Raw genomic sequence first — 57,671 nt, forward strand, 5'->3', positions numbered from 1 at the left:
TGATAGTTTTAATTGCTGCCAATGGTGCAATGGCCGCCTTTGCTTTAATTACTCTTCCTGTTGAATACGATGCAAGTAAAAGAGCGTTGGCTTGGATGACGAACAGAAATGTTGTGAACCAAAGCGAGCATGCTATGGCCAAAGATGCTTTGGACTGGGCAGCCAGAACCTATGTAGTTGGAGCTTTGGCGGCCATAGCCAACTTGATGTATTACGTTATGATGTTTTTGGGTAGAAGAGATGACTAAAACGTTCTAAAATTATTGACAAAAACCTCGGCATGTATGCTGAGGTTTTTTTATATTTACTTTCAATAAGGTTTGTAAGAAAATCAGTTTTTTTTTGTTAAATTTATTAAATATTGAGCGAAAATAATTTTTAGCTTTTTTGTCGAATATTCATAACTTGACACCTATTTTAACAAAAACTTCATCTAAATTTTAGAAGTCGAAATATAGTAGTACCTTCGACAAGAAACAAAAACACAGATTTTGAAAAAGTTGTTCATCGTAGTGTTCTTCGTTTTTGCCATTATTGACGTTATTGGTGAGTACTATAACTATTTTAATGTGGTATTAGTCTCTCGGGTTCTAACATTTCCGATAGCATACTTAGGATACTTGTCATTTAAAAAATATAGGCTCGAGCCAATTGGGAGTTTAATTGCTGCAAGTATTATTGTTAGCATTGTTGGATTGATAGTCACGCATACTCAACCCTATGGTGTTAACTATTTGACTAGAGTCCTTATTATCATTATTGTAGAGACTCAAATTCAACTCTTCATTATCACTCACTATTTTTATCCCAAAGACAAATCGATTAAGGATGAATTCATTAAACTAACCATCATCTTCTCATTAGGAATGATATTCATTTACTTTTTCTTTCCATTGTTCAACTTTGGTACCCAAGCTATTGTTTTTATCAGAATTCTACAATTCAGTTTCTTTATTGCATACACCTATAATAATAAGCTTCTCAATTGGCAAATTCAATGGAGTGTGTGGTTGCTTCTATTTTCTAATATTATTTCAATGTACTTCCTTTACATTTCCCCCTCCAAAATTTATCATGTTTTGGTTATGATTTCCTTATTTACATCCAAATTCCTATTTGTAAATGGAATTATAGAATCGTTAAAAATCAAAAAAAATATGCAATTCAAAATTTAAGAATTTTTGAATTAAGGCAGTGTTTAAGAATTTTCAAGTCGTGTTTTTAAATTACCTAAATAATCCACCCAATTTCCACCCGGAATCATATCTGAAATTTTGGATATCATATTTGGGGCAAATGACTTCACAAATTCAAAATACTGATTGTCAACCATCCATTTTGGAGGTAGATCAATTCCGGTTTTCGAAAACAACCAAAGAAAAACACTTACACCAAAAAGAGCGGTAAATCCGCCCAAAAATGCTCCTAAAAGGCCATCGAGAGTGCCTAGAAAAGTTAGCCGAACGGCTTTTCTCATTAGCCAACCTGCTTTTCTTAGTAGGAAAATAGTTGGAAGAAATACTACAAAAAAACTTAAATATGGCGAAATTGAAACCAGTGTTTCTTTACCAAAAATATTCTCTAGAAAATCAGCTCCTAAGCTCAAAAACTTGAACCCAATAACAATGGCTACAACAAACGCCGCTATGCCAAAAATTTCCATTAGCAAGCCTTTCTTGTAGCCATTGAAGGCACCAATAATCACTGGCACCAGTAAAATCAGGTCTATGATGGCCATTTATTACTGAGCCAAAAGAGTTTTAACCATTTCAGAAATCGCTCTTCCCTCAGCTTTGCCGGCCAATTCTTTGCTGGCCACACCCATAACTTTGCCCATATCTGCCGGCGATTTCGCTCCAACTTTGGCAATAATATCAGCTATTATGCTTTTCAGTTCATCAGCAGACATAGCTGCAGGTAGGTAAGTTTCTATTATTGCAATTTCAGCCAATTCTTTTTCAAGAAGTTCTGGTCTATTTTGTGTTTTGTAGATTTCCGCGGAGTCTTTGCGTTGTTTAACAGCCTTTTGCAAAATTCTCATTTCGTCGGCCTCCGTTAAAGCTTCGGCACCTGGCTTCGTTTCTTCTATCAAAATAACCTTTTTTATATCTCTCAAGGCCAACAACTTAGCCGAATCACGAGCCAACATGGCTGCTTTTATATCTGCGTCTATTTGAGTTTTTAACGACATTTGTTTTAATATTTATTGTAGTTATTAAAATTCATTCCAAAATAAAAATCGTAATTTTGGACCCATAAATGAGAATGCAAAAATGACAAAATTATCGGTCAATATCAACAAAATAGCAACTTTAAGAAACTCAAGAGGTGGAAACATACCTGATTTGGTTAAAACAGCTATTGATTGTGAGATTTTCGGGGCACAGGGAATCACCGTTCACCCGAGACCGGACGAACGTCATATCAAGTATCAAGATGTTTTTGATTTAAAGAAGGTTGTAAAAACAGAATTCAACATTGAAGGAAACCCTACCGAGGGTAGATTTCAAGAGGTGGTTTTGGCTGTAAAACCAGAGCAAGTGACATTGGTTCCTGACGAACTCGGAGCCATTACCTCCAACGCAGGTTGGGACACCATTACCCACAAAAGCAAACTCAGAGAAATCGTAAATATCTATAAATCAGAAGGTATTAGGGTCTCTATATTTGTAGATGCAAACCCAGAAATGGTAGAAGCCGCTGCCGAAACTGGAACAGATAGAATAGAGCTTTACACGGAATCATACGCTGCTGAATATGCCGAAAGTCCTGAAAAAGCCATAGAAAACTTCATAAAAGCCGCAGAAATGGCACAGAAAGTAGGACTTGGCATCAACGCAGGACATGACCTAAGTCTTGAGAATTTGGCCTACTTTTATAAAAATATTCCTGGACTGTTGGAAGTATCTATCGGTCATGCTTTGATTAGTGATGCTCTTTATTATGGTTTAGAGAATACTATCCAACTATATTTGAGGCAGTTGGAGGGGTAACCACCAAATTATTCGAAAACCTTAACCTAATTTCGATGAAAACCAGTTTTTAGTTTTCTCCCCAATTTAGGTTGGCTTTGTTCGAGAAAATACTCCTTTGAAATTAACTCATTCCACAATCCTCAACTTGGCAAAACTGAGCAACAATGTCTTTTCTCCTTCCGAATCAAAGTGAATTACCGCCTTTGCTGTTGGCCCCAAATTGTCAAGTTTTTTAACTTCTCCGAAACCAAACTTTTGGTGTTCTACTTTGTCACCGGGCTTAAGGTTTTTGGTGTCTGAAGGCACAAAATCTACCGTAGGTACGTGTACGGGAGCTGGTTTGGCTTGAGACACTGGTTTGAGATTTGCTATGGCTTGAGACCTTGTTGGTGGAGCAGTTACCACGGGCCTTTCTTTTCTCCCAAAAGATTCAAAATCAAAGCCTTTAGGTGTGTAACTTGAGCCACGGTCATCAAATTTTAAATATGCAGGGTCAATTTCGTCTATAAATCGGCTTTTCTCACAAAAATTGAGTTTTCCCCAATTATAACGTTGTTCCGCATAACTCAGTGTCAGTTTTTTCTCGGCTCTGGTGATGGCTACATAAAACAACCTGCGTTCTTCTTCCAAATCCTCCCTGCTACGTAGCATCATCTGTGAAGGGAAAAGATTTTCTTCCAATCCTACCACAAAAACATGTTTAAATTCAAGGCCTTTTGCACCGTGAATAGTCATCATCGTTACTTTGTCTGGGTCGCCGTCTTCTTCCTGATCGGCATTAGTGAGCAAAGAAACAGTCTGAAGAAATGATCCCAAAGTTTTATCCTCGTTTTCAGGATTATCTACAAACTGCTTAATGGAATTGAGCAATTCCTGTACGTTTTCGTGCCTTGCCACACCCTCCACGGTTTTGTCGATATACAACTCGTGCAAAATACCGGTAGTTTTGGCTATATTCATGGCAATAGTATGGGCATCTTTGCCCTCCTCTTCCATGATGATATAACTCTTTATGAGGTTGGTAAAAGTCTCGATAGAGTTCATCGCCCTACCCTCCAGATACTGTTTTATATTGCAAATAATCTCCCAAACAGACTTTTGATTTTCAGAAGCCATAACCACAATCTTGGCTACGGTGGAATCACCGATTCCTCTTTTCGGGAGGTTAATTATTCGCTTAAAGGCCTCCTCATCTTGTTGGTTAACGGTGTATCTCAAATATCCCAAGAGGTCTTTTATTTCTTTTCTTTGGTAGAAAGACAAGCCCCCAATGATACGATATTTAATATTTAACTTACGTAGGGCTTCTTCAAAGGCTCTTGACTGAGCGTTGGTTCGATACAATATTGCAAAATCTTGATTCCTAAGACCCTGATGTTTTGATTCAAATATGGTGTTGGCTATGATTTTTCCTTCTTCGTTGTCAGAATGAGCCTTTATCACCTCTATCCTATCACCTTCTTCGTTATCAGAAAATGTTTTTTTCTCGAGCTGGGCTTTATTTTTGGCTATTAACGAATTGGCAGCATTTACAATATTCTTGGTTGAGCGATAATTCTGCTCCAGCTTAACTACCTTCAAATCCGGGTAATCCTTCTTGAAATTGAGGATATTCTGAATGTTAGCACCACGGAAGGCGTAAATACTTTGGGCATCATCACCCACCACACAAATGTTTTGATGAACTGCAGAAAGTTTACGAGTAATTAAGTACTGGCTGATGTTGGTATCTTGAAACTCATCTACCATTACATGTTTAAATTTGTGTTGGTATTTGTTGAGAACATCCAAATAATCTCTAAAAAGAACGTTGGTATTGAACAACAAATCGTCAAAATCCATGGCATTGGCAGAGAAACAACGTTGTGCATAGGTTTTGTAAATTCGTCCTATTTCAGGCATTTGAGCAGAAATATCCTCTGCTTGAAAAACCGGATTCTCATTATACATCTGCCAAGATATCAAGTTGTTTTTGGCACCAGAGATCCTATTGAGTATAAAATTGGGCTTATAGGTTTTGTCGTCAAGGTTGAATTCCTTCACTATGGTTTTTAGGAGGGATTTACTATCATCGGTGTCATAAATAGTAAAATTTGACGTGTAACCCAATCTGAAACCTTCAAAACGTAGAATTTTAGCAAAAACAGAGTGAAAAGTCCCCATCCAAAGATTCTTCGCCTCAGAACCGATGATTTTTTCAATCCGGTGACGCATTTCTTCAGCGGCCTTGTTGGTAAAAGTCAAGGATAAAATATTGAATGCATCAACCCCACTACCCATCAAATGAGCAATACGGTAGGTCAAAACACGGGTTTTACCCGAGCCTGCACCCGCAATAATCATCAAAGGTCCATTCTCGTGTGTTACAGCCTGATGCTGTGGTTCGTTAAGTTCTGCTAAAAAATCTATCACCTAATTCTCAATGTTTGCACAAAGATAATCAAGGAATACCACCTAAGGAATTTTTAAATTGAGGGATAGGCAAACATTTATTGAGAAACGCATTTTGATTCAAAACATCAATAAATTAAACAGGTATTAACTTTCACCACAGAATACAAAATTCTATGTCATTCCATTTTAAATGATTTAAAGTACGAAAGCAAACCTCAAAGTGTAATTCAAGAACTTATCTAAAAAATAAAGTCAATTCAAGAGAACAAAAACACCTAATTCCCGTTCTTAACTAGCATTTGGTATCTGCGAAAAGTACAATTTGGTTTCTAAAAAATAAATGGCGAAATTTGTAAAAACGGAATACCTAAAACTACCTTTTTAAATGCAAAAAATTAAGTTTATCAACAAAACCCAAGCCACGTTTTTCACCTCACTGAGAGCCCGAGTCGATGAATATTTTCAACAAAATAATCTCCCAAAATCTGGCGGAAACAATTTGATAATCAAAGCTATTGTCATGCTTTCTTTATATTTCATCCCTTACTTTTTCGTAATTTTTGGCGGTTTCTCGACCTTAACAAATATCGGTTTGCTGGTTTTGATGGGAATTGGTATAGCCGGTACGGGTATGGGCGTTATGCACGATGCCATTCATGGTACTTTTTCAGATAAAAAATGGGTAAATAAACTTTTCGGTGGAAGTATATATTTTCTCGGTGGCAATGCCTACAACTGGGAAATGCAACACAACACGCTGCACCACACGTACACCAATATTTTAGACATGGATGAAGACATAACAGGTAAATTTATGTTGAGACTTAATGTTGCGGCCAAAAAGAAATTCTTCCACAGGTTTCAACATATTTATGCCTTCTTCTTGTACAGTTTAATGACCTTATCCTTTTTATGGAAAGACTTTAAAGAAATCGGTTTGTTTAATAAACTGGCTAAAGACGGAATCATGAAGCCATTCTCAAGTAAAGAATTGACAATCCTTATAACCACCAAATTATTGTATGTGGTTTTTATTATGGTTGTTCCTATGCTATTGATGGACATAACCTTCGGCCAGTGGATAGTTGGTTTTTTAATAATGCACTGCGTGGCAGGTCTAATATTAAGTACCATATTCCAGCTTGCTCATGTGGTAGAAGGAGCAATACAGCCAATTCCTGACGAAAATGGCTGTGTAGAAAACGCTTGGGCGGTACATCAACTCAAAACAACCTCTAATTTCTTCGGTAAGAATAAATTATTTTCGTGGTACATTGGAGGTCTTGATTTCCAAATAGAGCATCACTTATTCCCAAAAATATCTCACGTCTATTACAGGGATTTGTCTAAAATTGTTGCCGATACGGCCAAAGAATTTGGTCTTTACTACAATTCTAAAGGTGGATTTTTCCCTGCTTTGGGTTCACACATAAACATGTTGAGGCAATTGGGTGTTTCATAATTTATAAAAGTAAATGAAATGAAATTTTTGACAATCGGAATTGTAACACTAGCAGTAATGGCTTTTTTTAGCAGGAATTTAATCAAGAACATTTTCAGTAAAAAACAATCTATATTATCCTCTACTAACGTGAATAACTACAAAGGCTCTTTTTATGACTTCATAGTCAACGACCTAAGTGGCAAACCAGTAAATCTGAAAGATTTTCAAGGCAAAACTGTAGTTTTGATAAATGTGGCTTCGAAATGTGGTTTTACACCTCAATACGCCGACTGGCAAAAGTTCCACGAAAAATATGGTGATAAAGTGGCTGTACTTGGCTTTCCTGCCAACGACTTCATGTCGCAAGAACCAGGTACAAGTGAAGAAATTGCTGAATTTTGTCAAAAAAACTACGGTGTAACCTTCAGGATGTTTGAAAAAGTTACCGTGACAGGAAAAGACAAGGCCCCCTTATATAATTGGCTAACCACTAAAGAACTTAATGGTTGGAATAACCAAGAGCCTACTTGGAATTTCTGCAAGTATTTGATAAACAAAGAGGGTAAACTTACTCATTTTTTTGAATCAAAAATAACTCCTGAAAATCCTGAATTTTTAAAAGCTGTTGGTATATAAAAATGGGGGTTTCATTTAAAGATTGGCTCTCAGCTGCCCGCTTGCGTACACTGCCATTGGCACTTTCGAGTATTATTATGGGAGGATTTTTGGCTCATAAAGCCGACAGGTTCGACCCCACCATTTTTGCTTTAGCTTGTTTGACCACTATACTACTACAAGTATTATCAAATTTTGCAAACGACTATGGTGATACCCAAAACGGTGCTGACCAAGCTGGACGGGTTGGCCCGGCAAGAGCTGTTCAAACGGGTAAGATAAGTCCTAAGCAAATGTTTACAGGAATAATTACCCTGGGTTTGGCCTCCCTCCTTTCAGGTCTTACACTTATTTACTTGGCGTTTGGAGGTTTTGAATCTTCTCTTTTCTGGATTTTTTTAGGAATAGGTCTACTATGTATTTTGGCGGCATATACTTACACTGCAGGTAGTAAACCATACGGTTACGTGGGGCTTGGTGATGTATCTGTTTTTATTTTTTTCGGCATTGTAGGCGTGGTTGGGAGTTATTTCTTACAGACTCAATCATTCAATAGTGTGATAATCTGGCCGGGATTCATGTGTGGAGCCTTAGCCACTGGAGTTCTTAATATCAACAATATTAGAGATATCAATTCAGACAAAATAGCAGGTAAAATAACCATTCCGGTTCGCCTAGGAAGAAAAAAAGCCTTATTTTACCATTGGGTAATTCTTTCGATTTCTATAGTAAGTACGTTGGCTTTTGTGGCAAGTTTTCAAGATACTAAGCCGCTTTATTTAGTTTCATTTCTTCTTATTTTTCTGAATGGTTATCAGGTATATAAAGCCGAAAACCCAGACCCTTACCTAAAAACACTCGCATTGACCTCTTTAGCCCATGTTTTATTGGTAGGTTTTAGTATTATTTGATTCTAATATTACCATAAAAATGGATAATTAAAAATTGGCTGGGGATTAAAATTAGATTAATTTCTTTTTTGATTATCTTTGAACAATTTTATCAAAACCCCATGAAAAAACCTTTTCTTTATTTCTTTTATTTGTTCTTAATTTCAAGTTTTGCTTTTTCTCAACAAACGGCTGCCGAGTACTTTGAGGCTGGTGTAAACAAAAGCAAAGCTGGTGATTATATAGGTGCATTGGCTTCTTTTAGTACAGCCATAGCTATGAACCCCGACAATCACCAGAGTTATTTCAATCGTGGACTTGCCAAACAAGCTCTGAAAGACAATAGAGGGGCTATTTTAGATTTTGACAAAGCCATAGATTTAAGTCCTCGAGACGCCATGTCGTATCTTTACCGAGGTCTGAGCAAGAGCTATCAAGATGATAATCGTGCGGCATTGCAGGATTTTAACAGAGCAATAGAAATTGCACCCGATGATGCTTATTCGTATCTTCAAAGAGGTACAATAAGGGCCAAACTGAACGAACTCACAAGAGCCATTCAGGACTTCACTAAAGTGATAGAACTGAATCCTAGCGACAAAGAAAAATATCAAGCATATTATTCAAGAGGTTTGTGCAAATCCAAACTAGACGACTACAACGGAAGTATTGCCGATTACACAAAATCAATCGAAATTAATCCAAAAAGGGCCCAGACTTTCGTGGAAAGAGGTAAAAACCGTATCAAAGTGAACGCCTATTCTGACGCAATCACAGATTTTGATGAAGCTCTAAAATTAGATATTCAAGATGCCCAATCGTTTTTCTATAGAGGTTTTTCTAAAGGAAAGTTAGAGGATTACAACGGTGCCAAACTTGATTTTGATAAATGTTTGCAAATTGATCCAAACCATCAACCCGCCTATTACGCAAGAGGCTTTGCGTATTCAAAGTTGAACAATCAAAAGGCGGCCCTATCTGATTACAACAAAGCTCTTTTTGAAAAATCTGACACCAAAGGCAATAAAGAAGCCTACAATGGAACTTTGACTAAATCAACTCTGGACAATTTGAGAGGAGCTGTAGATGAGAAAACCAAAATTGTTGACTTTACTGAGGAAAAATCGGAAGTATACTACGCGAAGGGTTTAGCCAATTACAAAGCGTCTAACTTGAAAGACGCTCTTTTGGATTTGAACAAATCGATAGATTTGAATCCAACCTATGCTGAAGCTCATTTTGCAAGAGGTTTGGTAAGATCTACCATGGGGACACAATCAGAGGCGATGATAGACTGCGGAAATGCAATAAAAATAAATCCGAAATATGCAGAGGCCTACTATGTGAGAGGTTTGATTAAAAATGCTTTGGGAGATAATAACGGTGGATGTTTCGATCTTAGCAAATCAGGAGAATTGGGTTATGCTGCGGCTTATAATGTTATCAAAGATTACTGTAATTGATCGCGTGAAAAGCATAGAAATAAAAAAAGTGGCAAAAGCCACTTTTTTTATGCTCAACTCTCAAATCTCATGTGTTTTACAGACTCACCGGAGTTGGCGAGTTCATCAAGAGATTCTATACCAATCTGTAAGTGTTTCTCGACAAAATTTGAAGTAACTTTCTTATCGCTTTCTTCGGTTTTGACTCCGTCTGGTTGCATGGGATTATCAGAAACCAAGAGTAAGGCACCGTGTGGAATAGAATTCACGAAACCTACTATAAAAATTGTGGCTGTTTCCATATCAATGCCCAATGCTCTAATTTCTTTCAAATAATCTTTGAATTTTTCATCGTGCTCCCAAACTCTACGATTGGTGGTGTATACTGTTCCCGTCCAATAATCCATTTCGTGTTTTATTATCATCTCAGAAACAGCTCTTTGTAGTCTAAAAGATGGTAAAGCAGGGATTTCAGGACGAGCATAATCGTCGCTAGTTCCCTCTCCCCTAATGGCTGCAATAGGTAAAATAAAATCACCTAAGGCACTAACTTTTTTCAATCCACCACATTTGCCAAGGAAAAGAACTGCCTTCGGGTTGATGGCCGTAAGTAAATCCATTACGGTTGCAGCCATGGCACTACCCATTCCAAAGTTTATGATAGTAATATTACCGGCCGAGGCTGTTTGCATGGCATTGTTGATACCTTTAATTTCAACACCATATTTATCGGCGAACATTTTCACATAATTCGAAAAGTTTGTAAGCAAAATATACGGCTTGAAGTCCTCTAGCTTGGTTCCGGTATATCGTGGAAGCCAATTTTTAACTATTTCTTCTTTAGTTTGCATATATCGTTAGTTTGTTTAAAATTTGAAGTAGAAAACTATTTTTGTCAGAAAAAGATTCCTTGTGCAATATGATTATTAATAATGAAAATCGCAAAATAAAAGAAATACAAGGCAAATCTTACATTTATGACATTATCAGAAAAAAATATATTTTGCTGACTTCGGAGGAAATTGTGCGACAAAACTTCTTGGACTACTTAATTCTCGAAAAAAAATACTCTAAAAATCTCATCAAGCTAGAATCCGCAATAAAATATAATGCTCTAGACAAAAGATCAGATATTTTGGTTTATGACTCCGAGGGCAGGCCATTCTTACTCGTTGAATGCAAAGCAGCGAGCGTTTCACTTTCACAAAGCACTATAGAACAGGCCAGTAGATACAACCTTACTGTTCAGGCTAGATACTTGTGCATTACAAACGGACAGAAAACTTTTTGTTTTGAACTGATTGCCCATAAAAAGAGCTATCAACAACTTAAAGCCATACCAGATATCAATTAGATTTACAGTTCGTTGAGCCACTGTAAGAACTCAACTTTTCTTCTCCTTGAGACGGGAATTTCGGTTTCTAATTCCGTCATCACCGTGCCGCCTTCACCTTTGGTATATTTTTTAATGAATGTTTTATTAACTAAAAAAGAATGGTGGATTCTGAAAAAACCATAAGAAGTTAATAATTCTTCGAAATCCTTAATGCTTTTGGTCACCACTTTTTTGGTGCCATCTTTCAGAAAAACATGTGTGTAGTCTTCGTCAGCCTCACAGTAAACAATTTGATCAATTTGGACTAGCTCTAAACCATTCAAAACAGGCAAAGGTATTTTATTCGAAGCGTTTTTAGGCATTTTAAGACTTTCTAACAAAATCTTAAAATTATTACTCACGTTTTTAGATTCTACATTCTTAATAGCTTTGGCTATGGCGTCTTTAACTTCCTGAATATTAATTGGTTTAAGCAAATAATCTAAGGCACTAAACTTGATAGCAGTGATGGCGTATTGATCAAAACCCGTAGTAAAGATTACCTGAAAATTGATGGTATCGAATTTTTCAAGTAGATCAAAACCTGAACCAAAAGGCATTTCGATATCGAGAAAAACGATATCAGGCTTTTTACTCAAAATTAATGGGTAGGCATCTTCAATGTTGTTGGCAATGCCTAGGATTTCGAGTTGATTATCACAATAGGTAAGTATGATTTTTGAAAGAGTTTCGATACTTCTATTTTCGTCATCAATTATCAAACAGCTATACATTATTTTTATATTTTAGGGAAATAAATTTCTACTAAAGTACCGATATTTTCAGAGTTTTCTATTAAATCAGAAATTTTATATTCAATATTCTCTTGATTGAGTTTGTTATAATTCTCTATCCTTTGTGCAGTTATTTTAAGCCCTTGAGACTTATAACCTTTACTCGAAAGTGACTTTATTTTCTCAGCGGCTACTCTCCCAACGCCGTTGTCCTGAATTTTCACCAAAATATGGCGGCCATTATCGATAAAAGAAACTCTTAACATTCCCTTGCTATTTCTGTATCTTAAACCATGATTAATAGCGTTTTCTATAAATGGTTGCAGTAACATCGTGGGTATTTCGCTATACTTACTAACCTTGGGATCTAAATCAAAAACATAATCAAACTTATTTTCAAATCGCAGTTTTTCCAATTCCACATAAAGATTGAGATTGGTTATTTCTTCATCCAAGGATATATATTTGCTACGGGACGAATCTAAAAACTGTCGAATAAGTGCCGCAAATTTGGTCAAGTAAGTATTGGCCATTTGCTCCTCCTTATTGATTATATAACTTTGGATGGAGTTGAGTGCATTGAAAATAAAGTGCGGGTTCATTTGCATTTGCAATGCCCTTAGTTCAAGTTCAGAATAAGCGTTTTGTGCTATTTCAGTTTCCTGTTTGGCCAAAACAGCCTCGCTTTCAGCCTCTTTTATTTTGGTAATGTCGTTGAGAGTTCCTATAAGCATTGTACTATTGGCAATAGGCCCCTTTACTACTTTGGTCACACTGGCTATCCATTTGATCTTATCTTTTACTTTAATTCTAAATACACCATTTGAATGCCCGGTTTTACCAAGTTTCCGCATCATTCCTCTAACAATTTCCTCGTCCTCTGGTAAGGTATATTGAAGAACCACCTGGTCATCTTTTTTCCATTCCTTACTTGAAACACCATAAATGTTTTTAATAGACTCACTCACAAAAAGTGGCTTTAGTGAGGGATATTCTAAAGCCCAAACAACTTCGTCCAGGGAATTCAGTATATTAGTCAATTTTTGTTCACTGTCTTTCAGGGCCAACTCCATATTTTTTCTTTGGTCAATATTTCGAACCACCACAACGGCTGATGTAGGAAAGCCCTCTTGATTTGTAACCGCATTAACACATATTTCCACCCAGAAATAATGGCCCTGATTATGCCTTATTCTTAACTGAAAAAATATATTTTGTCCACTTTGAGAAGGAATTTTCTGGACAACCTCAAAATAATTCACTAGGTCATCATTATGAATTAAGCCAATTATTTCCTCAGAACTTAGACTTTTTATTGCCTGCCACGGATAACCAAAAATTTTCTCACACTGTGAGGAATAATAAACGATTTCTAAATCATTAAAAATCATGAAGCCATCAGAAGTATTTTCAGTGATAAAGCGAAGGCGACTTTCGTTTTCAATGAGTTGTAACTCGTTTCTCTTTCTTTCGGTTATATCATTTATAATTTCGACGATCTGCGTTGGTTTTCCTTGTGAATCATAAAGAATTGTCGAAGTCATTTCTACCCAAATCCAATTCCCCTTGAAAGTTTTGATTTTAAATTCAATAGGATGGTTTTTAGAGTTAAAATTAGTATTTTCGAGAACATATGCTTTATCTTCCAACTCAAACAAATCAGATGGTCTCTTTCCCTTTAGATTTTCCCAATCAACTTCCAAAAGATTCAAATATGCATTGTTTGCCCAGATTGCCTTTGCCTCTACATCAGAAATGAGTATACTATTATTTATCTTCTGCACCACCACCGAAAGACGCTGAATTTCGTTGTCAATGGTAACCTTTTCAGTGACATCCCTCGCAATACCGCTGATTTTTACTAATTGACCTTGTTCATCATAAATGGGAGATATTTTCTCATTGATAATTCTTATTTCGCCCATCGGTGTTTTGATTTTGTAGTTTAGGTCTTTTAAAACTCCTTCTTCAAAGCCGTTTTTGCGTTGTTTTATTTTATCAACATCTTCTTGTAATATAAGTTTTTCGATAAACTGATAATCGAGATAACCCTTAGTCTCATAAATCCCAAAAACCTCATAACACGCCCTACTAATTAATAAAAACTTTGATTGTTGGAGATCAAACAACCAGAAAACCTCTTCTAGGGCGTCGCTAATTTGCTTAAAGTTATTTTGACTTTCTTCTTTTTGTTTTTCATTTTCAAACTTTTCTATGGCAAGCCCTAGGCTTGCCCCTATTGAAACTAATAGATTAATATAGTTCTCACCCCATACTTTTTCATTTTCACAATCGTCAAAACCGATAAAGCCAATCATAACACCCATAGACATTACGGGTATAACCAACTGACTTTTAATGCCTTGCAAAAACAACCTTTGATAATGCTCTTCATCATCAATGTCCGAAATGACGAATTGGAAAGGTCGCCCATTCTTAAGCTCATCATAGTATCTGCCGAGTTTTGAATATGCCAACGATTGTAAACTCTCATTCTGCATTTCAGATTTTACACCAATATTTACCCACTCTTTTTCCTGCCTAAAATACCCACCTTCAAAATTATTTGTGAAGTAGTAAACACGACTGGAGTTGGATGCTATACCTATCTTTTCCAAAATACCATCGAGTGACATTTCCAGATTTGATGTTTGTTGTAATAGTTGACTTACCTCCGCCGTAACTCTCAGAATTTCTGTCCTTTCTATGAGTTTTTTCTCAACATCCTTACGCAATTCTTGCTCGTAAAGCGTTTCTTTAATATTTCCAATATGTCTTGCAAAAGCAATTTCTGTGGCATCCCATTCTTTACGCAAAGTGTGTTCACAACAAATAACCCCTTTGAATTCATTGCCCAATCTTAATGGAATGTTCATGGTAGATTGAATACCATGCTCAGTGTAATAGTTCTTAAGTTCATCAAAAACCAAAGGAGAAGCGAAGACATCAGGGATTAACAAATCCCGATCATTTTCCAAAATATCAACATAAGGCTGCCATTGACTCAAAGCCAATGGGGGAGTTATATTGTGTTCATCTCGAGATTTTGAGAAGTTGTCGAGACAGGTAATTTGGTCGGCATTCACTTCCCAAATACTGGCAAATTCAATATCCAAGCCTTTTGTGAGTGCCTCTGTTAAGCGTTTACATTTCTCTGAAAATTTTGTATTCTGTGAGATTGTGCTATTCGAAAGTTCAAACAGAATTTTGTTTCGCAATACAATTTTATTCCTTTGCTCGGCTTCTTTGTCTTCTTGCCTGACACGATCTGTGATGTCTATCGCAAAAAGTAGAACACATTTTTTTTCTTGGCCTGGAATAGAAACTGGAATTTTAATGGTTTGAAAATAGCCTACTCCTCCAATTCTTCTAATTCCTTTTTCTTTCGGAATAATTAGCGATTGACCAGTATCTATGACTTTTCTATCATCCTCTTGATATTTTTGAATTAACTCAGGAAACGAATTATAGTCCGTGTCACGTCTGCCAATCATTTCATTAGGATCAACTCCGAACATTTCAGAAGCGTTTCTATTTGCAAAAATAAACTCCCCATCATAGTTTTTCACAGCCAAAAAACCAGGGAAATTATCAATTAGACCCATGCTCATTATTGCCTCAAAACTAATACTAGTTTTAGCGTTTCGTAGTTCTGAAATATCCTTGGCTATAACAATTGTTTTAAGTATTTCTCCATTTTCGTTGTAGTAGTAGTTGACTATGTCTTCTCGGTAAATGACCGTTGATGGGTTCGGCAACAGCCTGAAGTTAATTCTGACACTGCTCATCTTCTTATCTTTGGCTCGTTTAAGTGTTTCTACCAACTGCTCAACATCCTCAGGATGAACAAATTTAAAAAGATCATGATCAGTCAAGTTTTCATTGTCAAAAAAACCAGGTTCAAATCCTTTCCGTATTTTGTCAGAAACAAAAATGAGTTTCCCTTTTTCAAAAATGTAAATTCCATCAGTTATACTATCGGCAACCAATCTAAACTGTTCTTGCAATAGTACCTCAGAAACTTGACCTTGCACTTCCTGAATATTGCCAATTATGAGTGGAAATTTTGAGCCACTTTCTCCATAACCCATTGTCACTTTCAGTGTCTTGAGCTGTCCATCCGAGCTCAGTATTTGTATGATATTTTCGTACTCTTTCTTGGTTGATAACACTCCATTGAAGGAATTTATAAGGTTTTGGAGATCATTAAGACCTACTATAAGTTTAAGAAATGACTCCATCTTGAGCATGTCAACTGACTCAAAACCAAACATCCGTGCGGTGGTGTTGTTAATTTCAAGTTGAGCGGCATTTACTTTATACTGCCAAATACCAATTCTAGTCAAATCCAAGAAACTCTTTAATCTCAATGGGTTGAAGGCGATTTCATCCTCCAAGCTGAGTACCATTCTTTCCAATTTTATAACATTGGGCTCCGGTGAGTTATTCTGTTTTGAGAAAAATTTCGATAAAAGAGGCCATACCATTCGCCAATATTTCCCTAAAAAGAAGGAAAATATCGAAAAAACAATAATCACTAAAATAACAGCTGTGTCCATTTTCTATATCTTAAGTACTAAAAATCAAAGTATAGACGAATGTCAATATCAATTGAGCGGAAACCTTACCTCTACTACTGTACCAGTGTCTTCTTGGCTCTCTTGAGGATTGATTATTAGGTCGTTAATCGAAAAACCTATATTGGATTCGTTTATCTTGTTGTAAGTCACCAATCTCTCAGCAGTAATTTTCAATCCTTGAGATTTGTATCCTTTACGTGTTTTAGACTGTATCTCCTTGGCCACTTTTCGTCCAACTCCGTTGTCTTCCATTCGACAAATCAGGTGGTCTTTGGAATAAAAAAAATGTATTTTCAAAACACCTTTAACTCGTTTGTATCTAAGTCCATGATTGATGGCATTTTCAACAAAGGGCTGAAGAATCATCGTTGGTATCTCTATATACTTATTTACTTCAGGATCAACCACTATGGAATAATCAAATTTATCCTCAAACCTTAAGCTTTCCATTTCAATGTAAATGTTAAGCATCTTTATTTCCTCTTGCAATGATATATATTTACTTCTCGAGGAATCCAAAAACATTCTTATAAGATTGGCAAATTTTGACAAATAACTATTGGCCGTGATGGCATCGTGTGTCATCACATACGACTGTATGGAATTGAGGGCATTAAATATAAAGTGCGGGTTCATCTGTAGTTGGAGTGTACGCAACTCTAACTCTACGATTTTTTTGGTATGACGCTGTTCTTCATCGGCCCAAAACTTCAAGAAACGTTCTCTTCCGTAAAATAAACCGAAAAGAGAAATAAAACTGGCTCCCCAAAACCACCATGTTCTCCACCATGGCCGCTCAACCTTCACCTGAAAAAATACAGCAGGGGCAAGTTGTTCACTTTTAGTTTTGTAGGTAACAAAAACATCATATTCTCCAGATGTAATATCTGAAATCTTAAAGCGATTGTCGTGAAAAGCCACCCATTTAGTGGCAGTATGTGAAAAAAGATTTTTCTTGTCTAACTTATAATAATACGATTGGATGTTTTGACTATTGGGTGGAGTTTTGAAATGCACCTCCACCACATTGTCATAATAATTGACCAAATATTTGGGTTTAAAAACGTTGTCCTTACCAGCAATTTCAACATTTTCTATCAAAATTTTTGGCAAAGTAGCAGCCCTCAACTCCCTGAAAGAAGAAGTCGAGAAAAATATTGAAAGAAACATAGACAGTTTCAATACAACTGCTACTCGAAGATTTTTCAATTTAAATCTAATTCTTGACCAATATGGGCCACTTTCTGCTTAAGTCTTTCTAAAGTTTGGTTAAACTCGCTTTTGTTTTTAAGCTTATCTTTTACACCAATATAAAATTTAATTTTCGGTTCCGTTCCTGAGGGTCTACAAGTAAACTTAGTACCGTCCTCGGTAAAAAACTGTAGAACGTTGGAAGACTCCATACCCATTTTTCCAGATTCTATCAGGCTCGACTCACCGGTTACAAGGTTTTTACGTGTTAACTCACCTAAGTCGTCCATCCTAATCACCTTAGAGCCTGCTAAGGTTTTTGGTGGATTATTTCTAAAATCCGTCATCATTTGTTGAATTTCTTCAGCACCCGTTTTACCTTTTTTAGTTACCGAAATGAGGCCTTCATAGTAAAAACCAAAGGTTTTGTACATATCAGCCAAGAAATCAAACAGGCTAATACCCTTATCTTTAGCGTAAGCTGTAAGTTCGGCTATCATGGCACAACTTGCTATGGCATCTTTGTCTCGTACTTTGTCACCAATTAGGTAGCCGTAGCTCTCTTCTCCACCGCCAATAAACGTCTGCTTTCCTTCCAACTCTCTAATAACCTGAGCGATATATTTGAAGCCAGTAAGTGTGTTGTAACATTTAACACCCGCTTTTTCAGCCATGGCGTCTATTAGGTCTGTAGTCACGATAGTTTTACACACAAACTCATTTCCAGTAATTTTTCCACCTGCTTTCCAGACTTTCAACAAGTAAAAAATAATCAAACTAGCTGCCTGATTACCATTTAACAACTGCCACTCTCCTTCCGGATTTTTGACACCCATACCTACTCTATCCGCATCTGGATCAGTAGCTATAACCAAGTCAGCATCTATCTCTTGTGCCTTTTTTAGTGCCAAGCTCATGGCTTCTTTTTCTTCTGGGTTAGGATATACCACCGTCGGAAAATTACCATCTGGCGTGGCTTGTTCTTGTACGATGGTCACATTTTCAAAACCTAACTGTGCCAAAGCTGGTGGTACCATCGTAATACCTGTACCATGTATGGAGCTGAAAACGATTTTCAGATCCTTCTGTTTTTTTATGATTCTTGGCGAAACAGCAATGCTTTTTACGGCCTTGAGGTATTTTTTATCTAATACCTCTCCAATCATTTTAATTCTTTTCTTTACTCCTTTGAACTTTATATATTTTACATTGGTAATGGCGTTTACTTCAGCAACAATATTCTTATCATGTGGAGCTACTACCTGTGAGCCATCGACCCAATACACTTTGTAGCCGTTGTACTCTCTGGGATTATGAGAAGCCGTAATAACTATTCCAGACTGACAACCTAACTCCCTCACTGTAAACGACAACTGAGGTGTTGGACGAAGTTCTTTATAGAGATACACTGTTATACCGTTTGCTGAAAGTATGTCGGCAGCTATCTTACCAAACTCTGAAGAAAAATTCCTGCTGTCGTAGGCAATCGCAACCTTAATTTCTTGACAGGCGAAACATTTGTTTAGATAATTAGCTAAACCTTGAGTTGCGGCACCTACTGTGTATTTATTCATCCTATTAGACCCCACCCCAAGCTCACCACGCATACCACCCGTACCAAACTCCAAGTTTTTGTAGAAAGAGTCGGTCAATTGAGTAGTATTTTCACCATCTATTAAAGTCTGTATTTGGTCTTTTACATCTTGGTCATAACGTCCCTTTAACCAAGTTTTAATATTTTTTTCGGCTGTAGCGTCTAATTTCAGTTTTTTCAACATATCGTTTTAATTTAAGGAAGAGACAAATAAATAAATATTAAGAAACTAATCAAAATATTTGGTTCAAATTCTGTTTTATTGTGTTAAAAATGGTGTCCGTAGGCAAATCGTTAGCATCTGTACCGAAGGGGTCTTCTATTTCTTCTGCTAGCAATTCTATACCGACAAAAACATAGAAAATAAGTGCAACAATAGGGCATGCCCAGTAGCCAAATTCCCTAACAAAACCAATCGGCATAGTAAAAATATAAATGAAAATTACTTTTTTCAAAAACAAACTATATGAAAAAGGTATTGGCGTTTTCTTGATTCTTTCACAACCACCCAAAATATCCATGAAAGACTTCAGGTCGTCATTGAGATACACCATTTTCATATAACTATCGTCATGATTTTGCAACAACAAAGTAACCTTTTGGTGAATGATATTCATTATACCCAAAGGGATATTATCGTGGTATTCAGCCAATAAATCCCTAGTTTTTTGATTCAGTGACTTCAAATTCACCCCATTTCGTAGGTGTTCTTTGGTAGCATAAACAAAGTCAATAAGTAACAGCTTAATATCTGCTTTTATCTCACTTCCCCCTTCTATTTGATTGATTTTGAGGGTCAAACTTCTGGTGTTATTCACCATGGCTCCCCAAAGCTTTCGCCCTTCCCACCACCTATCATAGGCTGAGTTTGTTCTGAAAACCAACAGCATAGACAACACAAAACCCACCAATGAATGAATGACTGTAGTGTTTTTAAAAGTAACATGGAAGTAGTCGTTTTCTAAAAACGCTACAAACGCAGTAAATAAAGCCACACCCAAAATACCTGGAAGTAATTGTCTGAAAGTATCACTCTTATGAAAATCAAATATGAGTTTCCACCAATCTTTAGGGTTGTAACTTACCATTATGGGGCGAAATCTAGTTTAAATTATCTAACAAATATACCAACGCTGCCATGGATGCAGCACCTAACTCCAGCTCACGCTTATTTACCGTCTCAAAAGTGTCGTTGCTCGCATGGTGATAGTCAAAATACCTTTGAGAATCAGGTTTGAAACCTATTATGACCGTGCCAGTTTTGGCTAAAGGGCCAATATCGGCTCCACCACTACCTCTGCCGATTTCGTGCAAGCCATAAGGGGAAAGCAGAGGTTTAAAGGCTGTCAGAGCATTTACTTGATTATCATTACCGACAATCCCAAATCCACGAGGAGTAAATCCCCCAGAATCAGACTCTATGGCATAAAGATGTTTCTCCTTTTTCTTTTCTGCCACATCTGCATAAGTTGTACCACCTTTTAGACCGTTTTCTTCATTCATAAACATTACCACTCTAATGGTCCTTTTGGGTTTGTAACCGAGAGCCTTTAATGTTCTCAAAACCTCTATGGATTGCATACAGCCTGTGCCATCATCGTGTGCTCCTTCAGCCAAATCCCAAGAGTCCAAATGTCCACCTACCACGATAATCTCCTCAGGCTTTTCAGAACCAATGATTTCACCAATGACATTGTGAGAAGGGGCATCTGCTAATGTCTGACAATTTTGTTTAAAATAGAACTGCGTTCTTGGGTGAGATTTCAAAGTTCTACTAAGCTCATTGGCCGCATTGGTAGAAATAGCTGCAGCAGGAATCATTCCTCCACCAGCGTATCGCATAGAACCTGTGTGAGGAAAATCATCATTCCGAAGATTCATTGAGCGAACAATCACCCCTACTGCACCATATTGAGCGGCTTGCGAGGCTCCACCACCACGCTGATCTACAGCTCCACCGTAAGCTTCAAATGTGTTTATTTTGGTGGGATCCATTGGTCTATTAAAAAACACTATTTTGCCCTTTATCTTTTGCTCTCCAAGGTCTTTAAGCTCTTTAAAATTCTGTACCTCAATCACCTCGGCCATCAAACCTGATTTAGAGCTTGCCACCGAACCTCCTAAAGCGGCTATAGGAACATTTATCTTCTTACCATCTTTTATAAAATATGCCTCTTCCTTTGAACCCCTTGTCCAGTGAGGCACCGTCACATCTTGTAGAAAGACTTTATCAAAACCATAGGATTCCATCACTTTTTTGGTGTATTCGACCGCTTTTTTTGCTCCAGTAGAACCGCTCAGTCTCGGCCCAATGGATTTGCACAATACGCGTAGGTTATCATAAGCCTCGCCTTTGGCAAGTGTTTCATCATATATTTTTTTGATAAAAATAGAGTCCTGATTTTGAGCAAAAACCATTACTGTAGGGAGAAGGACTAAAAAAAGAGCTTTAAGCATAGGTATACGATTTAAGAAAATCTTGAAGAAAACAAATCATACAATATTACTGAATAAAAAGTCATTTCATGGGCATTCACAATAAAATTTGAGCAAAAAAAATGCCCTCATCCAGCAGAATGAGAGCACTCAAATATTCTTTAAGGCCAGTTTTATCAATGCTCGTGAAGATTGTCTCTGTCGTAACCATTAGCAAAAATACCTGTAATGATTAGAGCACCTACTATGAAAGTAAAAAGGTCGCCGAAAACACCTAAAACTGCCAAAATCAAAACATAAACTGTAATCATCAACCAAGAAGGTACTTTTTCTATTGCTTGTCCCATATTTTCAATTCTTTATTTCTGCAAAAATAATAGATAATTCTATTTGTCCAAAATAAAAAAAAAGGTAATTTTAAAGAATGAATAACAAAGCTTTCATTTTCAAAAATATTGACAATTTAATGAGGCTGAAGCAAAAAATCGGCTTAATTGCTACCTTTTTTCTATCTAATTTCACATCCATTTTCGCTCAGGAATCACCATATTACCAACTGCCTCAAAATAGAAAAAGCGGATCAGAATTAATAACGATGCCAAACCTCAATACCTTTACTATCACCTATTTTCTTGCCGCTTCTGTGGGTATCAAAAAATCCTTTCTCGGCGAAAATGCCGTTTCACCATCAGCCATTGAATCAAGTTCTCATAGTGAAGGTTTTTGGGATATCAGTATCGGTCAAACCCGAAATGACAATTGGATATATGAACTCGGGCTTGCAAAATACAACAGTTACTTGAGCACAAGTTTTTTGGCACTAGGAAGAAACCCACTGCCCTTCAGAAATGAAACCAAACAGTTTTATGTGCCTCTGAGAGTAAAGAAAAGACTCTGGACAATAGATAAAGTTAGTCGCTCGGCCTTTTTAAACATTGGCCTTGGGGTCTCCTATTTGGTCAAAAATCAGAAAAAAACCGCTGAACAAGGCCGAATTCTCTTTAACCAAAGACCGACCCCAGAACCGAGAGATTATACTACTTTGGACTTTAACATGAGTTCGTCAAGTTTCCCTTTTGCTTTCGAATTCATCACCGAAATCAGAGGTAAAGTCTCAGAAAGAATAGAGATTACAGCCTTCGGAAAGTCTTTTATGAGACCCAATAAATTCTTAAATAACCAATTCACGTTCAACTACGTTGACCAATCATCGGTTAGTTTTGGAGCCTACGAAAAGCCGTTTTCCCTATTATTAGGTATTCAGGCTCGATTGAATTCTCCAAAATACTACAGCTACAAGAGCGGAGTGGAGTAAACACAAAAAATGAAAAGAATAATTTTGATAATAAAATAAAAAAAATTACTTTTAATGTCAGTTTAAAACCCCCTTAATTTTCAAACAATGAGTAAATTTAATGAATGTGTTGAGCTTTATAAAAGCCAAAGTGAAGAGCTTGGATTGGGACTCGACGAAGCACTTTTAACAGGTGTTGCTAAAGGCTTAGGTCCATCTATTTACAACGCAGATTCTTCAAAAGTTTCTGGTTCTGACAGCAAAGAGTTAGAAACAGTAAAAAACAATTTCTTGATTAAAAAGCTAGGATTGGCAGATAGTCCAGCCCTTGACGAAGCTATCGCAGAAGTACTTGCAAAAATGGGCTCGAGCAATAAAAACAAGCAAAGAGCAGTAGTCTATGCCCTTTTGGCTAAAAAATTCGGTAAAGAGAGTATGTTTTTGTAAAAAATATTCGAATTATTCGTGAAAAGAGTTGGAGCATGTCTCGAACTCTTTTTTTTTGCTTTAGATCAAACTGAAACCAATAAAAATTCTACAAAACAACCATTTCTCAAAATATCATTGCATTTTTTACATAAAAAGAAATACTTTTCCAATATCTCTAAGTAAAACCAAAAGTCAAGTTTTAAATTTGTGCTCATAATAAACGATCAATATTTGTGACCGCAAACAAGGAAAAGAAAATATTCATAATCGATTTTGACAGCACCATTACAAAGGTAGAAGGACTAGATCAATTAGCAGCTATAGCCCTTGCTCAAAGCTCAGATGGTGAAAAGATTGTACAACAAATAAAGGAGTTGACAGACGCTGGCATGAACGGAGAACTTACCCTTTCGGAGTCTCTATCAAAACGCATGTCATTGCTCAATGCCAATAAAAAGCATGTCGCAGCTTTAGTGGAATTTCTCCTTGAAAACGTTTCGGAATCCTTCGAAAGAAATAAAAAATTCTTGAAAGAATACGCCGACCAAATTTTGGTGGTTTCGAGTGGTTTCAAAGATTTCATAGTTCCGGTTATAGAACATTTAGGGCTTAAGCCTGAAAACGTTTATGCCAATACCTTCACCTACAACGAAAATGGCGATATCACTGGGGTAGACAACACCAACGTTTTGTCGCAAACAGGTGGTAAAATCAAGTTGGTGCAGTCACTAAACCTAGATGCTCACGTATCGGTTATAGGCGATGGATTTACCGATTACGAAATCAAACAAAACGGACTTGCTGATAGATTTTATGCATTTGTAGAAAATGTGGAACGTCAAAAAGTAGTAGATGTAGCCGATTTTTCGATAAAATCGCTTGATGAGTTCTTGTTTTACAATCAACTTCCGAGAGGGCAGTCCTACCCAAAAAGTCTAATTAAAGTTCTTTTACTGGAGAACGTTCACCCAGCAGCGGTTGAGGCGTTCGAGCAGCAAGGATTCGATGTGGAGTTTCACAAAGGAGCCATGGATGAAGACGAACTTATCGAAAAAATAAAAGATGTATCTATCATTGGCATCAGATCCAAAACCAACATAACCAAAAAAGTTCTGGAAAACGCCGATAAACTGCTGGCCATTGGTGCATTTTGTATCGGTACCAATCAAATAGACATCAAAACTGCAACACAGAAAGGCATAGCAGTATTCAATGCTCCATATAGCAACACCCGATCAGTAGTGGAGTTAGTAATAGGCGAAATGATTATGCTAATTCGTAAGGTGTTTCCTAAAAGCTCAGGCATGCACAAGGGCATTTGGGATAAGTCTGCCAACCACAGCTTTGAAGTGAGAGGTAAAAAACTCGGTATGATTGGCTACGGACACATTGGTACGCAGCTGTCGGTTATCGGCGAGGCATTGGGCATGGAAATATACTTCTATGATATCGTAGACAAAATGCCGATTGGCAATGCTCGCAAATGTCGCTCTATGGAGGAAGTCTTCAATGTAGCGGACGTGGTAAGTTTGCACATTGATGGCAGAAAGGAGAATACTAACTTGATTGGCGAAAAAGAATTTAGCCAAATGAAAGACGGTGTAATTTTCATGAATCTTGCAAGAGGGTCGGTGGTGGAGATTCCGGCATTGGTAAAAGCTCTCAAAAGTGGCAAAATTCATGGTGCTGGCGTAGATGTTTTCCCTGAGGAACCAAAAGCCAACACCGACCCGTTCGTTTCGGAATTGATGGGTTTAGAAAATGTAATACTTACTCCTCACATAGGAGGAAGCACAGAGGAAGCTCAACAGGGAATAGGAACTTATGTACCTGAAAGACTACTCGAATACATCAATAACGGTAGCACAACAGGCAGTGTAAACTTCCCTGAACTTACGCTTCCATTACTTCAAAACTCGCACAGGCTATTGCACGTGCACAAAAACGTACCAGGTATTTTGGCGAAGCTGAACAGTATCTTTGCGAAGCATAACATAAACATAACCGGGCAGTATCTCAAAACCGACGAAACACTCGGCTATGTAATCGTAGATATAGAAAAATCTTATTCTCGTGAGTTTGTGCAAGACATTAAAGGAATAGACGAGACGATAAAATTCAGAATGTTGTTTTAAAAAAGAAAATAGCCTCGAAAGTTTCGGGGCTATTTTTTTAATACTTTGGCCGAAATAATTTTTTGACTACTTCTAAGGATAAAATAATAGAGGCCACTTTCTTTGTTGGACAAATCCAATACAAAATTCTTAGGTCCTACTGGTAATTTCTCTGCATCATAAGTATAAACCACTCTACCAGAATTATCTACCAAAAAACACTCATAAGTACCTTCTTGGGTAACATCGACCTTTAATTCAAAAACTCCTTCACTAGGATTCGGACTAACCTTTACCAGCTCAGTTTTCGGAATTTCATTGGCCAATATCTTCAAAATCTTGACATCAATACTATCTTGAGAAAAACAGTTCTTATAACTTGCCCTCAAAAAGTACTTACCACCTTTGTTTAGATTTACTTTTTCAATAGTCTGCTTTTCGCCAATGGCCATAAAATTATCAGGTCCTTTCCAACTTAATTGACCGTTTCCATCGAATTTACCCTCTAAAAGCAAGGTTTCGGATTCCATAATCGGTGAATTAGAACTTGCCTTCGGTGTTTTATAAGCATTGACATTAACTTGGATTGTATCATGCAAACAATTCTTTTTGTCAGAAATCGTAAATTGAACGCTCTTATTCAAACTGTCAATTCTCAGTAACCCATTATCTACTTTTCCGATAGTACTTTGAATATCTCCTTTCCATGAACTTTCAAAAGTTACAATTTCACCACATTCGATAGTCTTTTGGTGCTTTTTATTAACATCCTTAAAAATTGTAAACTGGTCAAAGATGGACCCGTTGGCAGTTAGATATTTGGCGACAAACTTATTATCTGTCACTTCAAGTACCATCGCACCCGTTGTTTCTGAATTAGAGCTTACCATGGCATTGTGAGGATAACCCATAGTTGTACCTCCTACCCAACCTGACGCACCCGCTACTACATAAACGGTTCCCGAACCTGCTTTAATGTATGGACAGGAGTTCGGAGAGCCATCATATTTGGCTGATGAATTTCCTTTAGCATGATTATTTGCATTAAAACTTATTTCGTTTGAATAATAATTATGCAACATGTAAGACCTTTCATAATTGTGGCTATGGCCATTTAGTACTACGTCCACCTTATATTGATCTAGCACTCTCACTAGGTTTTCTCTAATTGCAACTAAATCAAGCTCCGTATCGGAATTATGCGTTCCTTTTGTGTAAGGTGGGTGATGAAAATACACCACGGTCCATGGTAACTTATTGGCTGCTAAATCTTTTTTAAGCCATTGCACTTGCTTACTCAAGGTGTCTGCCATTTTTTTCGTTTCTTCGGTCCCATATGAATCCAACGAAACAAAATGAACGTTTGCGTAATCGTAAGAATAATAAGCAGCATTGCCAGATGGGACACCGCCACATTCCCCTTTGGTTGGTAAATTAAATATCTTAAAGTAGTCAGGTTTTTGCCCAATGGGATTGGGCCATTCCCTGTCAGCATAATCATGGTTTCCGGGACTAGGCCATAGTACCGTGTTTTTGAGAAAATAACTTTGATAAATATCAAAAAATTTGATTTGATATTCATTATCAAATCCATAATTGTAGGCATTATCTCCAAGTAATAACCAACCGTCAATGGGCTTTCCACCAAAATACTCAGTTACTCTCTTTGCCACCTCTACTTGGGCAGGCTGTTGTGTTCCACAGTCTCCAAAGGCCACCATCCTAACTGTCTCCTTCACACTTCCTGGAACTGGAGAAGTCACAAAGTAATGTGTAGAGTCTCCTTTGAGAAGTACATTATCTTGATAAATACTATAATAATACTTTGTTTTAGGCTTTAGGCCTGTCAACCTTACTTCCTGAACTTGCGAATTATCCGCAAGAGGAATCGCCTTATCCTTAACCTGATAAGATTCTCCATAAATTAACATAGACTTACCTTCCTTTGAGGTTCTCCATTTCACAGTCATGGCATTATGGGTGCCCATTTGCAAATATGGCCCACGCGTAAGAGACTGACCGAAAACTATTTGAGAAGAAAATAATATTAGAAAACAAGCAACGACTTTTTTCACAATAGAATAATTAAGACTAAATAAAAACCAAATATACCGCACAAACCAGCAACACAAAAGCCAGATAATGATTCCACTGCAAAGCCTCGTTTTTAAAAAATAACATTGAAAACAGGACGAATACCACAAGTGTTATAACTTCCTGAATGACTTTAAGTTGTATTAATGTAAACGACCCACCATTTCCTTTGAAACCATATTTGTTGGCCGGAACTTGAAGAATGTACTCAAAAAATGCCAAGCCCCAACTGAACAGCACGATTCCCACCAAACCAAGTTTGTTAAACCAACGCCACTCCGCAAACTTCAGATGACCATACCAAGCCAAAGTCATAAAAGCATTGGAGGCTATTAGCAACAAAACAACGTAAATACTCCTCATCAAGTTAACGAATAATACCTTTCTCTAATTATACTTTCGTGGTGTTTAGGATGACCTACAATTACGAAACCCAAGGCCAGCGGGGATATGCGTGTCATGTTTGCAGTTCCTTTTCGAAGAAGCATGGTCTTGTCCATGTTTGTAAAAAGGTCAATAGTCGAACGTCTGAGTTGTCCAAATTCCACCAAGAGACTTTCTATAGTTCTATTTTCTAAGTTTGTATTTTTGGCGTACACATTCTCATCAAAACCTGGCAAAACAGTATCGTCATTTCTTGCAAAACACAAAGCCCTATAGGACATAATACGCTCTGTGTCAATACAGTGCTGCAGAATATCCTTCAATGTCCATTTGTTTGGTGCATAGATATTATCCCCTATTGCCTTGTATATCTCGATATCCGAAAACAGTTTTTCAGGCGAATATTCATCCAAGGCCTCTAAAAGTTGGATATTGTCTGTTGACAACAATATGTATCTGTCAAAAAAATTGGGTAGCTCTCCTATTTGAATTCTGGTCATTGAAACGCTATTTTGAATTACAAAAGTAAATAAAAAACATTTTCGACACTCCAAAACAACCAATCTTTATGCATATGAGCCATTGGTCACTATTTTATTATTTTTGTATCAATAGCCTTTATACTTGTAAAGAATTTAAAAAAATAAGGTAATTTTGCAGAAACGCAAACAAGGTATGGAGTTCGAAGAAGAAGAAGAATTTGTAGAAAGTAAACCCAGATACTCGGAAACGGAAAAATACCGAATATTTGACAAGGAATTTATGCCCCATATAGATTCCATGTACAACTTTGCGTTTAGACTTACCAACGATGAAGACGATGCCAATGACTTGGTGCAAGACACCTACATGAAGGCCTTCAGATTCATCAATTCATTTCAAGAAGGCACCAATGCCAAAGCATGGCTGTTTAGAATACTGAAAAACAGCTTCATAAACGACTACCGTAAAAAAAGCAAAGAACCGTCTAAGGTTGACTATCAAGAAGTTGAAACCGTCTACAATTCTACCGAAGATGCCGAATTTGAAAGTACTTCGGATCTGAGAATCGAAGCTGTACAAGATATGATTGGCGATGAGGTAGCCATGGCACTTAATGGATTACCTGTAGATTTCCGTACGGTGATTATACTGTGCGACATCGAAGGCTTCACCTATGAAGAGATGGCCAAGATTTTGGATATCCCAATCGGTACTGTTCGCTCAAGATTACACCGAGCACGGAACTTATTGAAAGAGAAATTACGTTCTTATGCAAAGTCCATGGGATATAAGGAATTACGTTAAAATCAAGATACTTTAAATTTTATTTTAGGATGGCTGAGTGCTCAGGTAATGTGTTGATGAAAGAGGAATGTGAAAATCATGAAAAATGCATGAAAATGATTCAGGCAGTTTTGGATGGCTCCGCTTCTCCCGAAGAGATTGAGCATTTTAAATCCAATGTTGACGTTTGCAAACCATGCTTTGATGGTTATGAATTAGAAAAGTCTATAAAAAATTGTTTGCAAACCAAAGTAGAAAAAAAGTGCTGCCCACAAAATACTGTGGATCAATTAAAGGCTAAAATTGGAATAGGGCTCGTATTATTGGCTGGTTTTATCATTAAACTAAAAGTAATTCAGACTATTTTCTTATCTTAAAACTGTTTCTTGACCCTTATTATCCACTGGAAAACTCCTGTTTCAGTGGCTTTTTATTTTTACCATGAAAAAAGGCAAAGCAATCATATTTTGTGCACCTTCGGGTTCTGGCAAAACCACACTTGTTAAAAATTTGCTGGATACCCAAGCTGACTTGGGTTTTTCTATTTCGGCCTGCACGCGTGATCGCCGGGGTAGAAATGAAGTACATGGTAAAGATTATTATTTTCTTTCTATAGACGAATTTAAAGACAAAATAAAGAAAAAAGAATTTGTTGAGTGGGAAGAAGTATATCCAGGAGGATACTATGGCACCCTCAAAACTGAGATTGAGAGACTCTGGAATAGTGGCAAGAACGTAATTTTTGACGTAGACGTAAAAGGGGGACTAAAATTAAAAGAATACTTTGGAGATACTGCCATTGCTATTTTTGTAAAAGTCCCATCCATGGAAGAACTCGAAAAAAGATTAGTTGGCCGCGGTACAGAAACCGAGGAAAGTTTATCCAAACGCCTCTACAAAGTAAAATTTGAGATGGCTTTTCAAGATCAGTTTGATGTGGTTTTACTCAACGACGATCTCGAAACTTCCTTCCTTAAAACAAAAAAACTGTACGAAGACTTCTGTAACGATAAAGTTTTGTTAGAAGTAAAACCCATTTATGTCTAATGAAAATCGGCCTCTTTTTTGGTTCATTCAACCCCATTCATGTGGGTCACCTGATAATAGCCAACACCATGGCCACTTCCACTGACCTTCAACAAGTATGGTTTATTGTTTCTCCTCAGAATCCATTCAAAAAAAACAACTCTCTTCTTCACGAGTTTGACAGACATACCATGGTCGAGCGTGCCATTGCTGATAACCACAGACTCAAAGTTTCTGACATAGAATTCAGCCTTCCAAAACCAAGTTATACGATTGATACCCTGACCGTTTTGGCTGACAAATTTCCAGAACACGAGTTCGTTTTAATAATGGGTGAAGACAACCTGGTCCAGTTCGAGAATTGGAAAAATTTTGAGAAAATACTCGAGTTTTACAAAATCTATGTTTATCCAAGACCCAATACTGCACCGCATAATTACGAAAATCACGAAAGTGTAAAATTTGTAGAGGCACCGCTGCTTGATATTTCAGCGACTTACATTCGCAAACGACTCCAAGAGCAGAAAAATATCAAATATCTGGTTACTGATACTGTAGAAGCTTATATAGAACTCAAAAAATTCTACATCTGAGTTTTTCTACCATAGAGAGCCAAGCCTTGCAAAGTAAGGTCAACATCAATCATATCAAATGCATTAGATATACCAGTTAATACAGCTGACAAGCCTCCTGTTCCAATAACCGTTACAGGCCTTCCAACCTCCTCCTTAATCTTTTTTAGAATACCCAATACCATGCTTTCATAGCCATAAATTATGCCCGATTGTATAGCATGCATAGAGTTTTTACCAATTATAGACGCTGGCTTTTCGAGTATTACCTCAGGCAGTAACGAGGTTTGAGAAAACAATGATTTTATGGCTGTTTTTATACCAGGCAGAATGGTAACCCCTTCAATTTGTCCACTAAAATTGACAACCGTAAAAGTTAGGGCAGTACCAAAATCCACCACCACACAATCAGACTGTGTTGTTTCAAGAGCCGCTAAAGCATTTACGTAAAGGTCCGAACCCAACTCCTCAGGCATATCAATATTTATTTTCAAAAGACCTGACTGTGCAGGTGTCACCACCAATGGTTTCAAATCAAGAAACTTCTCACAAAAATTAACAAAAAAAGGTGTCAGTATAGGCACCACGCTACTAATAACTGCCTTCTGAAGTCCACGCTTTTCGATGTTGTTTTCCAACATAAAATTCAAAATTCTATACTCAAAATAGATAGAATTCTCATTTTTCAAAGACCTAATTCTTAACTTATTAATTAAATTTTCGCCCTTAAAAAACCCGACTACGGTGTCGGTATTGCCTACATCAAAAACAATCATCTCTGTGTTTTATTTGATGCAAAATAGGAATAAATCATGAAAAACATCAAAAAGGCTTTTAATTTCTTGACTATCTTGGATTTTATTCAATCAAAACTTTTTGTTCTGAAAAAAAGACTGTAAATTTGCAGCCTTTCTGTAAAAAAGTGAACAAAGTTATTTCGGATTTTGACATTAACATTCATGGTTTAGAAGACAAAAACTATGAGTACCAATTTGAAGGTTCAAATTCCTTTTTTGAACACTACGACCAAGACATTGTGGAGGGCGGAAACTTTAGGGTAAAGTTGATTCTAGAAAAAACAACTACGCTTTTGAGACTACGTTTTGACATCGACGCCGATTTGAGATTGGTTTGTGACAGAAGTTTGGAGGAATTTACAGAGAATTTTAAAATTCAGGAAACGCACATTTACAAATATGGAGAGACGGCTCAAGAAATGAGCGATGAGATGGAAGTAATACCATTCGGAACTCCTAAAATTAATGTGGCAGACCTGATATCTGATTATATTTTACTAGCCGTCCCTATGAAAAACCTCCACCCGAGGTTCAGAACAGAGGATGATGAGGACGAAGATGGTATATTGGTTTATGTAGACCCCAATGCCGAAAAACCAGAAACAGATACAAGTACAGACCCTCGTTGGGCTGCACTTTTGAACTTGAAAAATTTAGAAGAACAGTAATAATAATTTTAGACAGATATGGCACATCCAAAGCGGAAGATTTCGAAAACAAGAAGAGACAAACGTAGAACTCATGACGCATTGTCAGCAAAACAATTGTCGGTAGATGTTACTACAGGCGAAGTTCACCTGCGTCATCATGCACACGTAAGCGAAGGAAACCTTTACTACAAAGGCAAATTAGTAGTAGAAAACTACAACTAATTCGTAGTATTTTAAGTTTCTAACAAAATAATTTAACCGATGAGAAAAATTGCAGTTGACGCAATGGGAGGTGATTTTGCTCCCAAGGCAGTGATTGAAGGTGCTATCTTGGCAGCTTCTGAATTGCCCGAAAACTATCAAATTGTTTTAATCGGAAAACAAGATGCTATGCTTGAGGTCTTACACGACCTTGAGTATAGAAAAGGTGCCATCGAAATGATTTATTGCAATGATGTCATTGAAATGCACGAGCATCCTACTAGAGCATTTAGTCAAAAACCCAATTCTTCTATAGGAGTTGGGTTTAAACTTTTAAAGGAGGGTCAAGTTTCGGCATTTTGCAGTGCTGGCAATACAGGAGCCATGATGGTGGGCTCTCTCTTTACGCTCAGAACTTTAGGCAATATCCAAAGGCCTCCAATAGCGGGCTATTTCCCTCTGAAAAATGGCAACTTCAGTCTCATGCTTGATATCGGTGCCAATGCCGACTGCAAGCCAGAGGTATTGATGCAGTTTGCCGAACTCGGTAGCCTATATGCCCGGTTTGCTCTCAACATTGAAAGCCCAAAAGTGGGTCTCGTAAACATTGGCGAGGAAGAGGAGAAAGGAAACACCGTCTCACAGGCAGCTTATCAGTTGCTCAAAAACAACAAAAAGATTAACTTTATTGGTAATGTAGAAGGCCGCGACCTGTTTGAAGGAAAAGCTGACGTATACGTTACCGAAGGTTTTACAGGCAATGTTCTCTTTAAAATGGGAGAATCGCTATACGAATATGCAGTTTCTCAGGGTATAAATGACCCATTGATCAACCGTATGAATTATGAGGTTGCCGGTGGCAGCCCAATAATTGGTGTTAACGGCAATGTGATCGTTGGCCACGGAATATCCTCACCATTAGCTATAAAAAACATGATTCTTTTGGCTAAAAAACAAATAGAATCTAACGTTGTAGACAAAATAAAAGAAGTATTTTCGTAATATTTATAATACACCATTAAGAATTTTTAAGCCTATGAATTTAAAAGCTGCCATTACAGGCATTCACGGGTACGTACCTGAGGATGTAGTCACCAATGCGGATCTCGAGAAAATTGTTGAAACCAACGATGAGTGGATTACCTCTCGAACAGGCATCAAAGAAAGAAGAATTCTCAAGGGAGAAGGAAAAGGTACTTCAGTAATGGCCGCCGAGGCTGTAAAAGGACTATTAGAAAAAACCAACACAGACCCCAAAGACATAGATTTAGTTATTGTAGCCACAGTGACTCCAGATTACATGTTTCCATCAACTGCCAATCTGGTTTGCACTCAAGTTGGTATTCCAAGCATTTGTAGTTTTGATATTCTGGCAGCTTGTTCGGGTTTTATTTACGCCTTGGTTACAGGTGCACAGTTTATAGAGTCCGGTAGATTCAAGAAGGTAATAGTAGTTGGGGCCGACAAAATGTCGTCTATCATAGACTACACCGATCGTACAACTTGTGTACTTTTCGGTGACGGTGCAGGTGCGGTGCTTTTGGAACCAACCACCGAAAACGAAGGAATTATAGACTTCATGCTACACTCTGATGGAACGGGTGAAAACCACCTCATAATGAAAGGCGGTGGTAGTAAATACCCTGCTTCTCACGAAACAGTTGACAAGCATTATCATTATATACACCAAGAAGGTCCGTCGGTATTTAAGTTCGCTGTGACCAATATGGCCGATACAGCTGCAGCTATAATGACGAAAAACAACCTCAAAAGTGAGGATATCAGATGGCTTGTTCCTCATCAAGCAAACAAAAGAATTATTGACGCTACGGCCAATAGAATGGGAGTTGGTGAAGATAAAATCATGGTTAATATCCAAAAATATGGTAACACCACGGCTGCCACTATTCCACTTTGTTTATTTGATTACCAAGATCAGATTAACAAAGGTGATAATCTAATACTTGCAGCCTTTGGCGGTGGATTTACATGGGGATCGGTATATGTAAAGTGGGCGATTTGATTCTATGAAAAAGTTTATATTTAGCTTTTTGCTACTGATTGGAGTCTTTTCAAAATCCCATGGCCAAAACTTAAGGACTTTCAATACCATCAATTTCACCACAAATCTTTCATCTCGAATACATAACTATTCTTTTTCTGTTGGAGAAATGATGCAAATTAAGAAGAAGGTTCCATTTAGGATATTGGTTGCAGCCCAATATACAGGGAAAATATCCAAAAAAGGCTTTTGGCCCGGTAATAACAACAATGGAATTGGGTTTAATCTGAAACAAAATGTATTTACTTCGAACATTAACTTGCCTGTTGGAGGAGAAATATATTACAAAAATATCGGTTTGGGATTGGTGCAAGAAATCGTTAACTTTAATATTTCCAAGAGTTTTGATTCAACCAAGGTGGATATTCCTGCGAATCATGAGATTAAAACAAACAGATTTAGCCATATTTTCTCGGCCAAAAATAATCTAAATTCCACTTTTTACTTGGTCTATACCTTAAGCGACTCTTTCTCATTAAAATTAGGCTTAAATAGAGGCAATGACCTATTCAACTATTACCAAAGTTCAAAAAAAATAGGTTTTTCGAAAATAACCGACAATTCAATTTTTATTAGTATCAGAACAAATATAGAAAAATAATAATGGCAACTACAGCAGATTTTAGAAATGGTTTGTGTTTGGAATGGAACAATGATTTGTATATTATCGTAGATTTTCAACACGTAAAACCAGGTAAAGGTGGTGCTTTTGTACGTACCAAGCTTAAAAACATCAAAACTGGTAGAGTTCTTGACAATACCTTTACGGCAGGCGAAAAAATAACGACCGCAAGAATTGAAAAAAGACAATATCAATTCCTATACAAAGACGAAGTAGGTTATAACTTCATGGATAATGACACTTTTGAGCAAATCTCACTAGGAGAAGCCATGGTTCCTTTGGCAGATTTAATGAAAGAAGGTTCAAACGTAGACTTATTGGTTCACTCAGAAACAGAAACTCCGCTATCGGTAGAAATGCCAGCTTATGTGGAATTAAGAATCACTTATACCGAACCTGGTATAAAAGGTGACACCGCAACAAATGCCAGTAAACCAGCTACCGTAGAAACTGGTGCTACCATAAAAGTGCCTTTGTTTATCAACAATGACGAACTTATAAAAGTAAACACCTCTACTTACGAGTACGACTCAAGAGTTAAAGAGAAATAAAAAATATTAATTAATGGTTTCTTTAAATTGCTACATTTGCAATAAAACCGAATTACCTTAAAAATATGGATACTAGAGAGATTCAAAAACTTATAGATTTCATTTCGAAATCAGACCTTAGCGAAGTAAATATAGAAACTTCCGAACTGAAGTTACAAATAAAAAGAAACGGAAATAGCCCAGTTCAATATGTGGCTGCTCCTGTTTTTGAGGCCGTAGCCCCACAAAACGAAACCGTTGCGGCTCCAGTGAGAGAGGCTGTGGCAGCAGCTCCTGTTGAGACTGTAGCAAGCACAAGCCATCTGATTGAAATTAAAGCACCTATGATAGGCACTTTTTATCGCTCAGGAGGACCTGGCAAGCCTAATTTTGTAGAAGTTGGAGACGAAATCGCTTCGGGTAAAGTTATATGTATTTTGGAAGCTATGAAACTTTTCAACGAAATAGAATCTGAAATATCTGGTAAAATCGTAAAAATATTGGTGGACGATGCCACACCAGTAGAATATGATCAGCCACTTTTCTTGGTTGACCCGTCTTGAGTCCTTACATACAAAAACCAAAAGCTATGTTCAAAAAAATATTAATAGCCAACAGAGGCGAAATAGCTCTTCGTATTATACGTACCTGTAAAGAAATGGGCATAAAGACTGTAGCAGTTTATTCTACTGCTGATAAAGAAAGTCTTCATGTACGTTTTGCAGACGAAGCGGTATGTATAGGGCCGCCATCAAGTAAGCAGTCATACCTCAACATTCCAAGTATTATATCAGCTGCGGAAATTACGAATGCCGATGCCATCCATCCGGGGTACGGCTTCCTGTCTGAAAATGCCGAGTTTTCAAGAATATGCGAAGACTACAAGATAAAATTTATTGGAGCTACTGCGGAGCAAATCAACCAAATGGGTGACAAAGCCACAGCGAAAGAGACCATGAAAAAAGCTGGCGTACCTGTAATTCCTGGTTCAGAAGGACTTTTAGAATCTGTGGAGCAAGGTATTGCTTTGGCTGAGGAAATTGGCTACCCTGTAATTGTTAAGGCAACAGCAGGCGGTGGAGGACGAGGAATGAGAATCATCCGAAGCTCGGAAGAATTCCAGAAAAACTGGGATGACGCCAAAATGGAATCTGGAGCAGCATTTGGTAACGACGGACTCTATCTAGAAAAGTACATTGAAGAACCAAGGCATATTGAGATCCAGATAGTTGGTGACCAATTCGGTAAGGTTTGTCACCTTTCAGAAAGAGATTGTTCAATCCAAAGGAGACACCAAAAATTAGTTGAAGAGACACCATCACCAGTGGTATCTGATGAACTAAGAGAAGAAATGGGCAAAGCAGCCATTGCTGGAGCTACAGTCATAAAATACGAAGGGGCCGGAACTGTGGAGTTTCTTGTAGACAAGCACGGCAAGTTCTATTTTATGGAAATGAACACCAGGATTCAAGTAGAACACCCAATTACTGAGGAAGTTACGGACTTTGACCTTATAAAAGAGCAAATAAAAGTAGCGGCCGGAATACCTATTTCTGGGATAAATTATTTCCCTAAAATGTATTCAATGGAGTGTCGAATAAACGCAGAAGACCCAACACAAAACTTCAGACCTAGCCCAGGCAAAATAAAGCAAATAAACTGGCCAGGTGGTCATGGCGTAAGAGTTGACTCGCACGTATATGCAGGCTACACTATCCCTCCTAATTACGACTCCATGATAGCCAAACTTATTGTGACAGCCAGAAGTCGTGAAGAGGTTATTGTGAGAATGAAACGTGCTCTTCAAGAATTCTTTATTGACGGAATTAAAACCACTATACCGTTCCACCTAAAGCTGATGGACGACGAACAGTTTAAGTCTGGCAAGTTCAATACATCGTTTTTGGAATCCTTCAATTTTGAAGATTTATAAAAATAGTGAGATATTTACAAAAAAAGGTCGAGAGCAATCTCGACCTTTTCTGTTTTAATACTTATCATAAAACCGCTTTATTCTTGTAGAAAACTGATCATAAATGGGTTTGCAGAATTCGATAAATAACTGCTGAGCGGGCGGCGGCATTTCTTCTTTAAACTTTACTGCCTCAAGGTCCAATTTCGACAAGGCTCTTTCATCGCCGTTAAATGATGCCCACTTGTTATCCCAAATAAACTCTCCTGGAAGTTGGTCTCTGAGCAAAACCTTTTTAGACTTATAATCATAAATTTCCATAGAAAGTAACCCTCTCGAACGAACTGACTTATGGTTTCTTGTGACGGTGGCGTTAACCAATCCATAAACGTCGACATTCTTCCCTCCTATTTTGGCAGTACCGGTTTTTACACTGTCTTTGCTGGTGACATTAATTTTTTCAGACTTCAAATTTGTCTCTCCAACTACAAACTCAATAAATTCCAAACGAACCACATGGTCAGGATTGAGTTTGAGTTGTTTGGCTTCAGCAGGTTGATAAAACCTTATAAATTTATTTAATCTTCTGTTGGTCTGTAGAAATTCGTCAACTTTGCCCCTAAAAAAATCATTACTGTATTGATACATTTTAGAGTTGATATTCGGTTGTTCTACCACCACATGATATGACCCCACAAATAAAGACTCCTCGATTTTTGCGTTAACATCTTTGTAATTAGGAGCATATCTGGCCAACTCACTGAAATTGTCATAGGCACTTCTGCCCGCATCAATTGTTCCTTTTCTTAGAATAGCATCTGCAAACTCGTATCTTTCTGTAGCGGCTAATTCCATTGCATCTTCATACTCTCTAAAATATGAATCAGGCGAAACTACTTTTCTACACGATGGACATTTTTCTATTTTATCATGTAATTCGTTCAACTTAGCATAATCATCAACAACTCTTTCATATTTAAATTGTTGATTGGCCAATTTGGCCCTACTAATATCCCTCAAAAGATCCTCTTGAGCTAACTGATAAGCGTTTGGTAATACTTCGAGGGCTTTGTCGTTGTTACTGTCCTTTCTAAGTTTATCTATCGCCTGTAAGGCTGCCTCATAATATTTCCCTGACTCAAGGGCCTTTTTCCCTGATTTTGAACAAGAAATTAATACTACAGAAAGTAGTAATATCATAATTTTCATAGCTTTCATTTTATTTTTTGTTTGGTTTATTTTCAAGACTTCAAGAACAATTCAATTTTACGACATCAGTTTTACAAATTCAAAAAACCAAAGCATTTTAACAATATTTTAGCATTTATTACTTTTTAAAAATCTTTTCGAGCAAAATTCTGTTTCTAGTTAGAACATATTTCCTCAATGGATAACATATTAAAAAACTGGACTATACTCCGAGCTAGCCATTTAGCAGTCTCAATTGTTTTATTGGTGGCAGCTATATATTTTTCTCACAATGTTTTTCTTTACATTTTGGGTGTTGGATTTTTGTTTCAAAGTTTGACAAACACAGGCTGTAGTAACAGCTCATGCTCACGAGATGAAATCAGGCAGCGTTACAAAAGGAGGCACTGATTAATAGAAAAATATGTAAGAAACTATAATTGCTGTGATTACTCCAGCCAAATCTGCGAGTAAACCAGCTACCAATGTATAACGGGTATGTTTAATGCTCACACTACCAAAATAAAGGGCAAGTATGTAAAGGATGGTATCGGAACATGCCTGAAATACACCTGAAAGCCTTCCTTCAAAAGAGTCTACCCCATATTGTTCCATTGTTTCTATCATCATCGCACGGGAACCACTACCACTCAATGGATGCATCAAAGCAGTTGGTAAGGCATTGGTAAAGTCAGTATTGATACCTGTAAAACTAAATAACCATTTGAGAAAATCTACCACATAATTCAAGGCTCCAGAATTACGAAAAGCACTTATGGCCACCAACATACCCACCAAATACGGAATTACCTTGACGGCGGTTTCGAAACCACTTTTGGCCCCCTCAATAAAAGTCGGAAAAATATCTACTTTTTTGTATAATGCACCACCTACAAATCCAGAAATAAAGGTCATCAAAACCAAATTGCTCACCACCTTCGAAACCACCTCAATTTCTTCTTTTGGCAAACTAGAAAAATACCACAAAACAAAACCGATAAATCCAGTAATTCCCAACAGCCAAGACATGAGTACCTTATCAAAGAAATTCAATCTTTGCTTGATACCTACAAAAAGCAAACCAGTCAGAGTAGCTACATAAACAGATATCAGTGCCGGAATAAAAATATCAGATGGGTCAGCAGCTTTATAAATAGCACGCTGAGCCATTATAGAAATAGGAATTAGCACTGGTCCGGCACTGTGCAAAACCATAAACATGATTTGGGAATTCGAGGCAGTATCTTTTTTAGGATTAAGCTCTTGCAAACTCTGCATCGCTTTTAAACCGAAAGGCGTAGCAGCATTGTCCAAACCGAGCATATTAGCCGAAAAATTCATAATCATCTGTCCATTAGCTGGATGATCTCTCGGCACCTCAGGAAAAAGCCTACTAAAAAAAGGTGCTATAATTTTGGCCAGACGCCTAATAACCCCAGCCTCTTCACCGAGCTTCAAAATACCCAAAAAGAAGGTCATCACGCCAGCAAGAGGAAGTGCTAACTTCATAACCGCAGATTCAGCTGAATCAAACATTCCTTCTATTATAATTTTAAAAATTTCGGTGTCGCCGAAAAAAATCAACTTAATAAGTGCAACAACAAAAGCAACAAGAAAAAAACCAATCCAGATATAATTCAGAACCATGCTTAGCGGGTAGTTTTATAAAAGAAGCAAATTAGTTTTTTATCTTAGATTTCGGAATATTTCTAATGGATATTTTACGATATTTACGAATTCAAACTTTAGAACCTTCAGAAAATTCATGAGCATAAACTTCGAAAAACCTCTTTTGAAGGCTTTGAAAATTGTATTAAGTTTCCTACTAACAGTAAGTTGTACGGAAAACACAAACTCTGGCTCAGAAAAACATCAAGATAAGGACTCGACAGAGATAGTTATATCTTTAGAAATGTCAGACTACGAGTCTTCTATGCAGAACCAAGGATTGGTAAACATTCAAAAATTAGACAGCTCACTTGTGGTAGATTTAAAGTACAGCAGTACAGATAATTTTTTTGGCGAGGATGTTTATGGCATTTTGAAGAATGCCTATCTTCAGGAGAAACCAGCCAGAGCCCTAAAGGCGGCCAACGAAGCCCTTATGGCAACTCACCCGAATTTAAGGCTAATTATCTATGATGCTGCACGACCTATAGAAATTCAAAAAGTCCTTTGGAATAAACTAGATAGCTTACCACCAAAAAAACGAAAGGATTTTGTGGCAGACCCATTGGAAGGTTCGATACACAACTTCGGTTGTGCAGTTGATCTATCCATTTACAATTCCGAAACCAAGGAAGCGTTAGACATGGGCACAAAATACGACTACTTTGGCCACCTGGCCTATCCAAGACTCGAAAACCAAATGCTTCAACAGGGGAATTTAACCGAAAAACAATTAGAAAATCGGCAGTTACTCCGGAAAGTGATGCAGTCCGCAGGCTTTGAACCCATAACCAGCGAGTGGTGGCATTTCAACTATTACTCAAGAAAAAAGGCGAAAGAGTTGTACAAAATAATAGAATAAAAAAATCCAGTAAATCGATTAGGAAAAATCAACTACTGGATTGTAAAAGCATGGACTAAGTTAGGCGACAGTTTTATAAAAATTAGTATTCAAAGGCCATATCTAATCGCTATGACGGAATTGTGTTGTTTCAGATCAAGAGATTCAGAAAAAATCTACTTGACACAAAGTTCATTTATAATTTTCAGTTTGAAAAACTCCACATTTCCTGATAATAAGATAAATATTTGTTATTCAACTATTTAATCATTTTCTAATTCCCAAAATCAGGTATTTTCACCTAGCAAAACAGGTATTTTTACCTACTGCAATTTTTGGTGCATTTTTAGTGTTAAGTTTACTTCAAAAAAAGCTTTGTAGAAAATCCACTTTCTTGGGTTTTAAATAAGGCAAAATAGAATACAAAATATTATCTTTGCGGTTTAAAGTAAATTGGAGTGATTGAAAAAATAGAAAATATATTTACTGAAGTAGAACAATTTTTACTTGAAAAAAAATTGACGCACGAAGACTTTAGATTAAAATACTTAAGTAGAAAGGGCGTTCTTAACGAGCTTTTTGAGGACTTTAAAAAAATAAGCGGCGACCAAAAGCGTTTGGTTGGTCAAACCCTCAACAATTTAAAAAACAGACTGGAAGAGGTACATGTAGAGCTTTCAGCTAACAATATTGCAAATGTTTCTCCCAAAAACCAATCTCAAGTTTTAGATCTTACACTCCCAGAAATCCAGAATCAAATTGGAAGTTTGCATCCACTAAGCATTGTAAGACAGAAGATTGTTGAAATATTTGCTAGAATGGGCTTCAACACCGAGGATGGCCCCGAAATCGAAACGGATTGGTACAATTTTTCTGCCTTGAATTTTGCTGAAAACCACCCTGCAAGAGAAATGCAGGATACTTTTTTTGTAGAAAAAAACGAAGTAACCAAAGACGACTTATTGCTGAGAACACATACCTCTAATGTCCAAATAAGACTAATGGAGTATAAAAAACCACCTATAAGATCCATAATGGTCGGTAGAGTGTACAGAAATGAGGCGATTTCAGCCAGAGCACATTGCCAATTCCATCAGGTAGAAGGGCTTTATGTTGATAAAAATGTAAGTTTTAAAGACCTGAAGGACACTCTTTTTCATTTTGCCAAAGAAATGTTCGGTAAAGACACTAAAATCAGACTCAGACCAAGCTACTTTCCTTTTACAGAACCAAGTGCAGAAATCGACATCACTTGTTTTATTTGTCATGGAGACGGCTGCAATATTTGCAAACATTCGGGATGGGTTGAAATAGCCGGCTCTGGAATGGTGGACCCAAATGTATTGGCCAACTGCAACATAGACCCCGAAGAATACACTGGATTTGCTTTTGGTATGGGAATTGAGAGAATAACTATGCTCAAGTATGGTATCAACGATTTACGATTGTTTTTTGAAAATGACGTAAGATTTTTAAAACAATTCAACGGACTATAATATTACAATCTATTAACCAGCTCAAAACTATAAATGTATCAACCTGTAAAGTATTTAATTAGTATTGTCAGCTTTTACTTGCTGGGCCTAATGCTATGTAATGCCCAGATAAATATAAAAATCCCTTACGAAAAATCTGTTTTTCAAAGAAACAACAACAACTTAGGAAACATTTATATCACCGGTACACTGGATCAAGACGCAGATCGTGTAGAAGCAAGACTTGTACCGAGAATAGCCAATCAAGGCCAGCAAACAGACTGGAAAGTAATAGACAATGTCATAGATGGGCTTAGTTTCACAGGTTCTTTAGAGGGCAGTGGCGGGTGGTATAGATTAGAAGTACGAGCCGTTCAGAGCGAACAGATAACCTTCACGAAGTCAGTGGAGAGAGTTGGCATAGGCGAAGTATTTGTAATTGCTGGTCAATCAAATGCACAAGGTGATGGTAATAATATAAACGCCAAAGCTGCTACCGATGAGCGAGTTGTGGCGTTTGAACCCAATTACTTCGACCACCGAACGGCCCTGATTCAAAATTTTCCGGCCACCTTAACAATTGATAAATTCACAAATTTAGGTAGCAACACAAACATTGGCCCACTAGGATACTCAGCTTGGTGTTGGGGAGAATTGGGCGATCTTCTGGTAAAAAAGCTTAACGTTCCGGTATTGTTTTATAATGCCGCTCTTTCAGGAACTTCGACAGAAAACTGGCTATCTTCCATTTCCGGGAAAGACACCTATCATTTGTTTACCGGACAAAAATTCGAAAAATTCATGCCATATCATGCTCTGCGTAGAACGTTACACTCTATGTTAAGTATCTATGGGATGAGGGCTATTTTGTGGCATCAAGGCGAATTTGATGGTGTTTCAAGACTTACCGAGCAAAACTATTATAATAACCTCCGCGATTTGATTCAAGAAACCCGCAACAACGTAGGCGAAAAAATCCCTTGGGTTGTGGCAAGAGTTTCGAGGTTTCAAGGTATCAATTACCCATCTATAATTTCTGCACAAAACAATATAATAAACAACATAGAAAGCGTGTGGGCCGGCCCTACAACTGACGACATTCAACCATTCAGGCCTGACGGAGCACATTTCGAAAACAACAGCAGTGTAAATGGACTTAGCCAATTGGCAGATGCTTGGAACCTATCTCTGACCAATAATTTCTTTTCTCAAATTTCGCCAGTAGTGGCCAAAGGCCTTGCAGAAATCAAATATAACTGTTTGAGTTCAACAGAGGTGAATTTTAGATTTGACAAAATTTATCAAAGTTACCTCTGGAGTAACAACAGTTCTAATAGCCAATTGAATGCTTCTGATGGTGAAATAAGTGCCATACTTCGAGACGGCTACAGCAACCTTATCTACACCAATCAGATTAAGGTGGGCAGCGTATATCCAAAGATTGCTCCGACAATCACTCCGAGTGTCAGTATAGTTGGATGTGTTGGAAAATCGGTTGAATTACAGGCCAATCCATCAAAGTATGAGGTAAATTGGAACAATGGTCTGATTGCTAATAAAATAAATGCCAATCAGGTTGGACAATATTTCGCCAGTTATCGCTCTGCACAAGGTTGTTTATCTCCAAAATCCAATGATTTGTTCCCAGTTTTTGTAAATGCACCTCAAAAACCAACCATAGACCTCCTCAATTCGGATGGATATGAATGTCTTGGAAATATCATTAAATTCAAAGTCTTTAATCCTCAAAACCACGATGTAGTATGGAGCACTGGACAAAAAACGCAAGAATTGAGTATTACCGATAACCAGAAGATCCCGATAAAAGTAACTTTATACAGTAATTATGACTGTCCATCACCAGAATCGGATACTTTGAAATACAGATTTTTATCAAATCCAAAAACCCCGAATATCGAAAAAACTGGACCTTTCTCGGTCAAAGCAATTGAACTAGAGCCCGTACAAAAATTCGAATGGTTTTTGGATAATAATCCTCTGACCTCACAAATCCAACCAGATTTATTTGTAAACTCCAACGGGTTATATTCCGTAAAAGCAGTTAAATCATTATTAACCACCACCAATAGAGTTTTAGAATGTAAGTCTGGAGTATCATCGCAGTTGTCTATTACTAAGGATAGAAACCTCTTCGGTATCAGTGTATATGCCAACCCAGTGAGCGATGGAAAAGTAAAAATTGCAGCGGACAGAGAGCTTCAAAATGTGATAGTGTCGATATACAATGACTTAGGCCAGAAAGAATATGAAACAACTTTCGAAACCCTTAAGCTACCAGTTGAGATTGACCTCTCTGCCAAAAAGATTACGGGAAAAAGAATCCTAAAAATGAACTACATGGGCTTAACACGTTCATTTCCATTGATTTTTGAATAAAAATCCCAAAGTAAAATACCCGTAGAAACACTTACATTAAAAGAATGTTTGGTACCGAACTGTGGTATTTCTACAACCATATTTGCCAAGTCAATTATCTCTTGTTTTACGCCAAAGACTTCGTTTCCTAGAACAAAAGCGTATTTCTGACCGTTTTCGGGATAAAATTTATCTAACGAAACACTATCTCTTACCTGTTCTAAAGGCAGTATCTTCCAACCTTCAGACTTTAGCTGCCGAATAAGTTCAACAGCATCAACAACATGCTCCCACAAAACAGAATCTGTTGCTCCTAAAGCTGTTTTTTCGATTTCTCGATGTGGCGGCTGAGCAGTAATACCACACAAATATATTTTCGAAGCCAAAAAGCAATCTGCTGTTCTAAAAATCGAACCCACGTTGGCCATACTTCTGATGTCATCCAGAATAAGACAAAAATTGCTCTTTTCTGACTTCTTAAAGTCTCCTACCGATAGTCGGTTGAGCTCGTCCATTGATAATTTACTCATGATCTGTTCAATTTCCCGAGAAAAATTTTCTTAAAACTCAAAATCAAGTTTTCAAAATCTCAGTTTTCCTGAAGGTTTTTTTTAAATTTCGGGGCAAATCTAAATATTATATCATGGAAAACTCTATTGCTCGGCGAGAAACCATTAAAAAAATACTTCTTTCAGGTCTTAGCTTACCGCTGATGATTGATCAAGAGGACATCATGCTCAATGGGAAAATTAAACATTCGGTATGCAAATGGTGCTACAACTCCATTCCGCTTGATGAATTCGCAGGAGCAATAAAGAAAATCGGTATTGCGGCCATCGATTTGATTTCACTGGATCAGTTTCCAGTATTGAAAAAACACAACATTCCCTGCTCGATGGTATCGATTTCGAGTCAAGAATGGGGAATAACAAAGGGCTGGAATAGAACGGAGCATCACCAAGGGCTGATAAAATGGTATAAATATTTGATAGATGAAACCGCCAAAGCAGGGTATAAAAACATAATCTGTTTCTCAGGAAACCGTGAAGAGGGTCTCGACGACGAGATAGGCCTAGAAAACTGTGCAGAGGGACTTTCAAAAATAATTGGATATGCCAAGCAGAAAAAAATCACCCTAGTTATGGAGTTGCTCAATAGCAAAATAGATCATAAGAACTATATGTGCGATAGTACAGACTGGGGCGTTGAACTCTGTAGAATGGTTGATTCTGAAAATTTCAAGTTACTTTTTGACATTTACCATATGCAAATTATGGAGGGAGACATCATACGCACCATAAACGAAAACCATAAGTTTTTTGGTCATTATCATACTGGCGGAGTACCTGGTAGAGCCGAAATAGACGAAACACAAGAGCTCAACTATCCAGCAATTATGAGGGCAATCGCTGCTACTGGCTTCCAAGGTTTTGTTGGGCAAGAGTTTATTCCCAAAAATCCTGACAAAATAGGCTCCCTCACTAAGGCCATTACACTTTGCGACATCTAAATAGTTTACTACTTAAATCTTTATTGATAACTTTGTAAAAAAAATAAGGAATGCAGCAGATAAAACTAGATGCCATTGAAGAGGCGATAGAGGATATAAAAAATGGCAAGGTTATTATCGTCGTGGATGACGAAGACCGCGAAAATGAGGGGGATTTTATTTGTGCTGCAGAAAAAATAACACCTGAGTTGGTAAACTTCATGGTGAAAGAAGGACGTGGACTTATGTGTGCACCTCTGACAGCCGAAAGATGCAAAGAACTGGGCCTCGACCCCATGGTAAGAAAAAATACGGCAGAACATGAAACGGCATTCACTGTTTCGGTCGACCTACTTGGACAGGGCTGTACAACTGGTATCTCCGCTTCGGATCGCTCAAAAACCATTCAAGCACTCGTAAACCCAGTAACCAAACCTGAAGATTTGGGTAGACCGGGGCACATATTTCCGCTGATAGCTGCCGAAGGCGGTGTATTGCGTAGAACTGGCCATACAGAGGCCGCCATAGACTTTGCAAAATTGGCAGGCCTAAATCCTGCAGGAGTTTTGATAGAAATTCTTAACGAAGATGGCACTATGGCCCGTTTACCAGAATGCAGAGTTTTAGCCGACAAATTCGACCTTAAATTGGTATCCATCAAAGACTTAATAGCTTACCGACTAGAAAAAGAAAGTCTTATAAAACGCGAAATAGGCGTAAACATGCCTACAGAATGGGGCAATTTTGAAATGATAGCTTTTAGGCAAATAAACAATGACCAGCTTCATTTGGCATTGGTCAAGGGCACATGGGAAGAAGACGAACCTATTATGGCCCGAGTTCATTCTTCATGTGTTACGGGCGATATTTTTGGATCTTGTAGGTGTGACTGCGGGCAACAGCTCCATGCAGCCATGGAAATGGTCGAAAAAAATGGTAAAGGAGTAATTGTTTATATGAACCAAGAAGGCCGAGGAATTGGCCTTTTGAACAAACTAAAAGCCTATAAACTCCAGGAACAAGGCAGAGATACTGTGGAAGCCAATCTAGAGTTGGGCTTCAGTGCAGATGAGAGAGATTATGGTGTTGGTGCTCAAATTTTGAGGAACCTCGGTGTTTCAAAAATCAATTTGATTTCAAACAATCCTAAAAAAAGAGTAGGATTAATGGGCTATGGGCTAGAAATAGTAAATTGTGTTCCAATCGAAATTGAGTCGAACCCACACAATGAGGGTTATCTAACAACCAAAAGAGACAAACTAGGCCATAATATTATGAAATAAAATATCAAGACTGCGGATTTCCGTTTAGAATGAATAAAATTCATTTTTAAAATAATTTAATATTTAAAAATACGTTATTTTGCACGAAATATCCTAATAAGCATTTAAATGAAAAAAACGCTCCTTGTTTGCCTAATTTCCATTGGGAGTTTTGCACAAAACGCTATATCCATAATTCCAAAACCCGAGAGCATTACCCAAGGAAAGGGGAAGTTTACGATAAATTCTGCCACTCAAATCGTAGTAGAGTCTAACAACACCGAAGCTCGCGATGTGGCCGAACAATTGGCCATAAGACTGAAAATTGTTTCTAACAAACCGATTGATATTGGCTCTGCAAATGGCAACAATAAGATTGTTTTTTCGAAAGATCAGACAATAGAAAAAGAAGGCTATAATCTAAAAGTAACTCCAACTGGAGTAACCATTGCGGCATCTAACCCAATTGGGCACTTTTATGGCCTTCAGACACTTTTGCAGCTTTTTCCAAGCCAAATTTTAAGTAGTTCGACTCAACCAAACCTTAGCCTAACACTATCCGAATGCACTATAAAAGACAAACCTAGGTTTGAATACAGAGGAATAATGATGGATGTTGGCAGGTATTTCTATCCAGTAGAATTCATCAAAAAACTGGTTGATGTTATAGCTTTTCACAAGCTAAACACACTTCACCTACACCTAACCGAAGACCAAGGTTGGAGAATAGAAATCAAAAAATACCCAAAACTAACTGAGATTGGTTCTGTTAGAAAGGAATCAATGCTGGGCCACCATAGAGACCAAAAATACGATGGCAAACCCCATGGCGGATTCTACACTCAAGATCAAATCAGGGATTTGGTGACTTATGCTCAGCGAAAGTATGTAACCATTGTACCGGAAATCGAAATGCCGGGCCACGCATTAGCTGCAATTGCCTCCTACCCAGAGCTAGGCTGCACAGGCGAGCAATACGAAGTCGGGACCGAGTGGGGTGTTGAAGAAAGAGTTTTTTGCCCAAATGAGAAAACTTTTGAATTCCTAGAAAATGTACTAACGGAAGTAATCGACTTATTTCCAAGCCAGTACATACATATAGGCGGTGACGAATGTCCTAAAATAGCCTGGAAAAACTCACAGTTCTGTCAAGATTTAATGAAAAAAGAAGGTTTGAAAGATGAACACGAACTTCAGAGTTACTTTATTCGAAGAATCGACAAATTTGTAAGCTCGAAAGGAAGAAAAATTATAGGTTGGGACGAAATATTGGAGGGAGGTTTATCCCCGAATGCTACAGTAATGTCGTGGAGAGGGGTTGACGGTGGCATTGCCGCGGCCAAGCAAAAACACGATGTTATAATGTCGCCCAACAGCCACATGTACTTAGATTATTACCAAGGTAGTGCTTCTAGTGAGCCATTGGCCATCGGAGGTTTCCTGCCAATCGAAAAGACCTATTCTTTTGAGCCTTTTGCTCCCGAACTTACGGCTGAGGAATCAAAATACATAAAAGGCGTGCAAGCCAATTTGTGGACAGAGTATATCTCTAAACCTGAACACGCCGAATATATGCTTTTCCCAAGAGCCCTAGCTACTGCCGAAATAGGATGGTCTTCAAAGGAAAAAAACTTTGAGGATTTCAGCAAACGCATGACCAAACATTTTGAAAGACTTGACCAACTGGCAGTAAATTACTCCAAAGCATTCTACAGTGTGGCGTTTTCAACTTCTAAAAACAGCCTGAATCAGCCCTTGGTTTCGCTGAGCTCTAACGATAAAAATGGCATCATTAGATATACAATGGATGGCACCAAACCGAATGAGAAATCTCTGGTATATTCTGATGCCAAAAAAATCACAATAGATGGCGATAGAACCATAGCTGCGGCTTATTTCACCAAAAGTGGACAAATGTTGGGGGCACCAACCATGAAATCATACGTAATTTCGAAGTCTACCGGTAAAACCTACAGCCTGAGCAAAGAACCAAAAAAATATAACGGCGGCGAAAAGTATGCACTTACAAATGGTATAAGAGGCGAAAACAATAGCAACGACCCTTGGGTTGGTTTTCAGGGCGAAAATTTTGACTTCACGATGGATTTTGGTCAAAAAACATTTTTCAATACGGTTTCAGTGGGATTTCAAGGGGCTTACGCTTCATGGATAATGCCTCCAAAAAACATTGAAATCTTTGTATCAGACGATAACAAAACTTTTAAATCAATCAAGAAAATGGAGTTGGGTTCGGCCGTAAAGAAAGAGAATTTTGTTCAGCAGCTCAATATTTCGGTGGGCAATAGCAACGCAAGGTACCTGAAAATAGTAGCAGAAAATTATGGTAAACTTCCGGAAGATCATCCTGGAAAGGGAAGCCCAGCATGGCTATTTGTAGATGAAGTTTCAGTGAAATAAGAAAATACGAAATTCTAATTTGGAGCATTTCCTTTACAGAAATGCTCCTTTTTTTTAAAACAAAATTAACCCAAAGTGTTTTGATTTTCGAAACAATACCTATCGGCACAATGTTTATCTCAATAAAAAAAGATGAGAGTTTTAATAACAGGAGGTAGCGGTTTGATAGGCAAGGCACTTACAAAAAGACTGTTGACCGAGGGTCATCAGGTAAACATTCTTACTCGCAAAATCACCCATACCAGTGCCGCCAAAGAATTCCTATGGGACGGTCAATCTGTTGATAGCAAAGCTTTTGAAGGTATAGAAGTGCTCGTTCACTTGGCCGGAGCAGGTATTGCAGACAAAAAATGGACCTCAGAAAGGAAACAGGAAATTATAGATAGCAGAGTAAAATCCATAGAGCTTATTGGTAAAAAATATGCAGGAAGCTCGTTGAAGGCAATCGTTGGAGGTTCAGCAATTGGCTATTATGGCGGAGATTCTGGCGAAACGCAAAATGACGAGAACTCTCCTCATGGAAACGATTTCATGGCCGAGTGTTGTGTAAAGTGGGAAAAAGCAGAGGAAGATTTTGCAAAAAGAAAGAACCTCAGATTAGTAAAGGTCAGAACTGGAGTAGTTTTGGATGCTGAAGACGGTGCATTACCACAAATCACCAAACCCATAAAATATTATGCTGGCACGGCTCTTGGCTCAGGCAAACAGTGGATGTCTTGGATACATATTGATGATATTGTGGAAATATTTTACCAATCCATTGTGAACGAAGACATAAAAGGCACCATTAATGGGGTGGCTCCAAACCCCGTTCGCAACCAAGACTTCACAAGATTGGCTGCCGAAGTCATGAAAAAGAAATTAATTCTGCCCAATGCTCCAGCTTTTATACTCAAAATGATTTTAGGAGAAATGTCGGTGGTAGTTTTAGGAAGCAGTAGAGTTTACAACTCACAAACACTCCCGTTCGAGTTTAAATATGAGTATCTCGAAAATGCACTAAGCAATTTATTGGTCAAAAATTGATTTAGCCCACAGCTTGAGACTTACTCTGATACTTTATGCCCCTGAATATCAATAATATACTCACATACATGATTACATGAGAGATGTCATTGTGGTTAAACCATTTGGAGAACGACAATTTCTGGGCATGCACATAAATGGTCAAAAAAGAAATTATAAAACCAAAACTGATGTAGGTTCGGTGTACCCAGTTTTCTAATTTTAAAGGAAAAAACACCACCACCATTTGGGTCATAGCTATGAGCGAATTGACAGCTACAACTCTGAAATCAAAGAAATAAAAAACCGAAGGTAAAAAGATTAACATCTGAAATATGGAAAGCCCAAGCATCCATTTCCTCACATTTTCATTCTTTAACTCTCCAAATGCAGCAGCTTGAGCAAAAAAAGTAGAAAAACCGGCCGTGACTTGCATGACTAGCCATACGGAATTGTAAAAGGCATTATTATGTCTTTCAAAAATACCATGTGAAAGAGCACCAAGTAATGTAGAAAAACCAAGAAAAAGATAGAATTTAAGCCAATGAGATTGGCTACTGCAGTTGTCATTTAGTTTTTGAATACTGAAAAAAAAGTAGAAACAACTTATGGACAAGAGCAAATCTGTTAGCGAAGTTACCGGCTCTGAGAGAACCGTACGAAGCTGCTCGATAAAGTTAATAATGATATTCATAGCTAATTGGGTCACTCTTTCCTAGGCCTTGAATGGAGATCTGAATCTGTCACTCCGCTAAGAAAATTTTAATAGGTATATAGGTTTTGTGCTAAACTAATAAAACTATTTGACTTACCCAATTATGCCGGCACAACATTAAATTTCTGTACAGGACTTTAAGATACTGCTTCGTTTGTCAACAATTTACTTACTTACTCAGCATCCAGTGCTTTCAGTACACGCAAAAAAAAGACTTTCAAGTATTTAACCCCAAACCCATTTTGTAAATTTAGCCCTTAGGCCAATACTTTTTTGACATAATTTCCAAAAAAAAAAGACACTAAACGCGTTTCTCGAAAAAGAAGTTTTAATTTTGCGGCACAGAAAATCGAGTATCTAAATTATCAAATTAATCAATGTCAGTATTGAATTCTACGCCAAACAGAGACAATCAAATTTTTGATTTAATTCAAAAAGAGCATAACAGACAGCTACATGGAATTGAGCTGATTGCCTCTGAAAATTTTGTTTCACCACAAGTTATGGAAGCCGCTGGTAGTGTGCTCACCAACAAATACGCCGAGGGATTGCCTGGAAAGAGGTACTATGGAGGCTGTGAAGTGGTTGACGAAGTGGAGCAGATTGCAATAGATCGACTAAAAGAACTTTTCAAATTGTCGTGGGCAAACGTTCAGCCACACTCTGGTGCTCAAGCAAACATGGCCGTATTTTTGGCTTGTTTACAACCGGGCGACAAAATTTTAGGATTTGACCTGTCACATGGCGGCCACTTGTCTCATGGTTCTCCTGTAAATATATCTGGAAAATACTTCCAGCCATTTTTCTATGGTGTTGAAAAAGAAACTGGACTTATAAACTGGGATAAAGTTGAAGAAACTGCCACCAAAGAAAAACCAAAATTGATTATTTGTGGTGCTTCGGCTTACTCAAGAGACTGGGATTATGCGAGACTTAGGGCCATAGCAGATAAAGTTGGTGCAGTACTTTTGGCAGATATCTCCCACCCTGCCGGCCTTATAGCCAAAGGTCTTTTGGCAGATCCATTTGATCATTGTCATATCGTGACCACCACCACTCACAAAACCCTAAGAGGAACCAGAGGCGGTGTAATAATGATGAGAAACGATTTTGAAAACCCTTTTGGTATCACTACTGCGAAAGGAAAAATCAGATCGATGGCCTCACTTTTGGACTCGGGTGTTTTCCCTGGCACACAAGGTGGCCCATTGGAGCATATCATTGCAGCTAAGGCAGTTGCATTTGGCGAGGCCCTGTCAGATAGCTTTGGAGCGTATGCCGTACAGGTTCAGAAAAATGCCAAGGTCATGGCACAAGCTTTTGTGGACAAAGGCTACAGTGTGATATCTGGTGGAACTGACAACCACTTGGCACTTATAGACCTTCGTCCGAAAGGATTAACAGGTAAATTGGCAGAAAATACACTTATCAAAGCCGACATAACAGTTAACAAAAACATGGTTCCTTTTGATGATGCCACAGCCATGACAACCTCTGGCATGAGAGTTGGTACTGCAGCCATGACTACACGCGGACTGGTAGAAAGTGATTTTGTAAGAGTGGTTGACTTGGTAGACAAGGTATTAATGAATCATGACAATGAGTCAGTGATCACAAGTGTAAGAAATGAAGTTAATGAGTGGATGAAAGCATTCCCACTTTTCAAATAATTATTTTAGACTAAAAAATACCCCATCTGAATGTTTAGATGGGGTATTTTGTTTTAAAGAAGTGTATTAAATTATTACATTTGCATAAAGAAATCAAACAAATGCCCTTAGATCAATCTCCTTATATACATTACGACGACAACGAAGACGAACAAAACGGTGAGCATGCCGAAAAGGAAATGACCTTTATTGAGCATTTAGAAGAGCTTAGGTGGCATATTATTCGTTCTGTAGCGGCCATACTTATCTTTATGATTGTGGCTTGGGTCATGATGGGTAAAATATTCAACCTCATTATACTAGCTCCTTCAAGGCCAGACTTTTGGACATACAGAAAACTTTGTGAGTTAGGAAATAAAGTGGGTATTCCCAGCCTTTGCGTCGAAAAACTCAACTTCTCGCTAATGAGTCGTGAGGTTTCCGGGCAGTTTATGATGCAGCTTACTGCTTCTGCTATAGTGGGACTTTTGGTGGCGTTTCCATATGTTTTTTGGGAAATATGGAGATTTATAAAACCAGGTTTAAAGATTACTGAGAAAAAAGCGGCCACTGGTTCGGTTTTCTTTGTGACTACCTTGTTTTTCTTAGGTATTATGTTTGGCTATTATGTAGTAGCTCCTTTCGCCATTAACTTTTTGGTAAACTTTCAGATAGATCCTAGTATTGAAAATCAATTTGATATTCAGTCTTACATTTCTGTTTTAGCCACACTTACATTAGCCTGTGGAGTAACCTTCCAGCTTCCTATGGCAATATTAGTTTTAACCCGTATAGGCATAGTTACTCCTGCATTTTTGAAAGAATATAGAAAACATGCCTTCGTTATAATACTCATAGTTGCGGCCATTATTACACCTTCTCCGGATATGATTAGCCAGGTTTTGGTGGCCATTCCATTATATATCTTATTCGAAATCAGTATATTGGTATCGCAAAGAATTTACAACAAGAAACTAAAAGAAACCGAATCATGACAAAAAGACAAGGCTTATTCCCTATTCAAAATGCTGCTTTCGCATTGATAATTTTGGTAATTGTGGTTTATGCCTTGTATATTTTGAAAGATATTTTTATACCCTTCATAATTGCTGGACTTCTTTCGTTCTTGCTATTTCCGATATCAAGGTTTCTTGAAAAATACCATTTTCCAAGACCGTTGGCTATTTTAGTTTCTATTGTGGTGGCTTTATCATTATTGGGTTCTATTATCTATTTCTCGTACACTCAGATAATCCAGTTGGAAAGCTTAATCCCTTTAATAGAGAAAAAAGGCACCGTTTGGATTACAGCCATTGAAAAACTTCTGAGACGGAATCTCCACATCAATCAAAACCAATTGGTGGCAGAAAGTCAAAAATATATGACGGAGGTATTAAAAAATAGCACCAAACTGATCGGACAAACACTTAGCACCACCTCGGGTTTTCTTATAAATTTCTCATTATTACCCCTATACATTTTTTTGTTCTTGCTGTACAGAGACTTCCTCAAGACTTTTGTGTATAAACTAATGCGAAATAGCAGTAAGCATACCATATCCAATACCATTAATAAAATAAATGGCGTGGTGAGAAACTATATCGTAGGGCTTCTTTTGGTTATTCTTATTGTTGGTATTTTAAATACGGGGGCACTTTATTTCTTAGACATAGAACATGCTCTTTTCTTTGGCTTCTTTGCATCCTTTTTGGTGCTGATTCCTTATATCGGCATAGCTATTGGTTCAGCATTACCCATATTAGTAGCCCTAATAACCAAAGATTCTTACTGGTATCCGTTGGGTGTTGCTGCTTCTTTTTTTGTGATACAATTCCTTGAAGGCAACTTCATAACTCCCTTTATAATAGGCAACAAAGTAAGCATAAACTCTCTTGCGGCTATCATATCCTTACTCCTATTTGGTAACCTTTGGGGAATCAGTGGATTGGTTTTGGCATTACCCCTTACGGCCATCATCAAGGTTATATTTGATTCCTCCGACTCGCTTAAAGCGTGGGGATTCCTACTTGGCGACTCCGACCATATCGATGTTCAGGTTACCAAAAAACATTTCAACTTTAAAAATTTCGGCAAATAAGCAAGCGATGAAATAAAGCTTAATTCTGCCAAAAATCTGGTTTTATTCCATGATTTTGTGAGCATTTTATTATTCGTTGTCTTACCAAATCAATACCTGCGGAATATCTCTACAAACTAGCTTTTTTTATCTATTTAGTTGTCCAAATATTTAGTTTATCTGCTATATTTGAGTACAATAAAGAAGTAATAAAACGAGCAATCGTACAACAAGAAAATGGATTTAAAGGATAATCTTTTTGAGATTATTAAGGTCAATGCCTCTCAAAAAGAACAAGATTGGATTGAAACAAAAGCCAATGGCAGTTTACAATCTATGCAGACCGCGTTTGTAGCTACTCCAAGGTTTATCAGTAAGACGCCGGTCAACTCCGATATCACGCTCCGAGGCATTAGTTTTGAAACTTGGACATTAGACAGACTAGTGCGTGCTTATTTTTTGGTCTGTTTAGATAATTCAGACATAGAAATCTACATCAAAACGCTAAATACCCTTTTTGAAACTGCTGAAAACAACGAGGCTGTAGCCCTAATTTCATCTTTGGCACTTCTCGAAAATCCTGAATCTTGGCTTTTACGAGCCACCGATGCCGTAAGAACCAACATAGGAGTGGTGTTTGATGCCATTGCATTCGACAATCCTTACGCAAAGACCTATTTCTCAGAATTAGCTTGGAATCAGTTGGTTCTGAAGTGTATTTTTAATGACAAACCGATACACAAAATACAAGGATTGGACGAAAGACCCAATAAAGAGTTGGCGATTTCCATTTCTAATCTTGCACATGAACGCTGGGCGGCAGGCCGTACCATTCCTCCGCAAGCGTGGCGGTTGGTTACTAATTTTTTAGATGAAATAATCTTGGAGGATATCAAAAAACTCTTTGCCTCCACAAATGATAATGACCAATTGGCGGCTGCCTTAGTTTGTAAAAACAGTGAATTCCCACTCGCAAAAAGTGAGTTAATAAAACATATTGAACTAGACGAAAAAGCTAAAAATCTCTCTTGGAGTGCTTTAGAAGTGTAGAAAGAACTTATTGAAATTCCTTAATGAAATGTGCCAAAAAGAATCAGAAATAAAACAAAACCCTTCTCATTTTGAAGGTACTGCTGAAGAACTAGAAATGTCAAAAACCATACAGGCCAACTACATGGACTATGTGAAAGGTATGAAATTCTTTGACCCGCATATTCACATGACATCCAGGACGACGGACGATTACACCGCCCTGGTAGATGCAGGCGTAGTGGCCATTATAGAGCCGGCCTTTTGGCTCGGGCAACCTCGAACAGGTTTAGCTTCTTTCAAAGATTACTACAGCAGCTTGGTAGGCTGGGAGCGTTTTCGTTCGTCACAATTTGGCATCAAGCATTATTGCACCATAGGATTGAACTCAAGAGAAGCCAACAACGAAGCTCTTGCTGAGGAAGTTATGGAAATCTTGCCTTTATTTTTATACAAAGAAGGTGTGGTAGGCGTTGGAGAAATTGGCTTTGACGACCAAACCGCTGCAGAGGAAAAATATTACCGTCAGCAGTTAGAAATGTCAAAAGAGGCTGGCTTACCTGTGCAAGTACACACGCCGCATAGAGACAAAAAGAAAGGAACAGAATTGAGCATGTCCATTGCCTTGGAGCACGCCATTGACCCAGGAATGGTAATCATCGACCATAACAATGAAGAAACCGTGGAGAGTGTTCTGGACAAAGGATTTTGGGCGGCATTTACCATTTACCCTTTCACTAAAATGGGTAATGAACGCATGGTAGAACTCGTAAAAAAGTATGGGCCAGAACGAATCATGATAAATTCTGCTGCAGACTGGGGTATAAGCGATCCATTGGCAGTGCCAAAAACAGCC

General features: G+C 37.7%; 53 protein-coding genes (2 of these 53 cut by a window edge). 34 read left to right on the forward strand and 19 right to left on the reverse strand.

Features of this window, described 5'->3' with window-relative positions:
* Positions 1 to 248, forward strand: partial view of a zinc metallopeptidase gene (locus tag EGI31_RS03710; protein ID WP_255035806.1) — the 3' portion only. The gene continues 454 nt to the left of window position 1, outside the view; the window shows 248 of its 702 coding nt (coding positions 455–702); its start codon lies beyond the left edge, outside the window; the stop codon is at positions 246 to 248.
* A 950-nt stretch (positions 249 to 1,198) separates the two neighbouring features.
* Here the strand turns inward: EGI31_RS03710 and EGI31_RS03715 are convergent.
* Positions 1,199 to 1,738, reverse strand: coding sequence for a CvpA family protein (locus EGI31_RS03715; RefSeq protein ID WP_255035807.1), 540 nt, complete (start codon positions 1,736 to 1,738; stop codon positions 1,199 to 1,201).
* Between the two features lie 3 nt (positions 1,739 to 1,741).
* Positions 1,742 to 2,191: a GatB/YqeY domain-containing protein gene (locus tag EGI31_RS03720; RefSeq protein WP_255035808.1), complete on the reverse strand. Its 450-nt coding sequence runs from the start codon at positions 2,189 to 2,191 to the stop codon at positions 1,742 to 1,744.
* Positions 2,192 to 2,273: 82 nt separating this feature from the next.
* Here EGI31_RS03720 and EGI31_RS03725 point away from each other — a divergent pair, with 82 nt between their 5' ends.
* Positions 2,274 to 2,993 (forward strand): pyridoxine 5'-phosphate synthase, encoded by a 720-nt coding sequence (locus tag EGI31_RS03725; RefSeq protein WP_255035809.1) that lies wholly within the window; start codon positions 2,274 to 2,276, stop codon positions 2,991 to 2,993.
* A gap of 108 nt (positions 2,994 to 3,101) precedes the next feature.
* On the opposite strand, the gene EGI31_RS03730 is transcribed toward EGI31_RS03725, so the two are convergent.
* A complete protein-coding gene (locus EGI31_RS03730) occupies positions 3,102 to 5,387 on the reverse strand; it encodes an ATP-dependent helicase (RefSeq protein WP_255035810.1) in 2,286 nt (761 codons plus the stop codon).
* Between the two features lie 367 nt (positions 5,388 to 5,754).
* Here EGI31_RS03730 and EGI31_RS03735 point away from each other — a divergent pair, with 367 nt between their 5' ends.
* From EGI31_RS03735 to EGI31_RS03750, 4 genes are all read left to right on the forward strand, one after another.
* Positions 5,755 to 6,831, forward strand: coding sequence for a fatty acid desaturase family protein (locus EGI31_RS03735; protein ID WP_255035811.1), 1,077 nt, complete (start codon positions 5,755 to 5,757; stop codon positions 6,829 to 6,831).
* 18 nt (positions 6,832 to 6,849) lie between these two features.
* The gene (locus EGI31_RS03740) at positions 6,850 to 7,449 is read left to right on the forward strand and encodes a glutathione peroxidase (RefSeq protein ID WP_255035812.1); all 600 of its coding nucleotides are present in this window, start codon (positions 6,850 to 6,852) and stop codon (positions 7,447 to 7,449) included.
* Positions 7,450 to 7,451: 2 nt separating this feature from the next.
* Entirely contained in the window at positions 7,452 to 8,339 is an 888-nt protein-coding gene (menA, locus tag EGI31_RS03745) for a 1,4-dihydroxy-2-naphthoate octaprenyltransferase (protein ID WP_255035813.1), read from the forward strand.
* A gap of 101 nt (positions 8,340 to 8,440) precedes the next feature.
* Positions 8,441 to 9,781: a tetratricopeptide repeat protein gene (locus EGI31_RS03750; RefSeq protein WP_255035814.1), complete on the forward strand. Its 1,341-nt coding sequence runs from the start codon at positions 8,441 to 8,443 to the stop codon at positions 9,779 to 9,781.
* Positions 9,782 to 9,834: 53 nt separating this feature from the next.
* Here the strand turns inward: EGI31_RS03750 and EGI31_RS03755 are convergent, their stop codons facing one another.
* Entirely contained in the window at positions 9,835 to 10,611 is a 777-nt protein-coding gene (locus EGI31_RS03755; RefSeq protein WP_255035815.1) for an AMP nucleosidase, read from the reverse strand.
* A 68-nt stretch (positions 10,612 to 10,679) separates the two neighbouring features.
* On the opposite strand from EGI31_RS03755, the gene EGI31_RS03760 reads away from it, so the two are divergent.
* Complete coding sequence (locus EGI31_RS03760) at positions 10,680 to 11,114, forward strand: type I restriction enzyme HsdR N-terminal domain-containing protein (protein ID WP_255035816.1); 435 nt, start codon at positions 10,680 to 10,682, stop codon at positions 11,112 to 11,114.
* Between the two features lie 2 nt (positions 11,115 to 11,116).
* On the opposite strand, the gene EGI31_RS03765 is transcribed toward EGI31_RS03760, so the two are convergent.
* From EGI31_RS03765 to EGI31_RS03795, 7 genes are all read right to left on the reverse strand, one after another.
* The gene (locus tag EGI31_RS03765) at positions 11,117 to 11,869 is read right to left on the reverse strand and encodes a LytR/AlgR family response regulator transcription factor (RefSeq protein ID WP_255035817.1); all 753 of its coding nucleotides are present in this window, start codon (positions 11,867 to 11,869) and stop codon (positions 11,117 to 11,119) included.
* 5 nt (positions 11,870 to 11,874) lie between these two features.
* Positions 11,875 to 16,278 (reverse strand): PAS domain S-box protein, encoded by a 4,404-nt coding sequence (locus EGI31_RS03770; RefSeq protein ID WP_255035818.1) that lies wholly within the window; start codon positions 16,276 to 16,278, stop codon positions 11,875 to 11,877.
* A gap of 198 nt (positions 16,279 to 16,476) precedes the next feature.
* A complete protein-coding gene (locus EGI31_RS03775) occupies positions 16,477 to 17,658 on the reverse strand; it encodes a sensor histidine kinase (protein ID WP_255035819.1) in 1,182 nt (393 codons plus the stop codon).
* Positions 17,655 to 19,418, reverse strand: a complete 1,764-nt coding sequence (locus EGI31_RS03780) for a phospho-sugar mutase (RefSeq protein ID WP_255035820.1) — start codon at positions 19,416 to 19,418, stop codon at positions 17,655 to 17,657. Before EGI31_RS03780 ends, EGI31_RS03775 begins: the two co-directional genes overlap by 4 nt.
* 49 nt (positions 19,419 to 19,467) lie before the next feature.
* Positions 19,468 to 20,322 carry a bestrophin family protein gene (locus tag EGI31_RS03785; RefSeq protein ID WP_255035821.1) on the reverse strand — a complete coding sequence of 285 codons (855 nt, stop codon included), beginning with the start codon at positions 20,320 to 20,322 and terminating at the stop codon, positions 19,468 to 19,470.
* Between the two features lie 13 nt (positions 20,323 to 20,335).
* On the reverse strand, positions 20,336 to 21,691 hold the full coding sequence (locus EGI31_RS03790; protein WP_255035822.1) for a M20/M25/M40 family metallo-hydrolase: 1,356 nt from the start codon (positions 21,689 to 21,691) through the stop codon (positions 20,336 to 20,338).
* A 155-nt stretch (positions 21,692 to 21,846) separates the two neighbouring features.
* On the reverse strand, positions 21,847 to 22,017 hold the full coding sequence (locus EGI31_RS03795; protein WP_255035823.1) for a hypothetical protein: 171 nt from the start codon (positions 22,015 to 22,017) through the stop codon (positions 21,847 to 21,849).
* A gap of 77 nt (positions 22,018 to 22,094) precedes the next feature.
* On the opposite strand from EGI31_RS03795, the gene EGI31_RS03800 reads away from it, so the two are divergent.
* From EGI31_RS03800 to serA, 3 genes are all read left to right on the forward strand, one after another.
* Positions 22,095 to 22,985 (forward strand): hypothetical protein, encoded by an 891-nt coding sequence (locus EGI31_RS03800; RefSeq protein ID WP_255035824.1) that lies wholly within the window; start codon positions 22,095 to 22,097, stop codon positions 22,983 to 22,985.
* An 87-nt stretch (positions 22,986 to 23,072) separates the two neighbouring features.
* The gene (locus EGI31_RS03805; RefSeq protein ID WP_255035825.1) at positions 23,073 to 23,411 is read left to right on the forward strand and encodes a DUF2853 family protein; all 339 of its coding nucleotides are present in this window, start codon (positions 23,073 to 23,075) and stop codon (positions 23,409 to 23,411) included.
* A gap of 215 nt (positions 23,412 to 23,626) precedes the next feature.
* Positions 23,627 to 25,528 carry a phosphoglycerate dehydrogenase gene (gene serA / locus EGI31_RS03810; RefSeq protein ID WP_255035826.1) on the forward strand — a complete coding sequence of 634 codons (1,902 nt, stop codon included), beginning with the start codon at positions 23,627 to 23,629 and terminating at the stop codon, positions 25,526 to 25,528.
* Positions 25,529 to 25,557: 29 nt separating this feature from the next.
* Here the strand turns inward: serA and EGI31_RS03815 are convergent, their stop codons facing one another.
* The 3 genes from EGI31_RS03815 to EGI31_RS03825 are packed head-to-tail and all read right to left on the reverse strand — an operon-like array spanning position 25,558 to position 28,485.
* Positions 25,558 to 27,582 (reverse strand): metallophosphoesterase, encoded by a 2,025-nt coding sequence (locus EGI31_RS03815; RefSeq protein WP_255035827.1) that lies wholly within the window; start codon positions 27,580 to 27,582, stop codon positions 25,558 to 25,560.
* A 16-nt stretch (positions 27,583 to 27,598) separates the two neighbouring features.
* Entirely contained in the window at positions 27,599 to 27,964 is a 366-nt protein-coding gene (locus tag EGI31_RS03820) for a DMT family protein (protein WP_255035828.1), read from the reverse strand.
* Entirely contained in the window at positions 27,964 to 28,485 is a 522-nt protein-coding gene (locus tag EGI31_RS03825) for a DinB family protein (RefSeq protein ID WP_255035829.1), read from the reverse strand. The genes EGI31_RS03820 and EGI31_RS03825 overlap by 1 nt, the downstream gene beginning before the upstream one ends.
* Positions 28,486 to 28,660: 175 nt before the next feature.
* On the opposite strand from EGI31_RS03825, the gene EGI31_RS03830 reads away from it, so the two are divergent.
* The 4 genes from EGI31_RS03830 (at position 28,661) to nadD (ending at position 30,870) form a co-directional block, all read left to right on the forward strand.
* A complete protein-coding gene (locus EGI31_RS03830) occupies positions 28,661 to 29,272 on the forward strand; it encodes a sigma-70 family RNA polymerase sigma factor (protein ID WP_255035863.1) in 612 nt (203 codons plus the stop codon).
* Positions 29,273 to 29,301: 29 nt separating this feature from the next.
* Positions 29,302 to 29,628, forward strand: a complete 327-nt coding sequence (locus tag EGI31_RS03835; RefSeq protein ID WP_255035830.1) for a hypothetical protein — start codon at positions 29,302 to 29,304, stop codon at positions 29,626 to 29,628.
* 64 nt (positions 29,629 to 29,692) lie between these two features.
* Positions 29,693 to 30,298 (forward strand): guanylate kinase, encoded by a 606-nt coding sequence (gene gmk, locus EGI31_RS03840; protein WP_255035831.1) that lies wholly within the window; start codon positions 29,693 to 29,695, stop codon positions 30,296 to 30,298.
* Positions 30,298 to 30,870, forward strand: a complete 573-nt coding sequence (nadD, locus tag EGI31_RS03845) for a nicotinate (nicotinamide) nucleotide adenylyltransferase (protein ID WP_255035832.1) — start codon at positions 30,298 to 30,300, stop codon at positions 30,868 to 30,870. The genes gmk and nadD overlap by 1 nt, the downstream gene beginning before the upstream one ends.
* Here the strand turns inward: nadD and EGI31_RS03850 are convergent.
* Complete coding sequence (locus EGI31_RS03850; protein WP_255035833.1) at positions 30,861 to 31,625, reverse strand: type III pantothenate kinase; 765 nt, start codon at positions 31,623 to 31,625, stop codon at positions 30,861 to 30,863. The two genes, nadD and EGI31_RS03850, sit on opposite strands and share 10 nt — an antisense overlap.
* 146 nt (positions 31,626 to 31,771) lie before the next feature.
* On the opposite strand from EGI31_RS03850, the gene EGI31_RS03855 reads away from it, so the two are divergent.
* The 8 genes from EGI31_RS03855 (at position 31,772) to accC (ending at position 37,644) form a co-directional block, all read left to right on the forward strand.
* Positions 31,772 to 32,314 (forward strand): YceD family protein, encoded by a 543-nt coding sequence (locus tag EGI31_RS03855; protein ID WP_255035834.1) that lies wholly within the window; start codon positions 31,772 to 31,774, stop codon positions 32,312 to 32,314.
* A gap of 18 nt (positions 32,315 to 32,332) precedes the next feature.
* Positions 32,333 to 32,518, forward strand: coding sequence for a 50S ribosomal protein L32 (rpmF, locus tag EGI31_RS03860; RefSeq protein WP_255035835.1), 186 nt, complete (start codon positions 32,333 to 32,335; stop codon positions 32,516 to 32,518).
* A 39-nt stretch (positions 32,519 to 32,557) separates the two neighbouring features.
* Positions 32,558 to 33,499: a phosphate acyltransferase PlsX gene (plsX, locus tag EGI31_RS03865; protein ID WP_255035836.1), complete on the forward strand. Its 942-nt coding sequence runs from the start codon at positions 32,558 to 32,560 to the stop codon at positions 33,497 to 33,499.
* A gap of 34 nt (positions 33,500 to 33,533) precedes the next feature.
* Positions 33,534 to 34,520 carry a beta-ketoacyl-ACP synthase III gene (locus EGI31_RS03870; protein WP_255035837.1) on the forward strand — a complete coding sequence of 329 codons (987 nt, stop codon included), beginning with the start codon at positions 33,534 to 33,536 and terminating at the stop codon, positions 34,518 to 34,520.
* 4 nt (positions 34,521 to 34,524) lie between these two features.
* Positions 34,525 to 35,160, forward strand: a complete 636-nt coding sequence (locus tag EGI31_RS03875; RefSeq protein WP_255035838.1) for a hypothetical protein — start codon at positions 34,525 to 34,527, stop codon at positions 35,158 to 35,160.
* A 2-nt stretch (positions 35,161 to 35,162) separates the two neighbouring features.
* The gene (efp, locus tag EGI31_RS03880; protein ID WP_255035839.1) at positions 35,163 to 35,732 is read left to right on the forward strand and encodes an elongation factor P; all 570 of its coding nucleotides are present in this window, start codon (positions 35,163 to 35,165) and stop codon (positions 35,730 to 35,732) included.
* 65 nt (positions 35,733 to 35,797) lie between these two features.
* On the forward strand, positions 35,798 to 36,274 hold the full coding sequence (gene accB / locus EGI31_RS03885) for an acetyl-CoA carboxylase biotin carboxyl carrier protein (RefSeq protein WP_255035840.1): 477 nt from the start codon (positions 35,798 to 35,800) through the stop codon (positions 36,272 to 36,274).
* A 26-nt stretch (positions 36,275 to 36,300) separates the two neighbouring features.
* The gene (accC, locus tag EGI31_RS03890) at positions 36,301 to 37,644 is read left to right on the forward strand and encodes an acetyl-CoA carboxylase biotin carboxylase subunit (RefSeq protein WP_255035841.1); all 1,344 of its coding nucleotides are present in this window, start codon (positions 36,301 to 36,303) and stop codon (positions 37,642 to 37,644) included.
* 54 nt (positions 37,645 to 37,698) lie between these two features.
* On the opposite strand, the gene EGI31_RS03895 is transcribed toward accC, so the two are convergent.
* Positions 37,699 to 38,841, reverse strand: coding sequence for a hypothetical protein (locus EGI31_RS03895; protein ID WP_255035842.1), 1,143 nt, complete (start codon positions 38,839 to 38,841; stop codon positions 37,699 to 37,701).
* A gap of 381 nt (positions 38,842 to 39,222) precedes the next feature.
* Positions 39,223 to 40,458 carry a spore maturation protein gene (locus EGI31_RS03900; protein ID WP_255035843.1) on the reverse strand — a complete coding sequence of 412 codons (1,236 nt, stop codon included), beginning with the start codon at positions 40,456 to 40,458 and terminating at the stop codon, positions 39,223 to 39,225.
* A 118-nt stretch (positions 40,459 to 40,576) separates the two neighbouring features.
* Between EGI31_RS03900 and EGI31_RS03905 the strand changes: the two genes are divergently transcribed.
* The 3 genes from EGI31_RS03905 (at position 40,577) to EGI31_RS03915 (ending at position 45,192) form a co-directional block, all read left to right on the forward strand.
* The gene (locus EGI31_RS03905; RefSeq protein ID WP_255035845.1) at positions 40,577 to 41,341 is read left to right on the forward strand and encodes a M15 family metallopeptidase; all 765 of its coding nucleotides are present in this window, start codon (positions 40,577 to 40,579) and stop codon (positions 41,339 to 41,341) included.
* Between the two features lie 437 nt (positions 41,342 to 41,778).
* Complete coding sequence (gene pheS / locus EGI31_RS03910; protein WP_255035846.1) at positions 41,779 to 42,816, forward strand: phenylalanine--tRNA ligase subunit alpha; 1,038 nt, start codon at positions 41,779 to 41,781, stop codon at positions 42,814 to 42,816.
* A gap of 33 nt (positions 42,817 to 42,849) precedes the next feature.
* The gene (locus EGI31_RS03915; RefSeq protein ID WP_255035847.1) at positions 42,850 to 45,192 is read left to right on the forward strand and encodes a sialate O-acetylesterase; all 2,343 of its coding nucleotides are present in this window, start codon (positions 42,850 to 42,852) and stop codon (positions 45,190 to 45,192) included.
* On the opposite strand, the gene EGI31_RS03920 is transcribed toward EGI31_RS03915, so the two are convergent.
* Positions 45,150 to 45,701: an RNA methyltransferase gene (locus EGI31_RS03920; protein WP_255035848.1), complete on the reverse strand. Its 552-nt coding sequence runs from the start codon at positions 45,699 to 45,701 to the stop codon at positions 45,150 to 45,152. The two genes, EGI31_RS03915 and EGI31_RS03920, sit on opposite strands and share 43 nt — an antisense overlap.
* Before the next feature lie 113 nt (positions 45,702 to 45,814).
* Between EGI31_RS03920 and EGI31_RS03925 the strand changes: the two genes are divergently transcribed.
* From EGI31_RS03925 to EGI31_RS03940, 4 genes are all read left to right on the forward strand, one after another.
* A complete protein-coding gene (locus EGI31_RS03925; RefSeq protein ID WP_255035849.1) occupies positions 45,815 to 46,681 on the forward strand; it encodes a hydroxypyruvate isomerase family protein in 867 nt (288 codons plus the stop codon).
* 50 nt (positions 46,682 to 46,731) lie between these two features.
* Positions 46,732 to 47,943 carry a bifunctional 3,4-dihydroxy-2-butanone-4-phosphate synthase/GTP cyclohydrolase II gene (locus EGI31_RS03930; protein WP_255035850.1) on the forward strand — a complete coding sequence of 404 codons (1,212 nt, stop codon included), beginning with the start codon at positions 46,732 to 46,734 and terminating at the stop codon, positions 47,941 to 47,943.
* Between the two features lie 108 nt (positions 47,944 to 48,051).
* Positions 48,052 to 50,340: a glycoside hydrolase family 20 protein gene (locus tag EGI31_RS03935; protein ID WP_255035851.1), complete on the forward strand. Its 2,289-nt coding sequence runs from the start codon at positions 48,052 to 48,054 to the stop codon at positions 50,338 to 50,340.
* Between the two features lie 132 nt (positions 50,341 to 50,472).
* Positions 50,473 to 51,366, forward strand: coding sequence for a TIGR01777 family oxidoreductase (locus tag EGI31_RS03940; RefSeq protein WP_255035852.1), 894 nt, complete (start codon positions 50,473 to 50,475; stop codon positions 51,364 to 51,366).
* Position 51,367: 1 nt separating this feature from the next.
* Here EGI31_RS03940 and EGI31_RS03945 read toward each other — a convergent pair whose 3' ends face one another.
* A complete protein-coding gene (locus EGI31_RS03945) occupies positions 51,368 to 52,039 on the reverse strand; it encodes a DUF6962 family protein (RefSeq protein WP_255035853.1) in 672 nt (223 codons plus the stop codon).
* A 398-nt stretch (positions 52,040 to 52,437) separates the two neighbouring features.
* Here EGI31_RS03945 and glyA point away from each other — a divergent pair, with 398 nt between their 5' ends.
* The 5 genes from glyA to EGI31_RS03970 form a co-directional block, all read left to right on the forward strand.
* Positions 52,438 to 53,730, forward strand: coding sequence for a serine hydroxymethyltransferase (glyA, locus tag EGI31_RS03950; RefSeq protein WP_255035854.1), 1,293 nt, complete (start codon positions 52,438 to 52,440; stop codon positions 53,728 to 53,730).
* 101 nt (positions 53,731 to 53,831) lie between these two features.
* Positions 53,832 to 54,704, forward strand: a complete 873-nt coding sequence (gene tatC, locus EGI31_RS03955) for a twin-arginine translocase subunit TatC (protein WP_255035855.1) — start codon at positions 53,832 to 53,834, stop codon at positions 54,702 to 54,704.
* Positions 54,701 to 55,807 (forward strand): AI-2E family transporter, encoded by a 1,107-nt coding sequence (locus tag EGI31_RS03960; RefSeq protein ID WP_255035856.1) that lies wholly within the window; start codon positions 54,701 to 54,703, stop codon positions 55,805 to 55,807. Before tatC ends, EGI31_RS03960 begins: the two co-directional genes overlap by 4 nt.
* A gap of 216 nt (positions 55,808 to 56,023) precedes the next feature.
* On the forward strand, positions 56,024 to 56,836 hold the full coding sequence (locus EGI31_RS03965; RefSeq protein WP_255035857.1) for an EboA domain-containing protein: 813 nt from the start codon (positions 56,024 to 56,026) through the stop codon (positions 56,834 to 56,836).
* Between the two features lie 28 nt (positions 56,837 to 56,864).
* Positions 56,865 to 57,671: the 5' portion of a TatD family hydrolase gene (locus tag EGI31_RS03970; protein WP_255035858.1), read on the forward strand. 213 nt of this gene lie beyond the right edge of the window; the window shows 807 of its 1,020 coding nt (coding positions 1–807); its start codon is at positions 56,865 to 56,867; the stop codon falls past the right edge of the window.

The organism is Lacihabitans soyangensis (assembly GCF_024343775.1).
GTDB classification, from domain to species: Bacteria; Bacteroidota; Bacteroidia; order Cytophagales; family Spirosomataceae; genus Leadbetterella; species Leadbetterella soyangensis.

Bases quoted from the DNA above. Each gene is read 5' to 3' on its own strand.
- EGI31_RS03715 (WP_255035807.1), bottom strand. From the start codon at position 1,738: ATGGCCATCATAGACCTGATTTTACTGGTGCCAGTGATTATTGGTGCC.
- EGI31_RS03720 (WP_255035808.1), bottom strand. From the start codon at position 2,191: ATGTCGTTAAAAACTCAAATAGACGCAGATATAAAAGCAGCCATGTTG.
- EGI31_RS03725 (WP_255035809.1), top strand. From the start codon at position 2,274: ATGACAAAATTATCGGTCAATATCAACAAAATAGCAACTTTAAGAAAC.
- EGI31_RS03735 (WP_255035811.1), top strand. From the start codon at position 5,755: ATGCAAAAAATTAAGTTTATCAACAAAACCCAAGCCACGTTTTTCACC.
- EGI31_RS03740 (WP_255035812.1), top strand. From the start codon at position 6,850: ATGAAATTTTTGACAATCGGAATTGTAACACTAGCAGTAATGGCTTTT.
- menA (WP_255035813.1), top strand. From the start codon at position 7,452: ATGGGGGTTTCATTTAAAGATTGGCTCTCAGCTGCCCGCTTGCGTACA.
- EGI31_RS03750 (WP_255035814.1), top strand. From the start codon at position 8,441: ATGAAAAAACCTTTTCTTTATTTCTTTTATTTGTTCTTAATTTCAAGT.
- EGI31_RS03755 (WP_255035815.1), bottom strand. From the start codon at position 10,611: ATGCAAACTAAAGAAGAAATAGTTAAAAATTGGCTTCCACGATATACC.
- EGI31_RS03760 (WP_255035816.1), top strand. From the start codon at position 10,680: ATGATTATTAATAATGAAAATCGCAAAATAAAAGAAATACAAGGCAAA.
- EGI31_RS03765 (WP_255035817.1), bottom strand. From the start codon at position 11,869: ATGTATAGCTGTTTGATAATTGATGACGAAAATAGAAGTATCGAAACT.
- EGI31_RS03770 (WP_255035818.1), bottom strand. From the start codon at position 16,278: ATGGTACTCAGCTTGGAGGATGAAATCGCCTTCAACCCATTGAGATTA.
- EGI31_RS03780 (WP_255035820.1), bottom strand. From the start codon at position 19,418: ATGTTGAAAAAACTGAAATTAGACGCTACAGCCGAAAAAAATATTAAA.
- EGI31_RS03785 (WP_255035821.1), bottom strand. From the start codon at position 20,322: ATGGTAAGTTACAACCCTAAAGATTGGTGGAAACTCATATTTGATTTT.
- EGI31_RS03790 (WP_255035822.1), bottom strand. From the start codon at position 21,691: ATGCTTAAAGCTCTTTTTTTAGTCCTTCTCCCTACAGTAATGGTTTTT.
- EGI31_RS03795 (WP_255035823.1), bottom strand. From the start codon at position 22,017: ATGGGACAAGCAATAGAAAAAGTACCTTCTTGGTTGATGATTACAGTT.
- EGI31_RS03800 (WP_255035824.1), top strand. From the start codon at position 22,095: ATGAATAACAAAGCTTTCATTTTCAAAAATATTGACAATTTAATGAGG.
- EGI31_RS03805 (WP_255035825.1), top strand. From the start codon at position 23,073: ATGAGTAAATTTAATGAATGTGTTGAGCTTTATAAAAGCCAAAGTGAA.
- EGI31_RS03820 (WP_255035828.1), bottom strand. From the start codon at position 27,964: ATGAGGAGTATTTACGTTGTTTTGTTGCTAATAGCCTCCAATGCTTTT.
- EGI31_RS03825 (WP_255035829.1), bottom strand. From the start codon at position 28,485: ATGACCAGAATTCAAATAGGAGAGCTACCCAATTTTTTTGACAGATAC.
- EGI31_RS03830 (WP_255035863.1), top strand. From the start codon at position 28,661: ATGGAGTTCGAAGAAGAAGAAGAATTTGTAGAAAGTAAACCCAGATAC.
- EGI31_RS03835 (WP_255035830.1), top strand. From the start codon at position 29,302: ATGGCTGAGTGCTCAGGTAATGTGTTGATGAAAGAGGAATGTGAAAAT.
- gmk (WP_255035831.1), top strand. From the start codon at position 29,693: ATGAAAAAAGGCAAAGCAATCATATTTTGTGCACCTTCGGGTTCTGGC.
- nadD (WP_255035832.1), top strand. From the start codon at position 30,298: ATGAAAATCGGCCTCTTTTTTGGTTCATTCAACCCCATTCATGTGGGT.
- EGI31_RS03850 (WP_255035833.1), bottom strand. From the start codon at position 31,625: ATGATTGTTTTTGATGTAGGCAATACCGACACCGTAGTCGGGTTTTTT.
- rpmF (WP_255035835.1), top strand. From the start codon at position 32,333: ATGGCACATCCAAAGCGGAAGATTTCGAAAACAAGAAGAGACAAACGT.
- plsX (WP_255035836.1), top strand. From the start codon at position 32,558: ATGAGAAAAATTGCAGTTGACGCAATGGGAGGTGATTTTGCTCCCAAG.
- EGI31_RS03870 (WP_255035837.1), top strand. From the start codon at position 33,534: ATGAATTTAAAAGCTGCCATTACAGGCATTCACGGGTACGTACCTGAG.
- EGI31_RS03875 (WP_255035838.1), top strand. From the start codon at position 34,525: ATGAAAAAGTTTATATTTAGCTTTTTGCTACTGATTGGAGTCTTTTCA.
- efp (WP_255035839.1), top strand. From the start codon at position 35,163: ATGGCAACTACAGCAGATTTTAGAAATGGTTTGTGTTTGGAATGGAAC.
- accB (WP_255035840.1), top strand. From the start codon at position 35,798: ATGGATACTAGAGAGATTCAAAAACTTATAGATTTCATTTCGAAATCA.
- accC (WP_255035841.1), top strand. From the start codon at position 36,301: ATGTTCAAAAAAATATTAATAGCCAACAGAGGCGAAATAGCTCTTCGT.
- EGI31_RS03895 (WP_255035842.1), bottom strand. From the start codon at position 38,841: ATGAAAGCTATGAAAATTATGATATTACTACTTTCTGTAGTATTAATT.
- EGI31_RS03900 (WP_255035843.1), bottom strand. From the start codon at position 40,458: ATGGTTCTGAATTATATCTGGATTGGTTTTTTTCTTGTTGCTTTTGTT.
- EGI31_RS03905 (WP_255035845.1), top strand. From the start codon at position 40,577: ATGAGCATAAACTTCGAAAAACCTCTTTTGAAGGCTTTGAAAATTGTA.
- EGI31_RS03915 (WP_255035847.1), top strand. From the start codon at position 42,850: ATGTATCAACCTGTAAAGTATTTAATTAGTATTGTCAGCTTTTACTTG.
- EGI31_RS03920 (WP_255035848.1), bottom strand. From the start codon at position 45,701: ATGAGTAAATTATCAATGGACGAGCTCAACCGACTATCGGTAGGAGAC.
- EGI31_RS03925 (WP_255035849.1), top strand. From the start codon at position 45,815: ATGGAAAACTCTATTGCTCGGCGAGAAACCATTAAAAAAATACTTCTT.
- EGI31_RS03930 (WP_255035850.1), top strand. From the start codon at position 46,732: ATGCAGCAGATAAAACTAGATGCCATTGAAGAGGCGATAGAGGATATA.
- EGI31_RS03935 (WP_255035851.1), top strand. From the start codon at position 48,052: ATGAAAAAAACGCTCCTTGTTTGCCTAATTTCCATTGGGAGTTTTGCA.
- EGI31_RS03940 (WP_255035852.1), top strand. From the start codon at position 50,473: ATGAGAGTTTTAATAACAGGAGGTAGCGGTTTGATAGGCAAGGCACTT.
- EGI31_RS03945 (WP_255035853.1), bottom strand. From the start codon at position 52,039: ATGAATATCATTATTAACTTTATCGAGCAGCTTCGTACGGTTCTCTCA.
- glyA (WP_255035854.1), top strand. From the start codon at position 52,438: ATGTCAGTATTGAATTCTACGCCAAACAGAGACAATCAAATTTTTGAT.
- tatC (WP_255035855.1), top strand. From the start codon at position 53,832: ATGCCCTTAGATCAATCTCCTTATATACATTACGACGACAACGAAGAC.
- EGI31_RS03960 (WP_255035856.1), top strand. From the start codon at position 54,701: ATGACAAAAAGACAAGGCTTATTCCCTATTCAAAATGCTGCTTTCGCA.
- EGI31_RS03965 (WP_255035857.1), top strand. From the start codon at position 56,024: ATGGATTTAAAGGATAATCTTTTTGAGATTATTAAGGTCAATGCCTCT.